This is a genomic window from Porphyromonas catoniae ATCC 51270 (genome assembly GCF_000565015.1).
In the GTDB taxonomy this organism is placed as follows: domain Bacteria; phylum Bacteroidota; class Bacteroidia; order Bacteroidales; family Porphyromonadaceae; genus Porphyromonas; species Porphyromonas catoniae.
In genome coordinates this window covers 115,344-168,637 of sequence record NZ_JDFF01000025.1, presented here as the reverse complement: position 1 = coordinate 168,637, position 53,294 = coordinate 115,344, and the positions used below count along the sequence as shown (strand labels likewise).

General features: G+C 50.5%; 35 protein-coding genes and 1 pseudogene. 25 read left to right on the top strand and 11 right to left on the bottom strand.

Translation table 11 applies throughout. From position 1 onward, the window contains the following. Window positions 1–830: 830 nt before the first annotated feature. The 4 genes from HMPREF0636_RS08135 to pafA are packed head-to-tail and all read left to right on the top strand — an operon-like array spanning window position 831 to window position 6,536. Window positions 831–1,232 (top strand): acyl-CoA thioesterase, encoded by a 402-nt coding sequence (locus HMPREF0636_RS08135; RefSeq protein WP_044169706.1) that lies wholly within the window; start codon window positions 831–833, stop codon window positions 1,230–1,232. 50 nt (window positions 1,233–1,282) lie between these two features. After that, entirely contained in the window at window positions 1,283–3,934 is a 2,652-nt protein-coding gene (mutS, locus tag HMPREF0636_RS08130; protein WP_044169705.1) for a DNA mismatch repair protein MutS, read from the top strand. Between the two features lie 14 nt (window positions 3,935–3,948). After that, the gene (gene prmA / locus HMPREF0636_RS08125; protein ID WP_044169704.1) at window positions 3,949–4,824 is read left to right on the top strand and encodes a 50S ribosomal protein L11 methyltransferase; all 876 of its coding nucleotides are present in this window, start codon (window positions 3,949–3,951) and stop codon (window positions 4,822–4,824) included. 44 nt (window positions 4,825–4,868) lie between these two features. Next, the gene (gene pafA, locus HMPREF0636_RS08120) at window positions 4,869–6,536 is read left to right on the top strand and encodes an alkaline phosphatase PafA (RefSeq protein WP_081748442.1); all 1,668 of its coding nucleotides are present in this window, start codon (window positions 4,869–4,871) and stop codon (window positions 6,534–6,536) included. Between the two features lie 148 nt (window positions 6,537–6,684). Here pafA and HMPREF0636_RS08115 read toward each other — a convergent pair whose 3' ends face one another. The 4 genes from HMPREF0636_RS08115 to HMPREF0636_RS08100 form a co-directional block, all read right to left on the bottom strand. Continuing rightward, a complete protein-coding gene (locus HMPREF0636_RS08115) occupies window positions 6,685–7,947 on the bottom strand; it encodes a hypothetical protein (protein WP_044169702.1) in 1,263 nt (420 codons plus the stop codon). 219 nt (window positions 7,948–8,166) lie between these two features. After that, complete coding sequence (locus HMPREF0636_RS08110; protein ID WP_248616904.1) at window positions 8,167–9,681, bottom strand: leucine-rich repeat domain-containing protein; 1,515 nt, start codon at window positions 9,679–9,681, stop codon at window positions 8,167–8,169. 17 nt (window positions 9,682–9,698) lie between these two features. Then, window positions 9,699–11,168 carry a leucine-rich repeat domain-containing protein gene (locus HMPREF0636_RS08105; protein ID WP_044169693.1) on the bottom strand — a complete coding sequence of 490 codons (1,470 nt, stop codon included), beginning with the start codon at window positions 11,166–11,168 and terminating at the stop codon, window positions 9,699–9,701. 68 nt (window positions 11,169–11,236) lie between these two features. Beyond that, window positions 11,237–12,610 carry a leucine-rich repeat domain-containing protein gene (locus HMPREF0636_RS08100; RefSeq protein ID WP_044169692.1) on the bottom strand — a complete coding sequence of 458 codons (1,374 nt, stop codon included), beginning with the start codon at window positions 12,608–12,610 and terminating at the stop codon, window positions 11,237–11,239. 708 nt (window positions 12,611–13,318) lie between these two features. Here HMPREF0636_RS08100 and HMPREF0636_RS08095 point away from each other — a divergent pair. Genes HMPREF0636_RS08095 through lpxB form a run of 4 tightly spaced genes read left to right on the top strand, consistent with a single transcriptional unit; the run spans window position 13,319 to window position 17,312 of the window. Then, the gene (locus tag HMPREF0636_RS08095) at window positions 13,319–14,860 is read left to right on the top strand and encodes a glycine--tRNA ligase (RefSeq protein ID WP_044169691.1); all 1,542 of its coding nucleotides are present in this window, start codon (window positions 13,319–13,321) and stop codon (window positions 14,858–14,860) included. A 15-nt stretch (window positions 14,861–14,875) separates the two neighbouring features. Beyond that, window positions 14,876–15,400 (top strand): BamJ family beta-barrel-assembly machinery protein, encoded by a 525-nt coding sequence (locus HMPREF0636_RS08090; RefSeq protein ID WP_044169690.1) that lies wholly within the window; start codon window positions 14,876–14,878, stop codon window positions 15,398–15,400. 19 nt (window positions 15,401–15,419) lie between these two features. Further along, the gene (gene surE / locus HMPREF0636_RS08085) at window positions 15,420–16,178 is read left to right on the top strand and encodes a 5'/3'-nucleotidase SurE (RefSeq protein WP_005467958.1); all 759 of its coding nucleotides are present in this window, start codon (window positions 15,420–15,422) and stop codon (window positions 16,176–16,178) included. A 9-nt stretch (window positions 16,179–16,187) separates the two neighbouring features. Next, window positions 16,188–17,312, top strand: a complete 1,125-nt coding sequence (gene lpxB / locus HMPREF0636_RS08080) for a lipid-A-disaccharide synthase (protein ID WP_044169689.1) — start codon at window positions 16,188–16,190, stop codon at window positions 17,310–17,312. Between the two features lie 949 nt (window positions 17,313–18,261). Here lpxB and HMPREF0636_RS08070 read toward each other — a convergent pair. From HMPREF0636_RS08070 to HMPREF0636_RS08055, 4 genes are all read right to left on the bottom strand, one after another. Beyond that, entirely contained in the window at window positions 18,262–20,127 is a 1,866-nt protein-coding gene (locus HMPREF0636_RS08070; RefSeq protein ID WP_044169682.1) for a hydroxymethylglutaryl-CoA lyase-like TIM-barrel protein, read from the bottom strand. A gap of 28 nt (window positions 20,128–20,155) precedes the next feature. Continuing rightward, window positions 20,156–20,905: a 16S rRNA (uracil(1498)-N(3))-methyltransferase gene (locus HMPREF0636_RS08065; RefSeq protein WP_044169681.1), complete on the bottom strand. Its 750-nt coding sequence runs from the start codon at window positions 20,903–20,905 to the stop codon at window positions 20,156–20,158. A gap of 605 nt (window positions 20,906–21,510) precedes the next feature. After that, window positions 21,511–23,442, bottom strand: a complete 1,932-nt coding sequence (locus tag HMPREF0636_RS08060; RefSeq protein ID WP_044169680.1) for a SusD/RagB family nutrient-binding outer membrane lipoprotein — start codon at window positions 23,440–23,442, stop codon at window positions 21,511–21,513. Between the two features lie 20 nt (window positions 23,443–23,462). Further along, window positions 23,463–26,678, bottom strand: a complete 3,216-nt coding sequence (locus HMPREF0636_RS08055) for a SusC/RagA family TonB-linked outer membrane protein (RefSeq protein ID WP_044169679.1) — start codon at window positions 26,676–26,678, stop codon at window positions 23,463–23,465. Between the two features lie 605 nt (window positions 26,679–27,283). Here HMPREF0636_RS08055 and HMPREF0636_RS08305 point away from each other — a divergent pair. Next, a complete protein-coding gene (locus tag HMPREF0636_RS08305) occupies window positions 27,284–27,862 on the top strand; it encodes a hypothetical protein (protein WP_052328801.1) in 579 nt (192 codons plus the stop codon). Window positions 27,863–28,126: 264 nt separating this feature from the next. Here the strand turns inward: HMPREF0636_RS08305 and HMPREF0636_RS08040 are convergent, their stop codons facing one another. From HMPREF0636_RS08040 to HMPREF0636_RS08030, 3 genes are all read right to left on the bottom strand, one after another. Beyond that, on the bottom strand, window positions 28,127–29,317 hold the full coding sequence (locus tag HMPREF0636_RS08040) for a PepSY-associated TM helix domain-containing protein (protein ID WP_044169677.1): 1,191 nt from the start codon (window positions 29,315–29,317) through the stop codon (window positions 28,127–28,129). Between the two features lie 129 nt (window positions 29,318–29,446). Next, a complete protein-coding gene (locus HMPREF0636_RS08035) occupies window positions 29,447–30,883 on the bottom strand; it encodes a DUF4374 domain-containing protein (RefSeq protein WP_044169676.1) in 1,437 nt (478 codons plus the stop codon). Between the two features lie 38 nt (window positions 30,884–30,921). Next, window positions 30,922–33,303 (bottom strand): TonB-dependent receptor, encoded by a 2,382-nt coding sequence (locus tag HMPREF0636_RS08030; RefSeq protein ID WP_248616903.1) that lies wholly within the window; start codon window positions 33,301–33,303, stop codon window positions 30,922–30,924. A gap of 601 nt (window positions 33,304–33,904) precedes the next feature. Here HMPREF0636_RS08030 and dinD point away from each other — a divergent pair. The 16 genes and pseudogenes from dinD to HMPREF0636_RS07955 all read left to right on the top strand — a co-directional run bounded on the left by dinD (window position 33,905) and on the right by HMPREF0636_RS07955 (window position 53,127). Further along, the gene (gene dinD, locus HMPREF0636_RS08025; protein ID WP_044169674.1) at window positions 33,905–34,753 is read left to right on the top strand and encodes a DNA damage-inducible protein D; all 849 of its coding nucleotides are present in this window, start codon (window positions 33,905–33,907) and stop codon (window positions 34,751–34,753) included. A 350-nt stretch (window positions 34,754–35,103) separates the two neighbouring features. Next, window positions 35,104–35,592, top strand: a complete 489-nt coding sequence (locus tag HMPREF0636_RS08020; protein WP_005467976.1) for an HU family DNA-binding protein — start codon at window positions 35,104–35,106, stop codon at window positions 35,590–35,592. A 208-nt stretch (window positions 35,593–35,800) separates the two neighbouring features. Next, a complete protein-coding gene (locus tag HMPREF0636_RS08015; protein WP_044169673.1) occupies window positions 35,801–38,308 on the top strand; it encodes a glycoside hydrolase family 2 TIM barrel-domain containing protein in 2,508 nt (835 codons plus the stop codon). A gap of 86 nt (window positions 38,309–38,394) precedes the next feature. After that, window positions 38,395–39,657 (top strand): THUMP-like domain-containing protein, encoded by a 1,263-nt coding sequence (locus HMPREF0636_RS08010; RefSeq protein ID WP_052328800.1) that lies wholly within the window; start codon window positions 38,395–38,397, stop codon window positions 39,655–39,657. 636 nt (window positions 39,658–40,293) lie between these two features. Then, complete coding sequence (locus HMPREF0636_RS08005; protein WP_044169672.1) at window positions 40,294–40,635, top strand: TM2 domain-containing protein; 342 nt, start codon at window positions 40,294–40,296, stop codon at window positions 40,633–40,635. Between the two features lie 138 nt (window positions 40,636–40,773). Next, window positions 40,774–41,094: a DUF2752 domain-containing protein gene (locus tag HMPREF0636_RS08385; RefSeq protein WP_162147899.1), complete on the top strand. Its 321-nt coding sequence runs from the start codon at window positions 40,774–40,776 to the stop codon at window positions 41,092–41,094. A 58-nt stretch (window positions 41,095–41,152) separates the two neighbouring features. Then, window positions 41,153–41,770, top strand: coding sequence for an SIS domain-containing protein (locus HMPREF0636_RS08000; RefSeq protein WP_005467982.1), 618 nt, complete (start codon window positions 41,153–41,155; stop codon window positions 41,768–41,770). A 149-nt stretch (window positions 41,771–41,919) separates the two neighbouring features. Continuing rightward, the gene (locus tag HMPREF0636_RS07995; protein WP_044169671.1) at window positions 41,920–43,758 is read left to right on the top strand and encodes a DEAD/DEAH box helicase; all 1,839 of its coding nucleotides are present in this window, start codon (window positions 41,920–41,922) and stop codon (window positions 43,756–43,758) included. 636 nt (window positions 43,759–44,394) lie between these two features. Further along, window positions 44,395–45,312 carry a 4-hydroxy-tetrahydrodipicolinate synthase gene (gene dapA, locus HMPREF0636_RS07990; RefSeq protein ID WP_044169670.1) on the top strand — a complete coding sequence of 306 codons (918 nt, stop codon included), beginning with the start codon at window positions 44,395–44,397 and terminating at the stop codon, window positions 45,310–45,312. An 85-nt stretch (window positions 45,313–45,397) separates the two neighbouring features. Further along, the gene (locus HMPREF0636_RS07985) at window positions 45,398–46,957 is read left to right on the top strand and encodes a lipopolysaccharide biosynthesis protein (RefSeq protein ID WP_044169668.1); all 1,560 of its coding nucleotides are present in this window, start codon (window positions 45,398–45,400) and stop codon (window positions 46,955–46,957) included. 319 nt (window positions 46,958–47,276) lie between these two features. Further along, window positions 47,277–47,759, top strand: coding sequence for an SPOR domain-containing protein (locus tag HMPREF0636_RS07980; RefSeq protein ID WP_044169667.1), 483 nt, complete (start codon window positions 47,277–47,279; stop codon window positions 47,757–47,759). Window positions 47,760–47,789: 30 nt separating this feature from the next. Further along, window positions 47,790–48,809 (top strand): UDP-N-acetylmuramate dehydrogenase, encoded by a 1,020-nt coding sequence (gene murB, locus HMPREF0636_RS07975; RefSeq protein WP_044169665.1) that lies wholly within the window; start codon window positions 47,790–47,792, stop codon window positions 48,807–48,809. 100 nt (window positions 48,810–48,909) lie between these two features. Then, window positions 48,910–50,409: a lipoyl(octanoyl) transferase LipB gene (lipB, locus tag HMPREF0636_RS07970; RefSeq protein WP_044169663.1), complete on the top strand. Its 1,500-nt coding sequence runs from the start codon at window positions 48,910–48,912 to the stop codon at window positions 50,407–50,409. A 33-nt stretch (window positions 50,410–50,442) separates the two neighbouring features. After that, a pseudogene (locus HMPREF0636_RS08515) lies at window positions 50,443–50,841 on the top strand (DUF2721 domain-containing protein); the annotation flags it as partial. A 1,312-nt stretch (window positions 50,842–52,153) separates the two neighbouring features. After that, window positions 52,154–52,468: a hypothetical protein gene (locus HMPREF0636_RS08510; protein ID WP_044169662.1), complete on the top strand. Its 315-nt coding sequence runs from the start codon at window positions 52,154–52,156 to the stop codon at window positions 52,466–52,468. After that, on the top strand, window positions 52,417–53,127 hold the full coding sequence (locus HMPREF0636_RS07955) for a glycosyltransferase family 10 domain-containing protein (RefSeq protein ID WP_044169661.1): 711 nt from the start codon (window positions 52,417–52,419) through the stop codon (window positions 53,125–53,127). Before HMPREF0636_RS08510 ends, HMPREF0636_RS07955 begins: the two co-directional genes overlap by 52 nt. The last annotated feature ends 167 nt before the right edge of the window (window positions 53,128–53,294 follow it).

Below are 53,294 nucleotides of genomic sequence, written 5' to 3'. Positions count from 1 at the left end.
TTGCAAAGGTAATGCTTTTTTCTAAACTACCAAAACAATCCGCAAATTGTCTAAATGCGTCACCAGCTGAAGACTCATCGACTTGTCTCCAAAGAATGGCTACTCGCACTCGAGAAGCCCAGCAGACACCGCTAACAACCCGCTGGCAAGATCGTGACCGCAAAGGTACTGCTTTTACAACAACATCTCCAAATGAAAGAACAACACTGCAAGACAATACTTGCCACACCTCAGGACCTTCCTAGTCTCGCAAGACAAAACTCATATAATAATGAGTAAAGACAAAATACAATAACTCTTCCCCTCCACACTGCACAACTGCAACACCACCAAGCATACACTTCCCGGCCACAAAGCTCCACCTTTTTACCCCAAAATAACACCGCATAACACACTAGAAATAAAAACATTACAAACTAACCCAAAAGTGTACTTCACGAGTTGTGGTAACTCGTCAGAGAGAGTTATGGTAAATCGCTCAAACAAGTTATGGTAACTCACCAAAGAGAGTTACCATAACTCGCCAAGACGACTTATGGTAACTCGTTATACACCTTCACAAACGCTACAAAATCAACCCATTACAACAACCTACACAGAACGGCTACACTCCGACCATCCGAGCGGCTCAGGAGAATACACCCCACGATAAACAACTCCCCCTAAAGGTTATCTCGACCAATAGTGCGACGACCACACCCAACAACACAGGAGAGCAACCATCTCGAGGGACAAGACCATATCCACCTGCGGATAGAGAGGGAGCGGTTAGAGGGTTAGTGGTTTTGGATTAACTTTGTCAAGTCATTAGTAACTTAACGCAGACGTCTATTTTGGATCACATATTTGCACTAGACATGAAGGTACGTGACTACGAGTGCGACCTTCAGGGCGTGGTGAATAACGCCAATTACCAACACTACATGGAGCATACCCGCCATGAGTTCCTCGAGAGCCTAGGCGTGAACTTCGGCCAGATGCACGAGGACGGACTGGATGCCTTCGTCTCAAAAGTCACCATCTCCTACAAGAAGAGCCTGAAAAGTGGAGATCACTTTCGCTCAGCTCTACACTGTGCTATGCGTGGGCCTAAACTTACCTTCTACCAAGACATCCTACACACAGATGGCAGCCTAGCAGCCCAGGGCGAAGTAGAGTGTGTGCTGGTCAAAGATGGTCAGCTCACACGAGGAGAGTTCTTTGCCGAGCTCTTGAAGGACGTCCTTCGCTAGACTTTAGACCAACGATATTCCTTTATTAATTGCCCCTTTACCCCTAGCTCATGGCAAAGAAAATCGTAGAAACCCCCTTAATGAAGCAGTACCTAGAGATTAAGGCCAAGCATCCAGATGCAGTCTTACTCTTTCGGGTAGGGGACTTCTATGAGACCTTCAGTGAGGATGCGATCACAGCCTCCGAGATCCTAGGGATTACACTCACCAAGCGAGCCAATGGCTCAGCTGCACACGTGGAGCTGGCGGGCTTCCCGCATCATGCATTAGATACCTATCTACCCAAGCTGGTCAGAGCGGGGAAGCGCGTGGCGATCTGTGATCAACTAGAAGACCCCAAGCAAACAAAGAAGCTCGTCAAGCGTGGGATAACAGAGCTCGTAACTCCGGGTGTCGTCCTCGGAGACAACGTGCTGAAGAACAAGGAGAACAATTATCTGGCAGCTGTGTACCTCACTGACAATGGTCTAGGAAGCATCTCACTGCTGGACATATCAACGGGAGAATTCCTCGTATCAGAGGGTACCAACGAGCACCTCGACAAGCTCCTCTCTTCGTATCTACCCAAGGAAGTACTCGTAGAGCGCAAGGCACGGGGAGCTTTCGATCGAACATTTGCCTACCGAGGCTTCGTCTTCGAGGTGGAGGACTGGACATTCGCCGTAGAGAACAATCGTCAGAAGCTCCAAAACCAGCTCGGCGTGAAGAGCCTCAAAGGCTTAGGGCTAGAGAACAAAAGGCTCTCCATTGCCTCAGCAGGTGCTATCCTAAACTATCTAGAGCTGACCAGTCACAACGAGCTGGGGCATATCACCACCCTTCGCAGTATCGACCGACTAGGTACGATGCGACTAGATAGCTTTACCTTCCGTAGCCTAGAGATATTACAGCCGATGAGCTATGAAGGCGGGAAGAGCCTACTAGACGTGCTGGATGCTACCGTGACCCCAATGGGGGGACGCCTACTACGACACTGGCTCTCGTTCCCACTCATCGAATTGCCCGAGATCCACCGCCGTCAGCAGGTCGTGGCAGCACTAGTACGTGACGCAGAGCTACGCCGTACGCTAGGCGAGCACATGATGGGTATAGGGGATCTGGAGCGAATGGCCTCCAAGGTTGCCCTCGGGCGTATATCACCACGAGAGACACGGGTCATAGCACATTCGCTTCGCTCTACGGCACAAATTGCCTCCCTACTGAGCAAGGCTGAGGGAGAAGAGCTACATAGGATGGCTGAGCGGTTTGAGACAAACGAAGAAGTCATCCTCGACATAGAGCGAAGCCTTACTGATGAGCCTCCGATTGCCCTTGGACGAGGAGCCGTCATCGCCTCGGGTATTAATGAGGAACTTGATGAGCTTCGCAACCTCTCCTCACACGGCAAGGACTATCTCGTACACCTACAGGACAGAGAGAGCCGAAAGGCTGGCATTCCACTGAAGATCGCTTTCAATAATGTCTTTGGCTACTATGTAGAGGTACGCTCCCAGCATACGAAGAGTGTCCCCGAGACTTGGACACGCAAGCAGACGCTCGTAGGAGCAGAGCGATATATCTTCCCCGAACTAAAGGAATATGAGGAGAAGATCCTCGGAGCCGAGGAACGTATTGCGGCAATTGAGGCACGGCTCTACTCGGAGCTTATCGCTCGTCTATCTCGACACATCCAACTCCTACAGCGTAATGCACGCACCTTGGCAGAGCTAGACTGCCTCGTCTCATTTGCTTCGTGTGCCGAAGCAAACCGATATGTCTGCCCCGTAGTAGATGAGGGTACAGTGCTGGACATCAAGCAAGGGCGACACCCCGTGATTGAGAAGCAGCTTCCCTTCGGAGAGTCTTACGTGCCGAACGACGTACACCTAGATCAGAAGGAGACCCAGATCATGGTCATCACGGGTCCCAATATGAGTGGTAAGTCCGCCCTCCTTCGCCAGACAGCGCTCATCACTCTACTGGCACAGATTGGATCCTTCGTCCCTGCAGAGGCAGCACACATAGGCCTTGTGGATGGGATATTCACCCGTGTGGGGGCTTCGGACAACATCTCTCGAGGCGAATCGACCTTCATGGTAGAGATGCAGGAGGCAGCAAGCATACTCAATAATCTCTCCGACCGATCTCTCATCCTCTTTGATGAGCTAGGGCGTGGCACGAGCACCTATGACGGGATCTCCATTGCTTGGGCAATCATCGAGTACCTACACGATAATAGGCATGGTCGCCCCAAGACGCTTTTTGCCACCCACTATCACGAGCTGAACGATCTAGAGAATAGACTAGAGCGAGTGAAGAACTTCAATGTCTCTGCCCGAGAGATCGAGGGGAAAATGCTCTTCCTACGCAAGCTCATACCGGGTGGTAGCGAGCATAGCTTTGGTATCCAAGTGGCACGCCTCGGTGGTATGCCCCAGAGCATCACACAACGAGCCACTGAGATCCTTGTACAGCTTGAGGAGGCACATATCCATGAGGTAACAGGACTAGGCACGGAGATTAAGATTACAAAGGCAAAGAAGCCCAGCACTACAACCACCGAAGGTGTACAGGGCGTACAGATGAGCTTCTTCCAGCTCGATGACCCTGTCCTCTCCGATATACGAGAGCGACTCCTCCGGGTAGACATCAATAGCCTAACCCCTCTTGAGGCTCTGAATAAGCTCTGCGAGATACAGCGTCTCCTAACCACCCCTCAGTAACACCATCAGCCCCTATGCCCTATCTACAGCTCACACTGCGCTACCACTACCCCACGACTGAGACCCCATCCTCACTATCCGACGAAGACCTCAGTGACTGGCTCATCTCCGAGCTTGGTACGATTGGGTTCGAGAGCTTTGAGCAGAGTGAGGGAGCGATTAAGGCCTTCATCCCTGAGCAGGACTATAGTGAAGAGGCTACACAAGAGCTCCTCTCCTCCTTCCCTCTAGAGGGTTTCTCCTACGAGTACACTACGGAGCTCCTCCCCGAGGTTAATTGGAATGAGGAGTGGGAGAAACACTACTTCCAACCCATACTCCTAGGCGAAGGGCAGTGTCTCATCCGCGCGCCTTTCCATGAGCCACAGCCAGAGCTCCCATTGGAAATCATTATTAGTCCCAAGATGGCCTTTGGCACAGGTAACCACGAGACCACCTCACTCATCTGCTCTTGGCTCCTTGGTCATGACCTTCGGGGACTACGTGTACTAGACATGGGCTGTGGTACGGGGATACTCGGTATCATCGCCCTCAAGCGTGGTGCTGGTTCACTCACAGCTATTGACATAGACCCTTGGGCCTATGAGAATGTACAAGAGAATGCCTCCCTCAATAATGTCTCTATAGATGAGATCATCTGTGGCGATGCCTCTACCCTTGAGAGCAAAGCACCCTATGACCTCATTCTTGCTAACATCACCCGCAACATCCTCCTGGAGGATATGCCTCGCTATACAGCGGTCATGCGCTCGGGCAGTAGGCTCCTACTCAGTGGCTTCTATGAGGAGGATATTCCCCTGCTCGTGGCACGTGGTGAGGAGCTTGGACTACAATTCGTAGCCAACGTGGTACATAATCGTTGGTCACTCGTTGAGCTCCTCCATCCCTAACCCTTACACCCCTACACGAGTAAACTCATCAAACAAATCGACTCATGATACGAATGACTACTCTTCGTCTCCTTGCTTTTTCTCTCCTTGCGCTCTTCTCTACGGGGCAAGTCCAAGCGACACAGCATGGCCGTCCACGCCTTGTTGTGACGATGATGGTAGACCAGATGACTTGGGACTACCTCTACCGTTACCAGGCACGCTTTGTGGATGGAGGCTTCAAACGGCTACTCTCTGAGGGCTTCAACTGCGAGAATACACGCATCAACTACATCCCTGCCTATACCGCCATCGGCCACAGCTCCGTACATACAGGTAGCGTACCCTCTATCCATGGCATCGCAGGTAATGACTTCTATAAGGACGGGAAGCCTATCTACTGCACGCAGGATACCCTCGTGGCATCCGTGGGCGTACCCAATGGCAAGAGCGGACAAATGTCCCCTCGCAACCTCCTCACGACCACCATTGCTGACGAACTACGCATTGCTACGAACTTCCGGTCAAAGACCATTGGCATTGCGATCAAGGACAGAGCCTCTATCCTCCCCGCTGGTCATACGACAAACGGCGCTTATTGGCTTGATGACGCCTCGGGTAACTTCATCACAAGCACCTACTATCGTACAGAGCTTCCCGATTGGGTGAAAAAGTTCAATGCCCGTGGGAGGGTGAAGGAGCTCCTCAGTCAAGGTTGGAAGCCTCTCTACGATCTCAAGACCTATCGTGAGAGCACAGCTGATAAGACTGACTACGAACAGCCCTGGGGCAAGAAGGGTGAAGTACCTGCTACCCTCCCCCTCGACACCAAGGCACTGATGAAGACCAATGGTCTTGGGGTCATCCGCACAACCCCCTTTGGTAATACTCTGACCTTTGAAATGGCTAAGGCAGCTATCGAAGGCGAACATCTAGGCGAAGGCAAGGAGACCGATTTCCTAGCTATGAGTCTCTCTGCCACGGACTACATCGGGCATCGCTACGGGACATTTGCTGTGGAGACCGAGGACACCTACCTACGCCTCGACCGCGAACTAGCGTTCTTTCTCAACTACCTAGGTAGGAAGGTTGGCGAGGCCGGATACCTATTCATCCTCACCGCAGATCATGCAGCTGCGCACAACCTCACCTTTAACCGTGACCACAAGATCCCAGGTGAGGCTCTTCGCTCCGACATCGCACGCTCGATCATCGACTCTGCTGCACGTGCCTTCATAGGCTCTGAGGCAAAGGTCGTACAGGCTTATTTCAACTATCAGGTATTCTTCGATGATGCACGCCTTGACGCCCTCAACATTGACCGCCTTGCCCTACAACGTGCGATTAGCAAGGCGCTCAAGGATAAGCTCCCAGGGGTAGCCTACGCCATCCCAGCAGCCGATGTAGTAAATGCCCCCATACCCGAGGCTATTAAGACTCGTATCATCAATGGCTACCGCAAGGGACGCAGTGGGGACATCTTCGTCGTCCCAGACCCAGGGTGGTACTCCAAGGGGAGTGCAGAGACGCCAAGAGGCACAACACACGGCGTCTGGTCACCCTACGACACACACATCCCCCTCATCTTCATGGGTAAGAGCATTCGCTCTGGGCATCTCTATCGTGAGACCTATATCACGGACATCGCTGCCACGCTGGCTGCTCTCTTGAAGACCCAGTACCCCTCGGGTTGCATCGGTCATCCGATTACCGAGGCCTTCGATGAAGACTAAGCCCCCTTCCCTGTATCACCCTACGAGGAATCCGATGGGATAGCTCCTCTCTTCCCCAAAGAGACCACCCCCTCAATACCACAGCGTATTGAGGGGGTGATCTTTATTATCGTCCCTAAAGAGACGATACTAGGGCTACATACCTTGGCTACCGAGAGGTGTTCAGGAAAATCTCCCTGAGGTCAGCAGCGAAGTGAAAGTCATAGAGACCGAGGCGCTTTACGGGTAAATCCTCCGAGGTTGTTAGAGGTAGCGTCACGACCTTCGAGAGATGATGTAGCAGTGGGCCTCCACGTCCTTGGTCAAGCCATGACACATAGAGCTGGCGAAGATCGGCATTAATCCCAAGCGTCATCTGTAGCCCCACCTTGCTATCGCTCTCGGTACGTCCCGAGACGCGATAGTAGAGCTTGGCCTCTAGGTGCTGAATGGTCTCCGCCGGTGTGTCTTTTGCAAGGGTAACCCGATATACCGTGCGCTCCTTCGTCTCTGGAGAAGCCCCTGCGAAGAAGATCATCTGTGTCTCTGCATCATAGACCATCGTACGCCCAGCACTCTCCGTTAGGGTGAAGCGAGCCAATACCCTCCCCTCCTTCATGGAGAAGAGGTAATAGCGGTTAGACGAATCCCTAAGTATGAGATACGCACCTCCAGCCTTGTAAACCCTCACCAGCGTAGCACCCTTATGCACAATCTCTATAGAGGTACTGCTCGTGGAGCCTATTGAGAATTGTAGGGCTACCCGATCATGCCTTCGGAAGAAATACCCCTTATCCTCCCATGAAGCCGCATCCAATGGATATTCCCAAGCTCCGCCAACGGTGATTGGGCTTAGCTTACCATCCTCTGGTGTCAAGCGATAGAAGGACCGCTTCGAGAAGGCAAGGTAGGTGGATCCGTCGGAGAGGGTGAAGCTCTGGCGCACCCAATTATCATCATTCGGCTCCTCGATACGTATGTTCCGCTGGATCTTGAGGCTCTTTCGGTCAAGCAGGAGCAGGCGAGAGGCGTGCTTACTCTCCGAGAAGTCATACTTAGCCAGTAGAGCGATGTAACTACCCGCCTCTGACAGCTGTGTCTCACAGATATCCTTATGCCCCTCGTAGTCTTTATTTAGGTCAGCCAAGGCATCCCCCACATGCTTCCCCGTTCGGTCAAGTAGGAAAAGGTGAGGTGACACTGCTACTTCTACAAACTCATTATAATGGTAGCGTGCCTGCCCCCCGTCATGCAGCAGCGTGTAGCCCTCATAGCCTTCGTAGGGCTTATGAGGCTTGGGTTCATCGGGCTTCTTGGGTTGCTCCTTGGGGGAGGGTTTGGGTGCTGGAGTAGGCTCGTTCGTTTTGCTCCTGCACCCTGAGATCAGGGCTACGGTTACTAGGAGCAAAGAGAGGGATGAATGGATCTTCATAAAGCCATGATAAGTAAAGAGCAGAGGGGTGAAGAGGGAAAGGGATATGGGTAATCCACTCCCGCTATTTACCCCTCGAGGGAGAGCCTTGCAAGGGTCAAGTAAGCAACCCTTGCAAGGACTCCTAAAGCAATCCTAGCAAGGGTCTCTGGGTAACCCTAGCTAGGGTTTCGTGAGAAGGGTGACAAGCACCCGTGGTAGAAGGGATGAGGATATGGGCTACTTCAGTTCCTTAACGGTGAAGCCAAGCCACTTATCCCCCGTGAGGTTATAGCTAGCCTTGTCGGCAGGCGAGACGTAGAGTACAGGCGAGATCATGCCGTGGAAGGTCACACTGCCGTCCTGAGGCATATCATCCTTGTAGGGCGTCATATCTACCTCGGGCTTTGCACCAAAGAGGAGCGTTATGGGCTTTTCATATCGCCCTTCGAGGACGCCACGCCCGATCTTCTTGACCTTAGGTAGACTGAGGTAAGTGATGCGGATGGGGTTCACCGCGCCAGAGCTATTGAAGGCAAGCGCACCAATAGTCTCAAGGGCGGGGAAGTTCAAGGTAGAGAGTGCTCCATTACGCTCAAACACGAGTTCGCCAACCTTCTTGAGCTTGGGGAAGTGAGCGAACGTGAGGCTACCACATTCACTAAAGGCATTATTTCCGATCTCCTCTACTCCTTCGCCGTAGATGACTTTGAAGTTTTGGAACCGACCGCTAAAGACCCCATCACCAATCTTCTTGATACTGCTCGGCAGGATGAGTACCCCATTACGTCCAAGCCCCACAAGGGCATTGTTATCCTTAATCCGCGTAAGTGTCCCACCCTTCACCTCATACTTGGAGGCCTCAAGCGTCTCTGGGATCTCAATCCCATCAAGCCGTGCAAAGTGGTGACGTGCGATATACTCTAGATAGACGAGGTAATTAGGGTTATTCTTGGGATTAAAGACGAGTACCTTGTCCTCGGGTGTACCCCAGAAGGCATCCTCTGCCGTGCCCATGGAGGGGTCTGTCTCATTGATAGCGAAGGGGGGATGTTGCTCTGCTCCGAAGTCGACCTTCATAAGAGACGAGCAACCCTTAAAAGCTCCTGCTCCGACCTTCTTCACACCCGGGATATGCACCTCTTTAAGGTGTGTATTGCCAGCAAAGACACCAGCTGCGATCTCCTTCACTCCATCTAGGCGGACAATCCCATCGGAGGGTGTCAGGCTCGAGGGATAGGAGGTCAGTACGCCGTCCTTTATCTCCTTACCAGCGGATAGCACTGTGCCGTTAATCGAGCGGAAGCCATGCTTGAGGGCGAAGTCCTTGTAGGCATCGACCTTGTCAGCTGGTACGTTAAGAGCTTTATCCTCTGGTGTCCCAGAGAAAGCATCATACACCGTCTCGGGGACAGTTGCCCCGAGGGTGAGCGAAGTGAGGGATGAGCCCTTGAAGGCCGAAGCCCCAATCTTCACAAGGGCAGACGCCTCAACCTTCTTCAGCGTCTTATAGCCTTCAAAGACCTTAGGTGCTATTTCCTTAACGCTGGGGAGGCTCACAGTGCCGTCCTTTATCTCCTTCTCGGGATAAGCCGTAAGTACGCCATCCTTAATGACGATGCCCGACTGAGGATTTTGGGGATTTGGCTTAGGGTCTGGACTCTCCTTGCCTCTACAGGAAGCAAAGAGTCCTAGCACCAGGGTAAGCCCCAGTGCTAGGATGATCTTATTTGCTTGCATAAATGCTTGTTTCAACGGGATTATACTAGGTCTTACTTGCCCTGCACCTCGAAGATGCCTAGCCACTTAGTACCGGTTCCGAGGTATGTGCTCACTGCACTAGCGGGGACAATGACCTTAGGTGCGGGGTTCTTTCCCTTGAGGGCTGCATCCTCAAATGTAGAGGGGAGCGCCCCTGATGGTGGAGTAGCTCCAAGCTCAATCGTCTTAATGCTTACCTGAGCATTAAAAGCACTTGCACCGAAGCTCTCTGCCTTAGGTAGGACGATTGTCTCTAGCTGTCCGTTATATCCAGCCCTAAAAGCATCCTGAGGAATGACCTTCAAGAGAGGGAAGTTAATCGTTGTAAGAGCTGAGGACTTATAGAAAGCACCTACTCCGATTTCCTCAAGTAGGGGTGCATCGAATGTCTTTAGACCTGCACAGTTAAAGACACCGCGGATTCCGATCTTCTTGAGCTTAGGGAAGGATGCCGTCTTTAGCTTTGAGTTATCAGCAAAAGCTTTTTCACCAATCTCTTCGACGTTAGGACCAACGAGGTTGATTACCTGGGCACCGCGTCCGAAGGCATTGAAACGAATCTTGGTAATATAGCTAGGAAGGGTGACTTGCTCTTTACGAGGCACAGATGCTGGCCATTTCACCAAGGTGTTGCCCTCAACTACAACTCCATCGGGAAGGGTAGCTAGCTCCTCTCCATTGACGGTCTTGAAGCCATGCTTCTTTGCGAAGACTTGATAGTCACCAACCTTGTCCGCTGGTACAATAAGATCCTTTGTGTTAGGTGTGTCCATGAAGGCATCATCTGCTACTGTGGGAACAGTTGCACCAAGCTCCACCTTCTCAAGGCTCGTACATCCCTTGAAGGCTTTTGCCTCTATATTCGTTACATGTGTGGCGTGTAGCTCCTTCAGCTGCGTCTTCCCTTCGAAGACACTTGCCGCTATGCCCTTGACATTCTCTGCTAGGGTGAGCTTACCATCAGCGGGAAGGAGTGCCTCTGGATACTCTTTAAGGATACCCGCCTCTATGAGAATAGTAGGCACGGCCTTACCATTAATGGTCTTGAAGTGATGCTTAATGGCAAAGTCTCGGTATGCATCAGCCTTGTCCGCTGGCACAACGAGATCCTTGGCATCAGGTGTATCTACGAAGGCATCATCTGCCACCGTAGGGAGTGTTGAGCCTAGGGTAAGAGAGACAAGCGCAGATCCCTTAAAGGCCGCAGCCCCTATCTTAGTAAGTTTGGGAGCCACTACCGTCTTGAGTGTCTTATAGTTCTCAAAGACCTTGTCTGAGACCTCTGTCACATCGGTGAGCTTCACTGTGCCATCCTTGATTTCCTTCTCGGGATAAGCTGTGAGTACACCATTAGTAATCTTAATGCCCGACTGAGGCTGAGGAGTTGGTGTTGGAGAGGGGTCATCCTTACTGCGACAGGACGACAAGGTGCCGAGCGCAAGGGCAAGCCCAAGCGCAAGAAAAGACTTGTACTTGATCATAATTAAGATTTGTATGGTATAGCCCTCCCTGACCTAGATATTAGGCCAGGGAGAGCTATGGAAGTGATTTACTTGACGAGAGACCCGTCGTTCTTCAGGTTGGTAAAGCCCGCACCACGCTGTGGAAGGAGGAGCTTGAGCGTCTTGGGGTAAGAGAGATACTCTTGTGGTACAAGACCAGAGAGACGATTACCAGAGACAGCGAAGAGTACATAGCCAAACTCTGGGAGCTCCGCTATATGCTTCATTCCTTTCGCATCTGGCACAAACTGCTTGATACGTGCTGGGAGGTGTCCCTCGAGGTCATTATCACGAAGGTCTACCCAGATGAGGTTGGGCTGCTGCGCACCACCTAGGTCAGCAGGGATGATCCCAGTAAGCTTATTCCCATTGAGGTAGAGCTGATAGAGCGACGTTAGCCCCGTAAGAGCTGCGGGGATGCGCCCAGAGAGCTGGTTGTGCTCTAGGTTAAGGATCTGAAGAGACTTCAGGTTACCCAGCGATGCAGGTACCTCACCCGATAGCTGATTGTAGCTAAGGAGCAGGTTACGTAGCTCTGGCAGACTACCTAGAGAAGAAGGAATAGCTCCCGAGAACTTATTCTTACCAGCAGAGAAGTAGACGAGCGACTTCAGTCCACCGAGTGATTCGGGGAGTGTACCCTCGAACTGACAGCCATAGAGAGCCAGATACTTAAGCTCCGTAAGATTGCCTAGCTCCTTAGGAAGCTCTCCAGAGAAACCCTGGAAAGAAAGGTCAATGTAATGTGCCTTCTTGAGATTACCTATCTCCTTGGGCAGAGAGCCTGATAGTGTCTTGAGGTTTGGACGATGCTCCTTAGCTGTCTTGGGGTCACCATCCCACCACATCGAGAGGTCATACTGACTGTTGCTCAGGTCTAGGGTATCGATCTTCGTGAGCTTACCGATGGCGGCAGGGAGCTCACCTGTAAGGCTGGTGAAGCGAAGACGCAGAGAGACAAGTCGCTCTAGGTTAAAGAGGGACTCAGGCAAGCTACCAGTAAGGTCCCTATTGTACTGTAGGTGTAGACGACGAAGAGCCGTGAGCTGACCGATTGAGGCGGGCAACGTACCCTTGAGCTGATTCGCACCAAGGTAGAGCCCTACGACACGAGGCTGACCCCCGACTTGATCTACATGCACACCATACCATTTGGATAGTGGCTCCTCCGAGAGCCAGAAGTTCGTATGATGCCAGTTATCACCCTTCGTGGCTTGATATAGGTCAACGAGGGCAAGACTATCGCTACGAAGCGACCCCGAGATAGCGGGTTCCTCTTCTTGGGCTGCGTTACGAGCCCCAGCTGATGTCTTGGACTGGGAGGTCTGTGTAGCTGTGGGCTCACTTGCCTCCTTGTTACAGCTTTGGAATACTCCACCAAGGGCAATAAGAGCCAAGGCAGAGAGGAGTGTTTTCTTCATTTGAAGATTCTTCTTTATAATTAAGTTATTGAACTATACAGGCGTTGACCCCATTGGGGTTTACGATGCAAATGTACAACTTCTCATGGATTCGCTTATGCACCAGACCGCATTTCTTCATTTCCCATCCTTATATTTTCTCTCATCCATTACTGCAGCACTGCGCCCCCGGGGTCTTAAATCCTCCCATACACATAAAAAGCTGCATTAATAAATGCTAATTTGATGAAAAGGGGAGGGTTTTCAGATGGCTTACAACCCACGTTCGTAACCTACTAATAAACAACCCATTATAAACACACCAAGAAAGACCTCAGCGAGTTACCATAACTCGTCGTGACGAGTTATGGTAACTCGCTAAAAAGACTTATGGTAACTCGTTGCAAAAAGTTATGGTAATTCGTCCGAGCGAGTTATGGTAACTCGTTAAGGCACGACTTATAGTAACTCTCCTAAATCCCTTAACACCCCTTTTACATGGCCTCCTATTGCCCTCCAATGAGGACTTTTGATGCACCATATCAACATCACATCACACATCATGGAGACCAAAACCGCATTGTGGAGTGGACATCACCCTAGCCTCTACGACCCGTGTTTAGCTGATGAGTAGCTGATATTGTGTAACTTTGTCGTTTGTGACTAGGCAACTATCACAAGACCGACAACGTGACGTTTTATAATTAGTATTAAGGATAACTGGCAATAATGGCACAGCAAGAAGACCTTTTCAAAAAGGTAATCGCCCACTGTAAAGAATATGGTTTCGTCTTCCCCTCCTCTGAGATCTATGATGGCCTCGGTGCTGTATATGACTACGGACAGCTAGGGAGCGAACTAAAAAATAATATCAAACGCTACTGGTGGGAGGCCATGACACTCCTTGCTCCCAATGTCGTGGGGATCGACTCGGCGATCTTCATGCACCCCAAGATATGGAAGGCATCAGGCCATGTCGACGCCTTCAATGACCCTCTCATCGACAACAAGGATTCTAAGAAGCGTTATCGTGCCGATGTACTCATCGAAGACCACCTAGCTAAGATTGAGGAGAAGATCAATAAGGAGATTGCTAAGGCTGCTAAACGCTTCGGTGAGAGCTTCGACGAAGAGCAATTCCGTGCTACCAACGCTCGTGTGCTCGAGTACCAGAAGAAGTGGGACGAGATCCACACACACTTCAGCGAGGTGATGAATGCAACCGATCTAGAGGGGCTTCGTCAGATTATCCTAGATTGTGAAATCGTTTGTCCTATCAGTGGTACGAGGAATTGGACAGAGGTACGCCAGTTCAACCTGATGTTTGCCACCGAGATGGGCTCCACCGCAGACGGCGCAATGAAGGTCTATCTACGCCCAGAGACGGCACAGGGGATTTTCGTAAACTTCCTGAACGTACAGAAGACAGGACGTATGAAGATTCCCTTTGGGATCGCACAAATCGGTAAGGCATTCCGCAACGAGATTGTCGCACGCCAGTTCATCTTCCGTATGAGGGAGTTTGAGCAGATGGAGATGCAGTTCTTCGTTCGTCCTGGCGAGGAACTTAAATGGTTTGATTTCTGGAAGGATCTTCGTCTGCGCTGGCATAAGGCTCTTGGTCTTGGCGATAAGAAGTACCGCTTCCATGACCACGAGAAGCTCGCTCACTATGCCAACGCTGCTACGGACATTGAGTTTGAAATGCCCTTTGGCTTCAAGGAAGTCGAAGGTATCCATAGCCGTACGGACTTTGACCTGAAGCGTCACGAAGAGTTCAGCGGTAAGCGTATGCAGTACTTCGACCCTGAGCTAGGAGAGAGTTATGTCCCCTATGTAATTGAGACATCAATTGGCGTAGATCGTATGTTCCTTAGCCTTATATGTGGTTGCTTCGAAGAGGAGGAACTCGAGGGCGGAGAGAAGCGTGCCGTACTGCACCTACCTGCAGCACTTGCACCCGTCAAGTTGGCTATCCTCCCACTCGTCCGTAAGGATGGTCTAGATGACAGGGCACGAGAGATCTACGATACGCTTAAGTTCGACTTCAATTGCCAACTCGATGAGAAGGACTCCATCGGGAAACGCTATCGCCGTCAGGACGCTATCGGTACACCCTACTGCGTGACTATAGACCATCAGACGATGGAGGACAATACCGTTACGCTACGACATAGGGATACTATGCAACAGGAGCGTGTGGCCATCTCCGATCTTTTCTCTAAGCTCAACGAAGCAACATCACTCAAGAGCCTACTGCGTCAAATATAAATACACCCCACCTCTATGCTTCGCAAACTTGCTCATACATTTATCCTAGGGCTTGCATCCCTCTTCGCACTCTCTAGTTGCAACGATACAATAGATACGCAGCAGCAACGACGGGAGGATAACGAAAAGGCTTTCCGTAGCTTCCAGGGAAAGTCTGGCTATTCACGTGTCTCGATCCCTGGTATCTATGGTGATAACTACATATATATGAAGTATGTCACCCGTGGTACCGGTACTGTGAAACCCATCGCAACAGATAACGTACGTCGACAGTACACCGGTTATCTGACTACCGATTGGGTAAAGGATGGAAATGTGGCAGAGTACTTCGACTCCAACGCTAGCAAGACAGTCATTGATCCATCAAAGGTTAGTGGTGACATTATAGGTATGGCCATCGCTCTGCAGAACATGGTCGTAGGTGATGATGTAGAGGTTGTCATCCCTTGGTATCTAGGCTATGGTGCTGCGAGTATTAGTAGTATTCCCTCATACTCTAGCCTATTCTTCAAGGTCAAGCTCGTAGAAATCATCAAGTAATTCACTCTAATAATCCTATATGCATATACTCATCTCGAACGATGATGGCTTCCGTGCCGCAGGGATTCAAGAGCTCGCAGAGGCGATGCTCCCCTATGGTGATGTGACCATTGTCGCCCCCGATGGACCCCGCTCTGGTTTCTCAGGAGCAATCACCACAACCCAACCCCTTCGACTCAAGCATCGTCATACAACAGGCTCTCTCGAGGTATATAGTTGCGAAGGTACGCCTGTCGATTGTGTGAAGCTCGCACTCAATACAATCTTTGCCGATACTCGCCCAGACCTCGTACTCTCAGGTATCAATCACGGGAGCAACGAGGGTATCTGTGTGAGCTACTCTGGCACACTAGGTGCTGCCCGTGAGGGTTGCATCTACGGCATCCCGTCACTTGCGGTATCACTCGATGATACGGCATGGCATCCCGACTTCACCGACTCCATAGACTATACAAAGAAGGTCGTAGAGCTAATGCAGCAGACGAAGCTACCTCATCAGACCATGCTCTCGCTAAACGTCCCTAAGGATAAGCCCAAGGGACTGAAGATCTGTCCTATGACCGTTGGACGCTTCGTCGAAGAGTTTGTAAACAGTCAGGACGGTAGAGGTAAGGAGATCCATTGGATGACGGGCTACCAGATCCCTACAGACGAAGCTGATAGAGGAGACTGGCACTACCTACGTGAGGGCTGGGCAACGCTCACACCTCTCCAGCTCGATACGACGAACCATAGCTACATCAGTGAGCTACGTTCGCTTGCCACAGCTGGCAAATAATCTCTCCGCATGCGCTACTTCCTCATCGTAGGCGAAGCCTCGGCAGACCTGCATGCCTCCGCACTCATCCGTGCGCTGAAGGCTCGGGATGCAGAGGCTTCGTTTGCGTTCATGGGTGGCGATAAGATGCAGGAAGCCTCTGGTGTCCGTCCCGTAGTACACTTCTCATCTGTGGCTTTCATGGGTTTTGTGAACGTGGTGAAAAACCTCCGTACCATCACCCGAATAGGCAAACAGGTACAAGAGGCTATCCTTGCCTTCAAGCCTGATGTTGTCATCCCCGTAGACTTTGCCGATTTCAATCTACGCTTTATCCTACCCTTCACTAAGAAAAATCTTCCCAAGACCAAGGTCATTTATTACATTCTACCGAAGCTCTGGGCTTGGCGAAGTAGCCGCATCAAAAAACTCCGCAGGTGGGTAGATCATGGCCTCTGCATACTGCCCTTTGAAGAGGCCTATTTCAGAAGTCATTCGCTCCCCATTACCTATGTGGGTAATCCTTGTACAGACGCACATCTCAGTTATCTTGCCTCACACCCCGAGGAGGTCCATCGTGATAAGCTCATTGTACTCGTCCCTGGTAGTCGCAAGGCTGAGTTGAAAAATAACCTCCCCACCATGCTCAGTGTAGCGAAGGAGTTTCATACCAAAGGTTGGCAGAGCATCATCGCGGGAGCTCCTGGATTGACTGATGAGGACTATACACCCTATCGTACGGGTTATGAGGAGATACCACTTACTTTCGGCGATACCTACGGACTCATGCGCCGTGCTTCACTTGCTCTCGTTACCTCAGGCACGGCTACCCTAGAGACAGCCCTCTGGCACACACCGATGGTTGTCTGCTATCGTATGGGTGGGAGTAGCCTTGTTCGTTGGCTCTTCAAGCACTTTTTCTCCGTACGCTTCTTTTCGCTAGTAAACCTCATTCTTGATCGAGAGGCTGTACCTGAGCTCCTCGGTGACCAAATGAATGATGAGAAGCTCCGCACCCACATCATTCAGCTACTCGATGAAGATAGCTCCGAGCGCACCAATCAGCTCAATGCCTTCGCCCAGATAGATGAACTGATGGGTCAAGAGGAGGCAGCCGACCGAGCTGCCCTTAGGCTTCTTAGCCTCATTCGCTAAAGCTCCAGCATTTTTAGCCGTATAGAAGGTCTGTTTCAGCTTTGTCTGAGACAGACTTATTCTTTTCATTGGGTCTCATGTAATCTTTTGTATTCATATTCGGATGAGTTACCATAGATCTCCTCCCAACGAGTTACTATAACTCGTCCAATAAGAGTTGTGGTAAGTCGCTAGAGAAAGTTATGGTAACTCGTCACAACGAGTTATGGTAAGTCATCATGACGAGTTACCATAAGTCGTTTCCCCTCCCTTTTGTAAGTTTATATATCGCTTATAAAGAACAAGTTAATTTATTGATATTTAAATGGCATGAAGGCTTTACCCAGCTCTCCATGTTTACTTCTTTCATACACATTACCTATATCTATCTTGGTACATCTGATGCCCCTGTGGGTAAACTGGGGATAGCCGTTGGATAAGTGAGGGATAACTAGACTGGTGCAGAGAAAGCACAAAGAGCAAATTCTCCAACCTCCTAGCTCATGTAGATAATTTGAGAACTTGTCCCATGTCTATTCACTTCACTCCCTTCTCTTCCACCTATGAGGATGGGTACAAAGCGTGGACAAAGAATAAATATAATTTTGAGACTCCTACAAATCAATACTTTAATGAGGTGTATAGTCCGTGCATAACCTGAATTAAACCTTAGGGACAAGTAGGTGCATAGCTTTTTTCTCCCTCCTTCATCTAACTAACTTACCCACTTTACCCACCGCTATAACAACAACAAAGTATAGACAGAAAATAATTTATTTCCATTCTTTACCTTAATATTATGTGCGGTGGATAACGGGAGGATAGAAGTAAGATAGGAGCGTTTTCTAGCTAATTTTCTTCTTGTTGTTAAGGTAGGGGTATATAAAAAGAGTGTCACCGAGGAGAGACTACCCTCGGTGACACTCGGATACGTTACAGTGGCTCTTAGCGCGCTGTATATTGTGAGAGGTTATTTCTCTCCACGACGCTTGCGGATGACATGACGTACCTCCTCGAGCTTTTCTACACGCTTTAGACGCTCGGGCTCTGTCTCGGTGAAGAGCTCTTCGTGGTCGGCAGGACGTACGTAGGCTAGTGCTTCACCCTTGCGGACATTAGCACCCTGAGCAACGACTTCGCTGAGGCGACCCGTGAAGTTGGAGATTACGGGTTCAAAGTAGCCTGCAGTCGTCTGGATGTAGCAGAGGGGTTCATTGGTCTTGATAGCTGTACCCACTGCAGGAGCCGTAGAGTAATCCTCAGGATCTACCTCCCAGATGATCTGACCAGAGGCAGGAGCACTGATAGGCTCTGTGCCTTGACGCTTAGCCTTCAGAGCATCTTCTTCGCTATAACCTTGCTTAACGAGGGCAGCCGTCTTGGCCTTATCTAGGTCAGCCTGGAAGCGTTCCTTGGCTACGCCACTCTTGTAGTCACGATACTGTGACTCGTGCATGGCGAACTCGAAGAGCTCTTCGTCGTCTTCCCCAAGTTCCCAGCCATTCTCTTCCATCTCCTTGCGGAACTTGTCGAGGGCATCGGGATAGTTGAGCTGTGGGTCTTCGGTTGTGAACTCCAGACCCTTTTCCTTAGCTAGAGCGATGATCTCTGGATCGAGCTTACCAGGGAGCTGTCCTGACTTACCGAGGATCATACCCCAGGTATTGTTGTCGATAGCTTCCCAGCGACCCTTGCCGATGGTGAGGTTGTAGACGTTCATCAGGGCCACGTTCTTCACATACTGGCTGAATGGTGTTACCAGTGGGGGATAGCCGAGACGTGGCCATACATAAGCTACTTCGTCGAAGAGTCGTACGAGGAGGTCATCGACAGTAAGCTCCTTCTCTCCCTTCTTTCGTAGATGCATGTTGATACCAGCATGTACACCCTTTAGGTCAGCCATCATGGAGCCCATCATACCACCGGGTAGTCCACATCCTACGAGGAGGGAGGAGGTCAGTAGGTTAGAGCGGTCCATGAAGTAGCCAAGGAAGTCATCGATGAACTCCTGTGTGAGGGCACGAGCACGCATATAGGCGTCCATGTTGATCTCTGCTACCTTGTATCCAGCGTCTACGAGCATCTCACGGATGGTGATGACGTCTGGGTGGATCTTACCCCAAGAGAGTGGCTCCATAGCCACATCAATGATATCGGCACCGTTATCACATACTTCGAGCATGGAGGCTACGGAGAAGCCAGGGCCAGAGTGACCGTGGTACTCGATGACGACCTTGGGGTGCTTGGTCTTGATGGCCTTGACGAGCTTACCGAGGAAGCGAGGGCGACCAACGCCTGCCATGTCCTTGAGACAGATTTCAGGAGCACCGGCAGCGATGAACTGGTCTGCTAGGTCAGCGTAGTACTCTACAGTGTGTACAGGCGAGTGAGTAATACAGAGTGTTGCCTGTGGGATCATACCAGCCTCCTTGGCGTACTTGATGGAGGGGATGACGTTACGTGGGTCGTTAAGTCCGTCGAAGATACGAGTGATGTCTACGCCTTGAGCCTTCTTGACCTTGTACATCAGGCGACGTACGTCGGCAGGCACGGGGAACATACGCAGACCGTTGAGTCCACGGTCGAGCATGTGGGTCTGGATACCCGCTTCGTTCAGGGGCTTAGTGAAGGCACGTACAGCCTTGTTGGGGTTCTCCCCATAGAGGAGGTTCACCTGCTCGAAGGCACCACCATTGGTTTCTACACGAGCAAAGCAGCCCATCTCGACGAGTACGGGAGCGATACGCTCAAGCTGATCCTTACGGGGCTGATATTTACCCGAGGACTGCCACATGTCTCGGTAGATGAGGCTGAATTTGATTTCTCTCTGTTTCATAAGAGTTGATCGTTGTTTTAGGTATTTATTATTTACTATTCTCTGTTGTATTATGGAGTGAAAGCATGTGTAGCGTGTGTAGCCACTGTAGAGCGATAAGACCTGCTGTCTCGGTGCGTAGACGACTCTCCCCGAGGGTGACAGGGACGAATCCCGTACGGATAGCCTCCTCTAATTCCTCGATAGTAAAATCTCCCTCTGGCCCTATGGCGATGAGTATATCCTGCTTCGGAGAGAAGGCACGATCTATCGTCACTCGCTCAGGACTCATGCCCTCACGACAATGAGCAATGAGGCGTATGGGTTGCTTTGCTTCGCTGAGGAGATCGGCAAAGTTTATATCGGTACGTAGGGCAGGGAGGAGTGCTTTCTGTGACTGCTTCATCGCACTCTGTACGATGCGCTCTAGTCGCTCCTGATTGATATGCTTACGCTCGGAGTGCTTGGTACGAAGGAGGATAATTTCGTCCACACCTACCTCTACCATTTTCTCAATCATCCATTCGATACGATCTACGCTTTTGGTGGGGGCTATGGCAACACTCCAGCGTCCTGACCAGTACTTGTTCCAGATCTGCTCTCTAGTGATTGAGACGAAGCAGTGACGGCGGTCTACAGCAGTGACGATGGTCTCATAGAGCATACCCTGACCATCGGTAACGAGCAGTTCGTCGCCGATAGAGGTGCGTAGAGCCTTGATAGCATGTAGGGCCTCAGCCTCGGGCAGCTGCTGTTCCTCTCGCAGCTGGGGAGCGTAAAAGAGTGGTAGATCCTTCATCCAAGCATCATGTCCATTTACTCTATCAAAGTTAGTCTTTTTGTAGCAAATGAAGGAGATAGGTGATGGTCAAAACATAAAATGAATACGAAGGAAGGAAAATAATAAGTAGTGGATGAAGGTGAAATATCAATTACGAGCTTAGAGAATAGAGAATAAAGATGAGCTGATAGGGCAGAAAATAGAGGAAAAACACAGAGCTTGAATAATATTCATAAATACCTTATTATGAATAGTATATAGAGCATAAAAAATGAATAAGAAACGAGTTACCATAAGTCGCTACAAAGAGTTATGGTAACTCGCAATAACGAGTTGTGGTAACTCGTTGCCACCTTTCGTAAGCCCTGTATTTAGGGTATTTGTGAAGGCTGGAAAACTAAAGTATACAGAAGGGGAGAAGATCTGAAAACTAACAAACAAAGAAGTAGCCATTAGGAGCGTCATCCTAGTCTATGGACTGTGAAGATGAGCTTAACCTAAGGGCTACTTCTTCGTTCTGTTGAGCAACTACTCCCTATGCATCGAAAGGGAGTAAGTGTTGCTCTATATGTACTCTGAGTACAGAGATACAGGTAGCTTGACCCTACCTGAGTAAGAGGTTGTTACTGCTTCTTTGCCCAATAGATGGGGACAAACACTCCATCCTTACCACCGAGAGCCTGAAGAGCAGAGGTATAACCACTCTTGTTACCTGCAGATATGACTGAAGGTAGAGACACACGCTGTGGGTAGAACTCAATAGAAACGGTTTCGTAATTAGTCTTTGTGAGCTGCAGCATGTTATCCAGAGGTTTTTCTACAGCAGGCGTCTCAAAGAAAGGCAGACCAAGACGACGATGATCGCTCCAAGTCTCTAGAGGGAGCCATGGAGTGTTGGCTATGAACTTCTGCGTGATGATCTTCGTCAAATGGTCGTTCATTGCCTTCTTATAGAGTCTACTCTTTGCCTCTGGATAGCGGTAAGTATAGCTTCCTCGCTGTTTCGTATAGCCATCGACATAGCTCATGGTAACCGTGGGAGAAGGCTCGGTAGTGTGATCCCAAGCTACCGAAGTACCCACACGATTATATGCCTCGGAGGAGAGATATTCATCCACGAAGTCTGCGCCATGATAAGCGAAGCTGGCCTTGATACCTGCCTCGTAGGCTGCTTTACCTGTCATGGGGACAGTCCAGCCACGTTCAGCTGCCTCGGCGATGAGGAAGTATGTCTCCCATTCAGGGAAGAAGATACGCTTACTCGTACTGTTTCTATACTTGAGCGCAAGACGAGGCATAGCACCGATGTTCGAGAGATCGTTGATGGCATTGAGATCTCCCCACGAGCCAGAGACGAAGGCATTCCAAGTAAAGCGTGCATCTATCTTTACGAGGGTTGTCTTCTTTTCATCATTGTTCTTGAGTTCGTACTCTGTCTTCTTTACCAGACCTAAGTTCCAAGAGGGATAGAAGCAGAACTGTGGGTTCAGCGTATCCCCCGTAACGATGAAGGTCTTATAAGCACGTGGGTCAATCGTGGCTGGGAGACCATCGAAGTAGAAACCGCGCATAGGGTCAGTGGTCGTCAGAGGTAGATGCTTGTCGTAGCGAACACCTAGGTAGTTGTCTGCCTTGATGTGTGACTGATAGCGAGCATCCTTTAACTGACGTGCGGTGGTGATGCCCCCGAGACCAACGGTGAGGTTATTATAGGTAGCAGATAGATTCTGCGCATTCCACTCACGGCTCATTACCCCTGTTAGCTCATCCCAACCATCCTTCTCTACGATCTCGAAGCGATTAGATGCATTGAGGATAGCTCCTGCAGCTACAGCCTCCTCGAAGTGGGACTTTGCAAGTGAGGGTTCTACCTCCGAGAGGCGCATAGATAGTCGCATACGTAGCGAATTGGCATACATACGCCACTTTGTAGCATTGTAGCCATAGGCATGGTCAAGGTCCGTGACCTCCTTGTTGGTTGATGGGCTGGGGCTGACGGAGGTCTTCAGTACCTCAGAGGCTTCCTTTAGCTCATTAAGGATGAAGGAATAGGCTTCTTTTGCACCTACGTATTTTGGGTTTGTTCCTTCGTAGCCTTCTATAGCAACGACCCCAAACACGTCACAGAGCTCTGAGAGCATGTACGCACGCCAGACACGAGCCACTGCGAGTAAAGTCGTCTCATAGGGCTTGGCAGAGCCACTCTGTATATTCTCCTTAGCGAGTGCAATGGCTTGATAGATGGGATTGAGAGACTTCGTGGTCATACGGCTATAGTAGTCCGTGCTCCAATCGTTGTTCGTTGCCCCGATGGTGAGAGAACCTTCACGCTGCTGATGCCCCGCATTTTTCCAGTAGCGAACGAAGGCACGCTCTGCGATATGTGGGTCTTGCTGTGCCGTTATGATGGCTTGGTTAATCAAGTACTCTGTACGTACCTGATCCTTACTAGCCACTGTAGGGTTGGTATTTACCTCATCGAAGTCCTTACAAGAGCCGATACTGAGGATTGTAAGCAGAGAGAGCCCACTGATGAGGCTATTCATCTTATTCATGATCAATATCTATGATTAGGCTAGAAGCCAAGAGTGACATTAAATAGTACGGAGCGTGTAGAGGGTGAAGAAGCGAACTCATAGCCCGTTGCATTCGTACCCGTTGCGAAGACAGACTCAGGGTCTACACCATTCATATAGCTCTTAATCATCCATACATTGTTGCAGGAGACACCGAGCTTGACGCGAGTGATTGGGGTCTTCTTTAGGATACTGCTGGGTAGAGTATAGCTCAGTGCTATATTACGCAGGCGAATACTTGTAGCACTGAATATATTAGCTTCGCTGATCCCGAGGTTAGGATTGCTTCGGCTCGAGATAGCACTCCAGTAGTCTTGAGGTGTTACCTCGGTGGTGTTTGGCTCATAGACGGTCTTACCTCCTACTTGCTTAGCTACGGCACCATCGACAACGAACTTTCGGCGACCATTTACAGCGGTGTTTGCTGAGGAGCCGTTAGCTTGTAGGGCATGGTTTGTACCAGAGAACATCTTCCCGCCGATACGTGCATCGATGAGGAAACTTAGGTCAAAGCCCTTGAAAGAAAAACTATTCGTAAGACCCGTGAGTAGGTCAGGCTGTTGGTCACCAAGCTTCTTAGTCTCGCCTGCTAGTGGTAGTCCGTTTTCATCGGTGAGTATCTTACCGTAGAGGGGACTGTTGGGGTCCTCTACGCGCTTAAAGGTACTGCCCCATATTTCACCATACTTACCACCTTCTCGGGCGAGTATCTTGAGGTTCTCATAGGTGCCTAGCTGGTACTCTGTAACAGGAGAGTTGCTAGCATCACCTGCGTAGAGCTTGATGATTTTGTTCTCGTTGTGGGAGAGATTGAGCTGGGCATTCCATTTGAAGTTGTTGCTACGTATTATGTCTGCCGTAAGCATGAGCTCAATACCTTCGTTCTGGATATTCCCAGCATTGATCATCTTGCGTTCATATCCACTAGCTGGGTCCATCGGTAGCTCGATGAGCTGATTTGTAGCATTGGACCGATACCAAGCGAAGTCAATACCCAGTCGATTATCGAAGAAACGAAGTTCAGCACCTACCTCATAGGACTTGATCAGCTCACTACGCACCTTATCATCATAGAGCGTATTGTCTACGCTCGCTATTGTACCGCCGAGTGGGTCTTTCTTTATGTTGTAGGTGCTGTAGAGTTGGTATGGCTCGAGGTCATTCCCTACCTGAGCCATTGAGGCACGTAGCTTAGCAAAAGAGATCCACTCTGGTAGACGTACATTCCCCTTACGCAGTAGGTCGGAGAGCACGACTGATACGCTGAGTGAAGGATAGAGGAAGGAGCGGTTTGCCTTAGCTAGTGAGGAAGACCAGTCATTACGTAGCGTCCCGTCGAGGAAGAGATAGCCATCCCAATTGAGCTGAAGTGTACCATAGAGGGAGTTAATCTTCTTGTGGCTGAAGGTCTCCATGTTCTTTGGTCGCTCTAATCCATTATTGAGCGAGAAGATATTCTTTATGACCAGCTGATCCACCCAAGCACGAAGGCCTGTGAGTCTACGCTCCATGAGGTTACCACCGAACGAACCAGATGCTCCCAATTTATCGAAAAGGTTATCCTTGTGTGCAGAGATGAGGAAGCTGTAGTTATTCTCATAGAACTTTACCTGCTCCGTTTCATACTGTCCTCCACCCTTAGCGATTGGAGAGCCAGCGTAGGTCTTACGCTCTACACGTGTAGCATACTGGTCAGAGCCTACACGCAACTCTGCGTCTAACCAATCAGTGACCTTATACTTGAGAGCTGCACTAAGGAGGAAGCGGTCACGCGTGTCACTATTTAGGTTGTACTTACTTGCCCAGTAGGGGTTTGTTTGACTACCCTCTCCATACCAGCGCATATTACCATCTGCCGTACGTGGATCAGAGAAGTCTCGGATGTCCATACTACGAGGCAAGGAGTAGATCGTGTAGAAGGCATTGGAAGCATTTGATCCATTCATGGGCCTATTCTGTACGAAGGTGCGGATGTACTGCACCTTTGTATCTGTACTCCATCTATCGCTAGGGCCGAACTTGGTTGTGGCACGCAGCGTGAGGTTCGTACGTCCGAGTGAAGCACCAGGGATGTGACTCTTGTTGTCGGTGCGTGTCAGAGAGGTGTAGACAGATGTACGCTCATACATTTGAGAGAAGGCGACGTTTTCTGTCAAATCAATGCCAGACTTGAAGTAGTTCGCCACATTATCGTATGCTTGCATACGTGCCTTCGATCCATCCCATTTTGTATACTCTTGTCCCTCGATGCGAGGTCCCCAGCTTGTGGTAGCATTGTCCTTATAGCCTCCACTTGTTCCCTGTCCGAACTCATTCTGTAGCTTAGGTACCATGAAGAGACTTTCTACACCAACAGAAGAGGAGATTGTAACCCCGAGACCGTGGTTCTTTCGTCCGCTCTTTGTGACGATTTGGATGACCCCATTACCTGCACGTGAGCCATAGAGAGCAGCTGCAGAAGCACCCTTCAGTACCGTCATGCTCTCAATGTCCTCGGGGTTGATATCGCCAAGGCCGTTCCCCATGTCGGTACCAGGGTTCCAGAAGTCGTTGTTGACCTTACCTGTTTCTTTACTTAGTGAAGCCCCAGTGGTATTATCCATGGGCACGCCATCTATGACGATCAGAGGTTGGTTACTCCCCGAGAGCGAGCTACTACCACGAAGAACGATCTTCGATGAAGAGCCAGGGCCACTTGCTCCCTTGAGGATTTGAATACCAGATATTTTACCTGAGAGTGCATTTGTGATATTAGGTTCGCGTACGGCCATCAGTTGGTCACCCTTGACTTCCTGCATAGCGTAGCCAAGAGCTTTACGTTCGCGCTTGATCCCTAGTGCGGTAACGACGACGTTGTTTAGCGTGGTCGTTGCATCCTCGAGAGTCACCTGAAGGGAATTACCCGTCCACTTAACGGTCTGGGACTTATATCCCACACACGAGATGACGATCTCTGCACCAGTCTTGACCCCACTGATGGAGAATGTCCCCTTCAGATTGGTCAGTGTACCTTTGCCTGTTCCCTTTACGAGGATGGAGGCTCCAGTGATAGGCTCACCTTGAGTATCCTTGACGAGCCCAGTGAGGGTGCCGTTCTGTGTCTGTGCCTGTACGGTACTTTCGGTAGCCGTAGAGACACTAGTACGGTCTAAGGCGAATAGCGGTAGGGAAGTACTTAGGAGTACAAGGCTACCGATTGTCTTAATGCGTTTCATATAGCTTCATATCAGTTTTATGATAAAAGGGTGCAGTAAAGGTATGGATAATTTCGGTACGCACTCCTGCGGTGAAAATCGAGCCGAATACTAGGTGGTCACATCCTCTCTAAGCTAGATTAGCTCTCCCCTCTTTTTCTCATTTCCCAGCCACTCTATCCCTTCCCTCTCCCGCCTTGATGCTCTCCTTCTCTCACCCTTGATATAAGTATCAGCTCCTGTGTCTCTCAAAGACTCTAGAGTTTTCACTCAACATCTCTAGTTATTTCATTTCGTATCTCTAGAGTTTCTTTTTGCAATCACTGGAGACTATTATTTTCAATTTGGATACTGCTTTTAGGCTAATGGAAGTGGTTGGTAGAGCATCCCTGTCTCTCTCTCGGGAGGAACAGTCACTCGAGAGGGCGGAGAATACCTCGCTAGATGGTAATGCCTATCTGAGTGTTCTTCTCCATGAAATGACAAGAATTATAGACTCTGTCCTCTTTTGGGTAGACTGAGGGATGTATGGCTAAGTATCTTTACCTTTGTGGTGAAAGTTTAGCACAGAACATACATACCTATAATCTTGTAATACGATTTCCAACTCTAAACAACGAACGTGTATGCAAAAGAAAGTACTTTACTTCCTTGGAAGCATCTTCCTGGTGGGCTTCCTTATCAACCTCTGTTCAGGAGAAAGCAAGAAGGGCACCACATCTGCTGACAGCACCCAAACCAGCACATCAGCACCCTCTAGTACCTCGAGTCAAGAAGAAAGTAAGTATAGCTACTCGGAAAAGGTAGATGAGATGACTGATGGTAAGATCAAGTTCGCTAGCATCACTAGTGATAACACCATTGAGCTTGAGTTCCCCTATGGCGACTGTGTCCTCACCTACACCATTCGAAAGAGTTCGAAGGGAGATAATGATGTCTTTCTTAGAATCTCAAGTGGTCAGTTTATCGGCGATGAATTCACTGGGAATAACTATGTTACTGTTCGTTTTGACAGTCTCCCTGCTACCAAATACTTCTTCGTGAACGCCTCTGATGGAAGCACTGATGTTGTCTTCCTAAAGAATGTGAAGGACTTTATTGCTAAGGCTAAACAAGCCAAGGAAGTTAAGATCGAGGTCACACTCTTCGATGCAGGAAGCAGGCTCTTCCGCTTCTCTACTCCCGAGCCACTAGTCTGGGATTAAACACCATTCTGGGATAAAGGCCCTTTATCCGTAAAAGCAAGTCGCCCTGCTAGTGAAGAAGTACTAGCAGGGCGACTTGCTATGTCTTTATTGAAAATCTTCCGTGATGTATCATCTATTTTGCTCATAAAGAACCATATATACCGATACTCAGGTGCAGCCTTGGAGGGACGAGTGCTTTCTCTTCTTGGACATGCTGTACCGAACTATATAGAATTGAGTACAAGAGAAACGGCCTCTCACTCTGTGTGAGAGGCCGTTTCTTTAGGTAGTAGCAAGTTCCTTTTTCGTCCGTTTCTTAAACTTCCGCTTGAAGAAGAGGTAATACCCAGTCAAGGGAAGAGAAGCACCAAAGAGCGCAGCTAGGAAAGCTAAAATGCGTGTTGTGAGTCCTCCCCATGCTCCGATATGCACGGAATATATCCAGCCACGGATTGTCTTATCCTTCTTTAGATCTTGATAGAGCTCAACCTCTTTTATTTCACCTGTCTCCTTGTCGAATATATAGGTATCAGAGGCGAAGACATTACCAAGAGCATTAAGCGTACCCTGTGCTTTGTCCTCGGAGATACTGATCTCTCTATACTTAGTAGAGCGAGAGGCGACCGCTAGGTAAACCTGATCCCAAAGTAAGTAGGTTGTGGGGGCCTTAGCTATCATAGTATGGGCAGGGAGATCCTTCCCTGTGGAGCCGTGAGAGTGCCTCTCTCTTCCTTTGGCTTCGTGCTTACCTGCTTTGCCCTGCTTACCGTGAGGGGCATCCTTTACTTCGACACCAAAGACTTTATAAAAGCCATTTCGGTACCATTCAAATGACCAAGTAAGTCCCGTCAATGCCATAGCAAGTAGAAAGATCAAGGCGTAAACGCCCCCTACGGTATGTAAATCGAAGAAGAGGCGGTGAAGACCATGACGGAAGGAAACCTTGAACCGTTTACCAAGCCCCTTGAGTTTGCGTGGCCACCAAGTGAGTAAACCCGTGAGTAGGATAATCACAAATAATAGGGTACTTGTCCCAACAACAACACGCCCCCAGAATATTCCGTCCTGTCCAGGCTTCATGCTGTCTAGTAACCATCGATGTAGGCGGAATACTACCGAGAAGAACGGTGAGCGATCACTTCTTCCTTTGATTTCCGCTGTGTGGGGATCGATGAGTACACCTGCTCGACGCGGCTTGCTAAGCTGGATCGTATAGGGGCGATGTACGTCGATTGGGATTGAGACTCCTGTAATCGAGACTGTGTCTGGTAGCGTAGAGGCGACTTTGTCTATGAGTACTGAGAGGGGGAGGCGTGTAGTATCTACCTCTCGGACGGTGTAACGCTCCCGATAAAAGAGTTCGGTGAGTTCCTTCTCAAAGACTAATAATGCTCCAGAGAGACAGGTAATAGTAATGATGAGCCCGAAGGGAAGTGAGAGCCAGATATGAATCTTCTTAAATGGCTTGCGCATAGTGATAAGCAAAAAGAGAAACCATGATCAGTGATAAAACTCCCGTACGTCTCACCTTGTAATAAGTACGTACGGGAGTCATTGGTGGTATTGTATCCCAGAAGGGATATACTAACCCTGCTCGTGAGGTTAGTGCTCTCTAAGACGACCCACCGAAGAAATCTCTGTTGCCTCTACCTCTAGACCTCGGGTAGCTTGGCCCGTGGAGAGATTAATGACATAGATAGCGGGCTTGAGACTACTCATCACAGGGAGATAGGCACGCCCATCCTCTAGATAAGGTCTACCGCCAAACTTCTTCACACCAGCTGGTAGCCCCGTGACATTGATAAATCCACCTGTCTTAGCATTAAAGATTGCTAGCTGTGTAGCATACTCTTGGTTGGTAAGTTGGTCTAAGCTCTTGTCATAGAGGTACAGGATAAATTGATCATTACCAACAGGGAAGACATGCTGGAAGCCTCTATTACCCGTAAGGTTATCTAGGTTGTAGTAGTAATCTGTATCGAAGGTCTCTGTCCCCTTTTTGATACGTACCACGCCTGCAGGGAGTGTTGTCTTCTGTCGAGCATCTCTCATGCTCTTTGCGAAGCTGGGGGAGAAGACATAGAGATCACCCGAAGAGGAGGGCCAGATCATTTGATGATACTGTGACTTAAATCGCCCTGCTGGATAGCTAATCTTATCGGTCTTGATAACCTTCTTCGTCTTCAGATCCTTATCAGAGAAGATAGCGACATGGCACTCATTGGGATACTGTGTCCATTGGAGTTCACCACGCTTGTAGGAACTACTCTTCTGTCCCCCATCCTGAGTCTTGACGAGATCTTCATTCCCCTTCTTAACCCACTTCCCAGACTTGTAGGTATCACCATCCCATACGGCATCTACGTTACCTCCATATTGGCTTAGTCCCATAGGTATAACACCTGAGTAGAGCTTGCCATCGTGCTCTAGGAGACCACAAAGCGTAACGTATTCACCATTGCCGAGGAAGTTCTCTGCACTGAACTGCTCTAGCTTGGTATCATTATTCGTCTGTGTCTCTGCTGGGGCATTGAGATAAGAGAGGAGGAAGTATTGAGGGAGGTAACCAGAAGCGTCTGCCTTGGTTTTTGGACCTATACCCGTAGAGCAAGTGATGAGGAAGTCGCTGAAGGTACCGTGGGTAGTAAAGCGATTGCCTTGGAACTTCTTATTGCGCTCAACGAGTGTGCCATTGCGTAGGATGTAGGAGTTCGTTGAAGTCTTCCCTCCTTGGTGATAAGCAATGCTATAGAGATAGGTATTGTCTTTGAGGTAGATGAATTCACCTCCCCCATCAGTTTGCTTACCTCCAGTATTACCAGAGAGCGAACCTTCGCTGAGGATTGTCGGAGTAAAGAGCATCGTTGTGCTGGCACTCCCCGATGCTTGGATCGTCGCTGTTACGATGTAGGTGCTTGTCTTACCCGAAGGATTGGGAGGTGTAGGCGTAGGATTGTCTGACTTGCTCCCGCAAGAGGTGAGGAATAGAGCACAGGCCATGAGGCTAAGTGCATCCTTGAGATATGAATTGTACTGCATGATAGTTTATATAAAATACTTGTTTCTGTATGCTTATTTTAGTGTCCGAGGTGGATACGTAGCTTTGCGTAAAGCGCACGACCAGCCTTCTGTAGGCTATAGTTATCGTAGAGTCTCTCATCCGTCAGGTTACGACATTCGAGAGACAGGGCATAGCGATTGTTGCTCAACCCTAAGGTGAGGGTAAGATTGTGGGAGAGTTGTGTTGGGATCGAGTAGTCACGTGCGTTTATACCTAGTCCCTCTGAGTAGAAAGTAAAGCTCTTCACGTACTGATTGTCGTAAGTGAAGCTAAGAGCTGTCCCCTTACCGAGGAGGTGCTTCCTACGAAGAGTTACATCAATCCCCCCAAATGAATATGGGAGGTTGGGCATCCTAAGTCCATAACCTGCATTGATGAGCTGCCCCCCTTGGCTGTGTTTTTGATTGTCTCGTACATCCATCAGCGTGTAACTACCGCCAAGGCTGAGCCATTTATCATAGTCGAAGCGTAGGGAGAGATTGATTCCTTTAGTTAGTACTTTCCCATAATTGACATAGACGCCACCGTAGTTCCCTCCTCCCATGCTCGAGACATTACGTTGTATATAGTCTCTTGTGTCACGCCAGATAAGTCCTGCCTCAATGAGGAGCATCGACTCTTGGAGGTGTTGTGCCCAGCTCAGATTGAGGTTGATATTATGGCTGCTTTCTGGACGTAGACCTATTTTCCCGGTCTCTAGATCGGTGTCTCCAAAGATCTCTGTCGAGGTAGGTAGGCGATAGGCCTTTTCATAAGAAATCTTAGCTTGCAAGGGACGAAGGAGCTGAGCTGATACTGCAAGCCCGTAGCCTAGGTAGTGGTCGCTACGTGTTGTCTCGGCAAATTGCCCTTGTAGAGGATCAGTGGCTATTGCCCCCGTGATGTGCTGCGCATAGTATTTACCGAAGAGAGTAGCATTCCATACGCTATCTGGGCGATACTGGGCAGAGAGCCCTGTGATGTTTTTTATCTCTTGATCGGGAATAGGTGAGGTGGATGCACGGCGGGCTACGAGGGAGGTACTGCGCCGAGAGAAGGAGGTGAAGTTATGATGTAGGACGAGTGTGTACCGATCCTGTGGGCGGTACTTGATGCTCGCACTAGCTGTCCAGTTATCCTCATTGGAGCGTGTGATCCCGTAGCCCTGCTCTCCTGGGCTATTTCGCTCTGTTCGCTCTCCCCTCCAGTTATATCGGTAGGAGGCTGTGTCTACCAGAGTGTAGCTACCTCGTGTATAGCCTGCTGTGAGCTGTATATCCATGCGCCCATCGAGGAGCTGATCCTTCGTGTACTCCAGAGAAGGTATGAGATTATAGCCATATCTATGTCGCTCCCCGAACACGATATCTTGCCGTACACCTGCCTGTATGTCTTTGTAGACGTGGGCGTATTTCAAACCGAATAAGAGACGGCTTGCCCAAGGCTTTCGGATGAATCCGAGCTTTCCGATGATGGCTTCGTTGTGGTATGTATCGTGGAAGCGCCGGACATGCTCTACTTTCGTTCGGTCGATACCTCCATTGATCAGATCTTCGACAGGGGTATCAATCCAATAGTTATTCTTTGAATAGTTCTGAAAAGCATTAAGCTCAAAGGAGAGACCATTCTCAAGTGTTCGTCCCAGAGCAAGGGTGGAGCGATGGGTTTGGAATGAGCCGTAGGAATAGGAGGCATCGAGATACCAAGGCCTGTGCTTCCTCGAGGTAACAATATTAATTACTCCTCCAATAGCATCTGCCCCGAAGTCTACGGGCACAACCCCTCGATAGACCTCAATACGCTCGGCATAACTAACGGGTATATTATTTAGGCTAAATGAACGACCGACGCCCTCCTGCGGTACGCCGTCAATGAAAACCTTGACATGACGACCTGTGAAACCATCCAGCGTGACATTCATATCGGATCCGACACCGCCTGTCTCACGTACCTTTACACCAGGTGCTCGTGAAAGGGCGTCACCCAGATTCTTGTTCGTTGAAAGGAAATCCTGGGTATTAATCGAGACTGCATTGAATGCTGTATGGCGAAGCCTCCCCACGCCACGAGCAACAACCTCCACGCTACGAAGCTGAAGGCTCTCCCCCTCGAGTACGAAGTCTCGAGTATACGTAGTGCTATCGGAAAGGGTTATCTCGACTATTTGCTTCTTGTATCCCAGAGAAGAGATGATGAGCGTATGGTGTCCTATGGGGAGTGATAGCTCGTAGGCACCAGAGGCGTTAGCTGTACATCCACGACGCTCCCCCTGCACTGCAATGGTAGCAAAGCTAAGTCCCTCTCGATCGGGGGAGTAGATATGTCCCTTAATAAGCCCAATACCTTGGGCAAAGAGAGGAGAGGCAGAGGTATATAGGCTACCCAATGCCACGATGAGGAATAAAAATATCTTTTGCAAATGAATGCAGATAATAGAATTCAAAACAATCTTTTGCAAAGGTAGTTTGTTGTTTTGCGCCCTACAATCACCATTTTTAGGTATATTTATTACTCTGCTGTATGCGCTCTTGCCGTACGTCCTCCTGCTCCTCTCATTAGGTCCATAGATGTGACTTCCTCCTATCTCTCCAAATCTCTAGAGTTTTTATTCGAGAACTCTAGTCTTTTCCTCCCGAATCTCTAGAGTTTCTTTTTGTAATCACAGATGTATCCGAGAGCCTATATGAGATAACCCCCAGCATTACCCATACTTCTCTCTAGGGGTATCTATTATAGGCTGTTGGGAAGGGTACACTTCCTCGCCCTCGGCGGGTGCATTTTTCGTAGCTTTGTGTGTACTATATGTAGACCTAGGGGAGTAGAACCAGTCACGAGAAGTAAAGAGGGGCTGGATGCAACTTTGATATACCTAAAATAACGGGTCGTGTCTGCCCCCAGCAATGGAATATAAGTGATTGCTCATACAATAAATCCCTGCTGTGACCTATGTGTATATAGGAGGCTGCAATGTGTGTAGTGTGCTAGTTGTCATTGGTATATATTAAGCTGTGTAACGACTAATGAGTATCGATATCACCCAAGCAGGACAAACCCTATTTGAAGAAATCCGTCATGTGGATGAGCAGGGTGTAGAGTATTGGAAGTCCCGAGAGCTGGCCAAGGCCCTTAGTTACTCCGACTACCGTAACTTCCTATCTGTCATAAAAAAGGCTAAAGCGGCCTGTCTCAATAGTGGGGAAAAGGTAGAAAACCATTTCGGTGACATCACCGAAATGGTGCAGCTTGCAAAAACAGCTCAGCGAAAGGTGGATGTAGTCAAGTTATCGCGCTATGCCTGCTACTTGATTGTGCAGAACGCAGATCCATCAAAAGAGGTAGTTGCACTAGGACAGACCTACTTCGCTGTTCAGACAAGGACACGGGAGCTACAAGAAGAAAGGCGAGCACAGCTAACCGAAGAAGAGCAAAATCGGCTTTTCCTTCGGGGAGAGGTGGCAAAGCATAACACACAGCTTGCGGCTGCTGCTCAGGATGCTGGGGTTGAGACTTCTCAGGAATATGCAATCTTCCAGAATTGTGGATATAGAGGTCTCTACGGAGGGCTTGAAGCCAAAGATATTCATGCACGGAAAAGACTAAAGAAGAGCCAGCAGATCCTAGACCACATGGGGAGTACGGAGCTTGCTGCCAATCTCTTCCGTGCTACGCAAACAGAGGAGAGGTTGAGGAGAGAGGGAATTAAAGGTAAGCAGAACGCTAATCGAGCCCATGAGGAGGTCGGAGCAAAAGTTAGGCAGACCATAAAGGAGCTCGGAGGAACCATGCCAGAGGATCTCCCTGTGGCAGACAGCATCAAGAAGGTCGAAAAGAAGCTAAAGCCTACACCTAAAAGGAAGAAGCTCAAATAAAACTCCTTCACGTCCCCATTTATCATAGCTGTTGTTTCCCTTGGGAGCAGAGTAGGGTTGATTTCTAGCCTACGTTTGCGCGTACAACCGTTAAAGGTTTTGTTTGAAGGTATTCAAGATGAGCTCTTTATGGCTCAAGATGGAGCGGTCTTTTCCCCTTGGAGATAGACAGAGAGCGATTATTTGAAGAGGAGAAGTGTACAAGAAAATTTTTTCTCTCTGACTTGTAGGGCGTTTTAAGGTTTACCCTTGGGTTCGTTTAGCGGGAAAGAAAAAGTTATCCTACCTTTGCTGTGTCCTCAAGTGAGAGGGCAAAAATTTATGTTTTACTTAATATATTTTGCTGAATCATGGGAAAGAACAAGCCCCTCAACTTCTCACTCAGCGAACGTACGTTCAAGACTGGGAAGTTCGCAGGTAAGACCTTTCAGGTCGCCCTGCCCACCAATCGTCATGCAATCTCCTTTGAGCGTTTCTGTGAGCTCGTCGCAGGGCAGACCACGTTCAACTACATGGAGGTGGCCTCCGTCCTCAATCTCGCAGCAGATATGGCTCGTAGCCTAGTGGCTAACGGAGACATCGTAGAGTATGGTCGTCTAGGTCGCTTACGCCCAAGCATCAAAAGCCACATGGTACCTCAGGGTGAGACTTTTAATGCCAATACCCATATCAAGGGTGCATGTGTGACGCTCATGCCAAGTCGTAAGTACTTCCGACTCGCAGACGTGAGCTTCGAGCGTACAGCCACCAAGATGAAGAAGGGTAAGTCTGGTAATAAGCCCAAGCCAAGTACCCCGCCTAGCGGTGATGCCCCACAAGGTGGCGGAATTGGGATATAAAAGTCCTTTGACCAAATTGAGAAGCCAAGAGCCTCACTCTCCATACTTCGGAGGGTGAGGCTCTCTCCTTTCTGCTCGCCACCTTTTCTTCTTTCGGAACGAAGGCTGTAAGGGCGAAATTTGTATCTTTGACTGATGGCACCCTATATACTATATAAATTAGGGGTCCACTTGGTGACGTATTTTTTCCATAGTTTGATTGCTTCCTATGAAGAGACTAGTCGCATCGGCCCTCACGCTGGGCTGTGCCCTTAGCCTACCTTTCCTTAGTCTACCCCTCTCGGGCCAGCGCACGGTAGAGCGTCTGGAGAAGGGATGGCGATTTACCCGAGTAGATGACCCCAAGGCCTCCGCCGAGGGCTACGACGACAGCAAGTGGAGCCGTGTCGTCGTACCCCATGACTGGGCGATCTACGGCCCCTTTAGCTTCGACAACGACAAGCAGCATCTAGCCATCACGCAGGATGGGCAGAAGGAGGCCATGGAGCACGCAGGCCGTACGGGTGGCCTCCCCTTCGTCGGGGTGGGCTGGTACCGCCGTACGCTTTCTATCCCCGAGGATCTTGGGCAGCGTAGGGTCGTCCTACGCTTCGATGGGGCGATGAGCCATGCTCGTGTGTATGTCAATGGGCACGAGGCGGGCTATTGGCCCTATGGCTACAATAGCTTCCACCTCGATGTCACCCCCTACGTCCGCCCCGGCAAGGACAACACCCTAGCCGTACGACTAGAGAACAAGCACGAGAGCAGTCGCTGGTACCCCGGTGCAGGCCTCTACCGCAATGTCCACATGGTCATCACCGATCCCATCCATGTGCCTACATGGGGGACACAGATTAAGACTCCCGTCGTACGGGGAGACTTCGCCTATGTAGACGTCGAGACAAAGCTCGCTGGGCTGAAGACACTGGGGAATGAAGTGCTGACGATCAAGACCCATATCCTTACCCCTCTGGGCACAAAGATCGCGGAGACTAAGGCTTCCTTTTGGGATGAGGACAGCATCCTGCGCTCGGGCTTCGAGGTGCAGAATCCTCTACTCTGGGACATCGGTCATCCCTACCTATATAAGTATGTCGTGGAGCTGTCGTCTAGTGGCAAGCTCCTAGACCGAGATACGACGACCTTCGGGATACGCTCGATCGAACTGAAGGCTGGCGATGGCTTCTACCTCAACGGGCGCAAGATCAAGTTCCAGGGTGCTTGCCTGCACCACGACCTTGGTCCCCTCGGTGCTGCTGTGAACGAAGCTGCTATGCGCCGTCAGATACGTCTGATGCAGGATATGGGTGTCAATGCTATCCGTACCTCGCATAATATGCCTGCCCCCGAGTTCGTCCGTCTATGTGACGAGATGGGGATGCCGCTGATGGCCGAGAGCTTCGACTCCTGGGCTCAGCCCAAGGTGCCCAATGGCTACAACCTAGACTTCAACGAGTGGCATGAGCGTGACCTGGTGAACCTCATCCACCAGTTCCGCAACAGCCCCTCCGTCATCATGTGGAGCATCGGGAACGAAGTCCCCGAGCAGCCCTCTGCCGAGGGTGCTAAGCTCGCCTACCGCCTCCAGCAGATCTGCCACAGAGAGGATCCTACTCGCCCCGTCACCAACGGGATGGATAACCCCAAGGCAGTGCTCAAGACCGGTATGGCAGCTACACTAGATATACCGGGCTTCAACTATCGTCCCTTCCTCTACGACACGGCGCATCGTGTCCTCCCACAGGGCTTCCTCCTCGGCTCCGAGACCTGCTCTACGGTTAGCTCACGAGGTGTATACAAGTTCCCCGTCGTGCGCAAGTCCATGGCTAAGTACCCCGACCATCAGTCCTCTAGCTACGATGTCGAGCACTGCGGGTGGAGCAACCTCCCCGAGGACGACTTCATGCGTCAGGAGGACCACAGCTGGAGCATGGGTGAGTTCATCTGGACGGGGATCGACTACCTCGGTGAGCCCACACCCTACTACAGCGACTGGCCCAGCCACTCCTCGCTCTTCGGTGCGGTGGACCTAGCAGGTATCCCTAAGGATCGCTTCTATCTCTATCGTAGCCACTGGAACAAGACTTCGCCCACGTTACACATCCTACCCCACTGGACTTGGCCTGACCGAGTAGGTGAGGTGACCCCCATCTTCGTCTATACGAGCTACCCCGAGGCGGAGCTCTTCATCAACGGCAAGAGTCAGGGGCGTCAGCGCAAGGATCGCTCCGTCACGATCGATGCTACGGAGAATGAAGAGAGCTTCAAGAACTTCACTCGTCAGAAGCGTTACCGCCTGATGTGGATGGATACGAAGTATGAACCCGGAGAAGTCAAGGTCGTCGCCTACAATGACGCTGGCGAGGTAGCCGAGGAGAAGGTCATCCGCACCGCAGGCAAGCCCCATTACCTCGAGCTCGTAGCCGACCGCACGACCCTCACGGCGGACGGACGGGATATAGCCTTCGTGACGGTGCGTGTGGTGGATAAGGATGGCAACCTGATTCCCGATGATGCCCGTCTCTTGAACTTCCGAGTTACGGGTGCTGCTACCTTCCGTGCAGCCGCCTCGGGTAACCCCGCTTCGCTGGATGCCTTCCACCTGCCTCGTCACCACACCTTCAGTGGCCAGCTTGTGACCCTCGTACAGAGCTCTGAGCAGTCGGGCGAGGCTGTCCTCCATGTCTCGGCTAAGGGTCTGCCTACGGCTACTCTGCGCCTTCAGATTAAGTAAGCTCCTAACTCATACGACCCTCCACCGCCCTCCGCCTACTGCTAGGCAGGGGAGCGATGGAGGGTCTTTCCTATCCCTCCAGGACGATGCCCTACTACACCCCGAGTGAGATCGAGCATATCCTCGCCCTCACCCAGCAGTATCAGACGACAAGCCCCGAACGTGTCCTCCTCGGCAAGGGGGCGATGAGCCGTGAGGAGCGAACCCTCGTAGCCCTCCAGCTAAGCACTCGTGTAGCTCTCTCGAGGCGACTCCCACGGTGGGCGGAGGTCGGAGCCTTCGTCCCCTCCTCCCTTGCCCTAGAGCAGTGCTCCAGCGAGGAGGCTGCCGAGTATAAGAGACGCTTCGCACGAGAGGATGACCGCCTCCTTGACCTCACTGGAGGGATGGGGGTAGACTTCGCTGCTCTGAGGGCGGTGACGGCTCATGGGGTGTATGTGGAGCGTCATGAGGAGTTGGCTAGTGCTGCAGCCTACAACCTCCCTCGTCTCCTCCCCACTCAGCCGAGTGAGGTGATCTGTGGGGAGTCGCTAGAGCTCCTCCCAGAGCTCCTCGAGCGTTACCGCCCGAGCCTTATCTACCTAGACCCTGCACGTAGGGAGGGTGGTGACCAGCATCGTAGGGTCTATGCCATCGAGGACTGCGAGCCTGACCTTCGGGAACTCCTACCGAGACTACGCTCGCTCTGCACTTCGCTTGGCTGTACACACCCTCGCCTTCTGGTTAAGCTCTCCCCGATGCTGGACATCACGCATACCCTGCAGAGTGTGCCCTACGTCACCGAGCTACATGTCGTAGCCGTGCGGGGCGAGGTGAAGGAGCTCCTACTGTCCCTCGACCTAAGCCTAGAGGAGGCGATGCCCGAGGCTGGGGCAGTTACCATCACGGCGGCGAACCTCCTAGGCTCGGAGCGACCTGCCCAGATCTTCACACAGCCCCGTGCCCTAGCTCATGAGGGAGAACTCACGGCGATCTACGCCACTGAGCTCTCGACCTATCTCTATGAGCCGAATGCCGCCCTCATGAAGTCGGGGCTCTTCAAGACCTTAGCGGAGACCTTCGCCCTGAAGCCCCTCCACCCCAGCACCCATCTTTATACCTCGAGCCATCGGGTCGTGGAGTTCCCCGGGCGAGTATTTGAGGTACGAGCTGTCCATCCCTTTGCCTCCTCTACCCTTCGTCGGCTGGGTCGAGAGCTCGGGGCAGCGCAGATCTCGTGTCGCAACTTCCCCCTCTCTCCCGAAGCCCTTCGTGCTAAGCTCGGCATCAAGGACAGCGACACCCAGACGCTCTTCGCCCTCACACTCTCCCCCTCCACCCCGCTCATGGTGCTCTGCCACCGCCTGTGATGTGAGCGAAGGTGGTGTGCTTGGAGTTTCAATAGGCTTTGAAACGGGAGAGGGAGAGCTGAGGGAAGAGACTTTCCAAAATAAAGGAAGAGTGAGCTCTATCTCAATCAAGTGTTGTGTAATATACTTATAGTAAACGACTTATGGTGTTTGCTGAAAGTGCCCTCTACGAGTTATGGTAACTCGCTTCAGCAAGTTATGGTAACTCATTAAAACGAGTTATGGTAAGTCGTTGTAGAGAGTTATGGTAAGTCTCCGAGACGAGTTGTGGTAACTCGTTTTCCAATCCTGTAAATGGCATAAATAGAGTGTGTTACAATCGGTGTCAATCCCGTGTATATCTTTTGTTTGTGCTATTGGTGTCGTTGCTTGTATTTCTTTTCATTGCCTAGCTTCAGTGTCTTGCAGATAGGGAGTAGGCGATCTTTTTGTTCCTTCCCGCTCCTTATGTTAGCTCTTCTAGGTGAGACGTGGCTCAGCCTCAGCTCGGTAGTTTACGTTTGGTGATGTAGGGTATTAGCTCTAAATTTGCCCTGTCATGTGGGTGTGATGGATCTCATGCACCACGATGTCTTCTTGCCCATCTTGCTATACCTCCGCTCTGATGCTGAGGTATAGTCTAAATACAGTATAACAATGGATAATCAGAAAGTAGACCTTTTCATCCTTACCAACCAAAAGTATTTTGAGCCAACACAGCTCCAGATCATCCGCGAGCGACTACAGGCAGTGGATGATACGAAGCTCCTCGCCCTTTCGTCGATCGAATACAAAGATCCAAGCATGATGCTCCTAGTATCTATCTTCGCTGGGACACTTGGTGTAGACCGATTTATGGTTGGGGATGTAGGGATTGGCGTTGCCAAGCTCCTGACCGGAGGTGGCTGTGGGATCTTTGCGCTGATTGACTGGTTTCAGATCCAAGGTGTCACAAGGCGTAAGAACTTTGAGGCACTGATGCAGGTCCTCAACTACTAGCTTCGCCACTGCTTCACACCTCTTATATTGTGATCTCGGGGTTTGCTTCGAGCTATGTGTGATGCTCACAAGTCCCGCTGTACCCCTCTATATAGGAGGGGTAGGTGGTTGCTGGTGCTTGTCCTCGGGCTTGTGCTTGTGACCTTATATTATGCCCTTGAGCCATCATCGGGGAGCCTTCCCTCATGTCTACTCCTTAGGCTTACAGGTTTTCGTTGCCCGGGTTGTGGTACACAGCGCGCTGTACATGCACTCCTGCATGGGAACTTTGCACAGGGAATAGCGTACAACTATTCCCTGCTCTTTACTGTACCCATTCTGGCACTCTATATCGGTGACGCATTGTGGGGAGAGAAGACACCACGTCTGAGGGCATTCCTACGCCACCCGCTCGTTATCCTTTCCCTTGTCTTAATACTCCTTGCTTGGTGGATACTACGTAACTGCTGGGGTTACTAGGGGCTTATCTGCGGAGAAAGCCCTATCTTTGTGAGCAAGAATAAAGAAGCAACTTCGTATGCCCTCCGAATATACCATCGATCAGATGTTGCAAGCTGAGATTGAAGCTCTCCGCAACATCCCCCGTGATAACGATTACGAGAAGGCCATAGCTCTTATACTTGAGCGTGTGCACGATGGAGGGGGGCGTCTCATTACTTCGGGAATGGGCAAGGCGGGGCAGATCGCGCATAACATCGCCACGACCTTCAGCTCCACAGGTACACCAGCTTATTTCCTTCACCCTAGTGAAGCACAGCATGGAGACCTTGGGATGGTTTGCTCCAGTGATGTGATGCTTCTGATTAGTAATTCGGGGAAGACTCGAGAGGTGCTTGAGCTGGTTGCTCTTGCACGTCGGATGTATCCCTCCCTACCCTTCATCTTGATTACGGGTAATCCCGATAGTCCACTCTCTGGAGAGGTCAATGTCTGCCTATCCACAGGTAACCCTAAGGAGGTATGTCCCCTCGGACTCACCCCCACCACCAGCACTACGGTGATGACGGTACTGGGAGATCTGCTCGTGGTGAGCGTGATGCAACGCATCGGCTTCACCTATCACGACTACTCCCTCCGCCATCATGGTGGCTACCTTGGGGATAAGAGTCGTGAGCTACAGACAGAGCAGCGCTAGGCGTCTGCTCACGTGGGGTACGAAGCTGTGAGGCTATGTACCTCGTTATTCCAGATTTTGTTGTGTGTGCCGAGGTTGGGCTGAGGTAGTCCATGAGAAGCACACTGCCTACCACCTAAGGATAGGCGTATTAATTACAAGAGCAATCAATGACATTTGAAGCCCTAGGGGTGAGTGCCCCTATTTGCCAAGCCGTAGCAGAGCTTGGCTACGAACAGCCTATGCCCGTGCAGGAAGCTGTTATACCCCATCTCCTCGGAGAGCCACAAGACCTCATCGCACTAGCCCAGACGGGCACAGGTAAGACTGCCGCCTTTGGTCTTCCCCTCCTACAGAACGTCGCACGTAGCCTCGACGAGTCCAAGACTCGGACAAATGCCTCGGGGCATGCACGTGCCCTTGTCTTATGTCCCACCCGCGAACTGTGCTTACAGATCTCCGATGACCTTACCGAGTACAGCAAGTATCTCCCCTCAGTGCGTATCCTCCCTGTCTATGGAGGCTCATCCATAGAGGCACAGATACGCACCCTTCGTCGTGGCGTCGAGGTGATCGTCGCCACCCCAGGCCGTCTAATCGACCTCATGGAGCGTGGTGTGGCTTCGCTCGACGAGGTGCAGACTGTTGTGCTTGACGAAGCGGATGAGATGCTGAATATGGGCTTCACCGAGAGCCTACAGACCATCCTAGCACAGGTGCCCAAGGAGCGTCACCTCCTCCTCTTCTCTGCTACCATGCCTCGTGAGATCAGTTCGATCGCAGCTTCGTACATGCATCATCCTCGTGAGATCGTCGTCGGTACCAAGAACCAAGGTAATGCCAATATCAAGCACCACTACTATGTCGTCTCTGCCCGCCATAAGTACCTTGCCCTAAAGCGCATTGCAGACTATTACCCCAGCATCTATGGGATCATATTCTGCCGTACACGTAAGGAGACTCAGGAGATCGCAGACCAGCTGATCCGTGATGGCTATAATGCCGATGCTCTGCATGGTGAGCTCTCTCAGGCTCAGCGTGACTACGTGATGCAGAAGTTCCGCATACGCAACCTTCAGCTCCTCGTAGCTACCGATGTCGCTGCCCGAGGGCTAGATGTGAACGACCTAACGCACGTAATTCACTATGGTCTACCAGATGATATCGAGAGCTATACCCACCGCAGTGGCCGAACCGCCCGTGCCGGGAAGATGGGACTATCCATAGCTATCTGCCATAGCCGTGAGCGTGGACGCATTCGAGATATAGAGCGCATCTCGCACGCTACCCTAGAGCGTAAGAACCTACCCACAGGACAGGAGATCTGTCAGAAGCAGCTCTTCGGTCTAGCTGATCGCATTGAGCGAGTAGAGCTCACCGAGGATGCTACTCTGGAGAGTGTACTCCCTGACCTCCTGCGCAAGCTCGACTGGCTCGACAAGGAGGAGCTCATGCGTCGGATCATGCTCATGGAGTTTCGCCGTATGCTCGACTACTATGAGAGCGAAGAGGCAATCGAGGAGGCAGATGATAAGGGCAAGCTACCCACAGAGCGCAAGGAGAAGCGTGACAAGCGCAATGCCGTAGCCGAGGAAGGGATGAAGCGTCTCTTCATCAACTTCGGTAAGCTCGACAAGATGTACCCCAACAAGCTCATTGAACTCATCAACAAGTGCGTCCCAGGTCGTGTGAAAATCGGTAAGATTGACCTCATGCCTCGCTTCTCATTCTTCGAGGTCGATGAGCACGAGGCCTCAGAGGTCGTTACCTCCATGAGCAGCTACGAGGTAGATGGTCGGCGTATCGTCGTGGACTACGCTGATGCCGTAGGAGCCTCCGAGGGCAAGCGTGAGCGCAGAGGTAAGCGTACCCACTTCGACGATAGCCCACGTGCGCCACGCAAGGGGAAGAAGCATCATGACGACTATTCACCCCGCTCTAGCCGAAAGGGCGACAGTCACTCCTCACCCTTCGATAAGTACAAGGGTAAGAAGAAGTCCCGTAGGTAGTCGCCTGCCACTGTAATCCTAGCCCCACCTTAGCTCCTGCTCCTCATGGCGCAGGGCTAAGGTGGGGCTTCTCTTTGCTCCTGAGTGCATAGCCTGCTCTTCTCCTAAAAACACCCCTCTTGGGTTCGCTTAACCCTACGTCCTTGTTTGTTTAGATCTAACTTGTTGTGTTTTGAGCGTGGTGTATAGGAGGGGTGGTCGCTTATCTCTCTTTCGGTTTTCTACCCTCGATGGGGATCCTTCACAAACGACCTAGATAAAGGCCTTGTGAAGAGTGCATAAAGACTTACTATAAGTCGCCGTAACAAGTTACCATAACTCTCCTCGACGACTTACCATAACTCGTAATGACGAGTTACCACAACTCTTTGTAACGACTTGTGGTAACTCATCGGCACTCTGTTTTTGTCTCTTGTATTGTGCTGTTTTTAAGTGTGGTATGAAGTCTTGAGGAAGGGGATACTTGTCGTTGTCATGCGGTTTATTTTGTTATCGTTTTTGCTCTCCATCATCCATGGATGAGAGAAATATGCCAAACCTACTCAAACAAAGGGATGAGGAGCGACCAAGAATAGGAAATCACTACCTTTGTCTATCAATATCGTCCTCCCTCATGGGAGTTACTAGAGAGAAGCGATGAGCAAACATTCCTTCAAAGGGTTGGGCGTAGCCCTCGTTACCCCGTTCACAGAGACGAATAAGGTCGATTACAAGAGCTTAGAGCGTCTCGTAGAGCATCTATTGCGTGACCGAGCCACAGACTTCCTCGTCGTGCATGGTACGACGGGCGAATCCCCATGCCTCACCCGCCAGGAACGAGATGCTGTCACAGAGCAGATCGTGAAGCAGGTCGCTGGCCGTTGCCCCATCATGGTGGGTCTCGGGGGGAATAACACCCTAGAGACAGCCGATAGGATTGCAGCTATGGAGACTCGTGGGATTGATGGGATTCTCTCTGTGGTGCCTTACTACAACAAGCCTTCACAGGAGGGCATTTATCAGCACTTCTCGACACTTGCACGTAGGAGCAGTCTCCCTATTGTGCTTTATAATGTGCCAGGTCGAGTGGGGGTAAATATGGCACCAGATACGGTAATCCGCCTAGCTCAGGAGCATGAGAATATTATAGGGGTTAAAGAGGCCTCGGGCTTCCCACAGCAGGCAGAGCAGATTACTTCCGCAGAGCTCCCAAAGGATTTCGTTGTACTCTCTGGAGACGATGCTCTGACCGTAGCCTTTGTACAGAATGGTGCTCAGGGGGTAATCTCCGTGGTAGGTAATGCGTACCCAAGGCTAACGTCTCGCCTTACCCATCTGGCGATGCAGGGGCGATATAACGAAGCGGATATGCTCCAGACGGCCATGAGGCAAATCAACACACAGCTCTTCCAAGAGGGAAATCCAGCGGGGATCAAGGCATTGCTTCGCTTGATGTGTCTGATTGACTCCGATACCCTGCGCCTACCGCTGGTTCCCGTGAGTGAGGAGCTTCGTGTGCGACTGGATGAGACACGCAAGGAGCTTGACCTCTATGCCTCAACCATCGGGTGCTAGAGCCGTCTTTCAAGAACACATAATCATCATATTCAAGATCCTTAGCGTGTAAATGTTAAGGTACAGCCTAGGCTGAGAAAAGTACATGCAAGAAGAGCAGAGACCGATAGAGGATACAGGGGATGAGGTGTTAGGTAACCTAACTGCAGATGTTGAGTCGCTCAAGCGAAAGTCCGTCACGGGCTTCGGTTGGGCAACCGTGCAGCAGGCTGTCGGGCGCATCACGAGTTTCGTTATTCAGCTTGCTCTGGCTCGGTTGCTGACACCTGAGGACTTTGGTACGGTGGCTGTATTGTCGATCTTTATTGCCATCTCAACGACCCTGGCTAATGCTGGCTTTAGCAGCTCTCTATCTCGGACAGAGACACTCGATGAGCGAGACTTGTCTACGGTCTTCTATTACAACCTAGGGATGAGTGCATCCCTTTACCTAATACTTTTTATCGCCGCACCGTGGATTGCTGACTACTTCCATAACCCGATACTTATCCCTATCCTTCGGGTGCAGTCGCTCTCGATGGTCATATATGCCGTCTCGTCCATCCAAGGCATCCTCCTATGGAGGCGCATGGAGTTTAAGAAACAGATGTATGTGCAGCTCTATTGTGGAGTTATCTCTGGGTCTGTCGGTGTGGGGATGGCTGCTCTAGGCTTCGGTGTTTGGGCATTGGTGGGGATGGGTCTCGCTAATGCTCTTGTCAATGCTGGCCTGCTTTGGCATTATTCCTCTTGGCGACCCAAGAGGATATTTGATAAAGGGCGATTTAAGGTGCATTTTGATTTCGGTTGGCGCATTGCACTCTCTGGTATCATCAAGGAGATTTACAACAACATTACTACGGTCTTCATAGGTCGCTATTTCTCTACACGTATTCTGGGGTTGTACGGACAGGCAAATGCCTTCTATGTCGTGCCTGTATATATCCTAGCAGACCCTATAAACAAGGTAAGCTATCCCATATTCATACGTGTGCAGAGTAATATGGAACTTCTGCGAGCAGGCTATCGGAAGGTGATGCGTCTGCTGGTCATGATCTCGGTACCGACACTCTCGCTGCTCGCTGTACTAGCTCACCCGTTGTATCACTTCCTCTTTGGAGAGAAGTGGACACTTGCTGCTGGGTACTTTCAGATTCTTTGCTTGGCAGGTATTCTCCTACCATTGAATGACTACAATGTGAATATCCTTTCGGCTAAGGGGCGTAGTGATCTATATATGCGTCTAGATATTGTTCGCCGTATCATCGGAGGTGTTGGGATATTCATTGCACTTGTTTTTAGCAGTAAGTGGGGAGTATATGGGCTTCTGTGGAGTAGTGTCATTTGCCAAGTGATCTTCCTCTTTGTCAATAGCCACTACTCGGGGCGGTTCATCAATTATACGCTCTGGCAGCAGCTGAGAGAGCTTTTCCCATTCTTCATCATGAGCGGGGTCTCTGCCCTTGTTGTCTGGGGTGTAGATACGTACCTTGTTGGGGGGCTGTCCGACTTCCTTCGCCTGGCAATCGGTGGATGTGTCATGGCATTGATGTACCTGGGGCTACTGCTACTCTTCATGAGGCAGGACCTTCTCTATGTGTATGAGCTAGTGATGCACCACCTCTTGAAAAGAAAAACACCCGCCGAAGCTCATCATGGGCATTAGTTGTTGATAATGTAGTAGTCTTACATAAGGGAGATTACAGCCCTCAAATAACGAATGCTCACGGATTACAACCGGCGTATGTTTGCACATGTCACCTGTAATGGGTGAAGGTGGTGAATATACGTCCTCTGTATCTAGGGACGTTATAGTAATTGAAAATCAGAGGTATAGTAAAGCGTGAATGGGAGGAAAGAAGGTGGCTTTTTATTCTTTAGCCTCTAGTCATTGCCTAGAGATAAAGTATAAGTGTTTTTATTTCTTACCTTTGCATTTAGTAGATTTGCATATTGTATCATCGTACATAATTCAAGTTTAGATTATGAAGAAGATCATCATTGCCTCTCTGGCACTTATTTCGCTCGTTACCTTGGGTTCATGCAAGGCGAAGCAGAGCGCTTATAGAAAGGCCTACGAACAGGCTAAGCAACGAGAAATAGCAGGGCAGGATAATAAGCCAGCCTTGGAGTACGAAGCTCCTGCAACGAGTACGACAGTAGCACAGGCTCCTGTCACTGTACGCAAGGAGCGTGTCACCACCTATACAGGGGAGGACGCTAATCACCTAAAGCGATTCAGTGTGGTTATTGGAAGCTTCCAGAACCCTACGAATGCCCGTAACCTAAAGGATCGTATGGTTCAAGAGGGTTACAACGCCGTCCTCGCTACGAACGAAGCAGGTATGCTACGTGTCATCGTTGCTAGCTTCGATGCTCGTGAAGAAGCTGTTGCTAGCCGTGACGCTATCCGTGCTCGTTTTGCACCCGACTTTAAGGATGCTTGGCTGCTAGAGAACGATCTCTAGGCCAAGGCATCTTTCCTTCCACGACATTTCATGGAGATTAGACAAAACCATTCCCTTCTGGAGCATAACACGTTTGGTATTCGTGCTCAAGCAGATTGGTTTGTCTCTTTTCATGGGTTAGAGGATCTTAGCCTACTAGCTCGGGATGAATACTTCCAGGAGTGTCGCTGTCTTACTATTGGCGAGGGGAGCAACTTGCTCTTCCTCGCCAACTTTCATGGGGTTATACTTCATTCGGAGATCCAGACGATTGACCGAACAAGCGAGGATGAGGGGCATGTAGACTTCCTCGTTGGCTCGGGAGTGCGGTGGAATGATTTCGTCTCATTAGCATCCAAAGAGGGGCTTGGTGGGATTGAGAATCTCGCTCTTATCCCTGGGGAGGTGGGTGCTGCTGCTATCCAGAATATTGGAGCCTATGGTATGGAGATTTGCGAGCGTATCGTTGCTGTGCATACCTTCCATCGTCGTACAGGCGAGCAGCGTATCTTCTCTAAGGATGAGTGTGCATACGCCTATCGGCACAGCATATTCAAGGAGCCTGAGTACGCAGACTATATCGTCACCCATGTCCACCTTAGGCTAGACAAGAAGCCTACGTTACGTCTGGACTATGCAGACCTCAGGGAGCGTATTACCTCTCAGTATAAGGCTCCTACTCCAGACGACGTACGGCGTGAGGTCATCAGTATACGTGAGTCTAAGCTCCCTAATCCAAAGGTGGTAGGCAACGCTGGTAGTTTCTTTATGAACCCCGTTGTTGACGCCTCTGTCTTTGAGACTTTGCAACGCTCCTACCCCAATATGCCTCACTATCCGCTGGCTGATGGACGAGTGAAGGTCCCCGCAGGTTGGCTAATCGATACTTGTGGGCTTAAGGGCTATAGGATGGGGCATGCTGGAGTTTATGAGAAACAAGCACTAGTTCTCATCAATGCTGATGGCGAGGCTACGGGACAAGATATAGCACGCCTAGCAGAGCATATCCAGAGTGAGGTTATGCAACGTTTCAGTATAGCCATTGAGCCTGAGGTGCGCTACATTGTCTAGTCGATAAAAAGAACCCCTTACACTAGAATACGCCTTTTGTGGGAGTAAGCCTCATAGCTTAGGCTAGAGCCTAAGAGTGGTTACTCCCCCTCTCTAAACAATGAAGGTTATCCTCCTTGGCACGGGTACAAGTACTGCTATCCCTGAGGTTGGTTGTGGTTGTCCCGTGTGTCATAGTGGTGATCCTCGTGATCGTCGCTTGCGTTCCTCTGCGCTTATCATCACAGACTCTGGTAAGCGAATTCTTATCGACTGCGGTCCAGACTTCCATGAGCAGGCTGTGCGTCTGCACTTGGATCGCATAGATGCTATCCTCCTCACCCACGAACATTACGACCATACGTTTGGCTTGGATGATGTCCGCACCATCGCTTGGCGTCAAGAGCTACCTATCTATGGGCAGGCTCGAGTGCTAGAGACGGTGAGGGAGCGGATGCATTATGCTTTTGGTCCCAATCCTTACCCAGGGACGCCACGGCTTACTCTCTGTCCAATCGACGAGGATGGAGAAGGTTCATTTGAGCTCCTTGGGGAGAAGGTTACACCGCTCTTTTTCGATCATGGCTCGCTTCCTATCGTTGGTTATCGCATAGGTGCATTCACCTATATCACCGATATGAAGACGATCTCGGAGTCGGAATGGATGAAGGTGGATGGCTCGGAGCTCTTAGTCATCAATGCCCTTAGGTATCAGCGTCCACATCCGAGCCATCAGTCAATCCTAGACGTCGAAGCCTTACTCCCTAAGCTGCATCATCGTCCACAGCTTACACTCCTGACCCACCTATCGCACCATGCGCCGTCTCACCAGCAGCTGCTCTCTATGCTCCCAGAGGGGCTACAGCCTGGCTATGATGGTCAGTGTATCACGCTGTGTGATGGTCTAGTTTCCGAAACGCCACTTCCTCTATATGAGGAGCCCTTTAGCTACCGAGACCTAGGTCGCATAGCCTATGCTGAGGCGTGGGCAATGCAGAAAGAGCTCTTTGATGCTCAGCTTCAGGCCAAGCACGAAGGTCTTCCTACTGAGAGCTTCCTCCTCTTCTGTGAGCATAATCCTGTCTTCACCATGGGCAAGCATGCTGATTCGGCAAATGTCCTGATGAGTCTCGATGTGCTACGAGAGAGCGGTTATGACTTCTACGAGGTAGAGCGTGGGGGGGATGTGACCTATCACGGGCCAGGTCAACTCACGGGTTATCCTATCCTTGACTTAGAGCGGTTTCATCTTGGGCTCAAGTCCTATATCGAGCTTTTAGAGCAGTCGGTCATTGAGCTTCTGAAGTTCTACCGCATTGAGGCTGGTCTCAAGGACGGAGCAATAGGTGTTTGGCTCGATGTTGGGAACCCTGCTCTGGAGCGCAAAATTTGTGCTATCGGTGTCAAGAGCAGTCGCTATGTGACGATGCATGGCTTTGCGCTGAACGTCAATAACGATCTCGCTCCCTTCCAGCTCATCAACCCTTGTGGCTTTAAGCAAGGTAAGGTGGCCTCTATCGCCCAAGAAGTCGGGCATGAAGTAGACTTCACCGTGGTCAAGCATATGCTTGTCTCGATCTTGCATCGACGCTTGCATGAGCATCTCACGCCACGCTATTAGAAATATTTACCCATACGCTTACTCATCCAGTATATGAACGAGCTTAATCTCACTACCCCTTCCCTACTCTTCTCGGCCATCTCTCTGATTCTGTTGGCCTACACCAATCGCTTCCTCTCCTATGCCACTATTGTGCGCCACCTGAAGGAGAAGTATGAAAGCAATCCTGACTCTGAGAGCACATCGCTTGCTCAGATTAACAACCTCTATCGTCGCCTGAACCTCATCCGTGCGATGCAGATCCTCGGTGCGAGTAGCCTCTTGGTCTGCCTCGGTGCGATGTTCCTCTACTACATAGAGTGGAATGTGCTAGCAGGCTGGGTCTTTGGTCTCGGCATGGTGCTCCTTGCCCTCTCCCTCTGTCTCTGTATCTGGGAGATCCAGATATCGGTCAAGGCTCTAAACCTTAACCTACGTTCCATCAAGAAGGAGCTAGCTCCCTCCCTTCGTCGACGTCCGGATGATGAGACCCTGCAGCGTGAGAAGGCAAAGCAGAATAAGAGCAAAAAGAAAAGCAAAGACCGAAACGATCGGGAAAAAGAGCAAGGCCAAGGCAGAGAGCAATCCTCTCAGTCGCAGTCCTCTTCTCAGGGCGGTCAGAGGCAGTCTCAGCCCAATGCTAATCAGTCTACCTCGGCCAATACACCTACTCCTACGCCTCGTAGTGTACAGGACGGAAATCGTCCTCGTCGAGAGGAGGGCAACCGAGAAGGTCGTAACAATGGACAGCAGCGACAAAATCAGTCCTCTTCTCGGGGCAATCAGTCTACTCCCAATGCCTCTACTCCAGCCCAAGGCTCGGTGAATCAGCCCACCCAGCGTGAGGGGAATGAGCGTCAACGGGAGGGAGGAGAGCGTCGCCCTCGTCCAGAGCGCTCAGAGCAAAGGGCTGCACAGTCCCAGCAGCCTAAGGCACAGAGTGTAGAGCCTACTAAGGAGCAGGTGGCAGAGTCCACTTCTCACTCGAGTAATCCACAGCACAGCCTACCAGTCCCTACAGCTCAGCGTGAACAAATCCGTCGTCCTCGTCCTGAGGCACGTCCTGATACTCGCCCTGCGACAGAGACCCCCGTGGCAACATCTCAGCCCCAGACTACAGCTCAGAGCCATCAGTCTGAGCCTACAGCGCAACAGCCTACCACGGCATCTCGCCCCGAGCCTCAGAGGTCTGTGGAGCCTCAGCCCGTAGTTGCGCCAAGCCCTCGCCCAGAGCGTCCTATGAGTTATGAGGAAGCTGTGGCTCGTCAGCGTGAGCTACAATCTGACAGGCAGGAGACAAGTAATAACCCTGAGGAGTAGTATTTGCTACTTAATAGCCCTTGAGGTAGGGATCTCAAGGGTGCGAAAACTCGAGAGAGGCTAGACATCTATCTAAGTTGTCTAGCCTCTCTTTTGCTTTTCCTCTGCGGAGACTCTAGAGTTTCGGAGGCAGATCTCTAGAGATATGAGTCAGAAACACTAGAGTTTTTTATGAGGAATAGTGTACTGTGCTTGGGGGTATTGGGATAATCAGTAGAGGGATGAGTGTACGGACGTCATTCTCTATATCCCAGCTCCACAACGCTCTTTATTAGACCTAAGAGCTATTTCCCCACGTCGGAGAGACGGATGCTTGTACTCTGTAAGATAGATGGGTAAGACCATACTCCGAGGTGCTTAGGTAATATCTTTGTACCTTTGTCCATGGTAAGACTCTGGCTACTTCAAGTACCGGAGCTGGTTCTCACAAAGCAAAGCTACATATATGATCTCTCGGCTAAAGAAGATAGGGCGTGACTTCTCTCTTCTCCTCTCGGCACATACCACCCAAGACAAGGCTATTGCCCGCAACTGGATATGGCATGAGGATATTAGTACTTTTTGGATGAAGAAGTATATCGACCTAAAGTTCCCAGAGCATAAGAAGGTTTGTTTCTTCTCCTGCTTTGATCCACGTATCCGTCTCGCCCAATTCTATCCGGGTGTCAAGATTTTTTATAGTGGAGAGAGAATCTCCAGTCTGATGCCGTGCGTCCAGGCCTTCCTGCGGCTTGGCGTGATGCACGTGTTGCGGAGGTAGATCTAAGTATAGGCTTTGAGTTTCGCAAGGAGCCGAACTATTATCGTTTCCCATTCTGGATTTCTCACCGGGACTTCATTCAGCCTGACGCAACGCTCGAGGATATTCGGGCTTTCATCACTAAGCTCAATGACCCCAAGCGTAGGCTATATAACGCTCGTACTCAGGAGGAGCGCACACGCTTCATATCGCTGATTGCTTCGCATGACTTAGGTGGTGTGCGTACCCCCTTGATTAAGCTCTTGAGTCCAATCGGGCAGATTGATTGTGCGGGGAAGTTTATGAACAATACCGATGAGCTAAGGACGAAGTTTGGTGACGTTAAGGAGGACTTCTTAGCCAATTACCGCTTCAATCTTTGCCCAGAGAATAGTCTTGGTGAAGGCTATATTACCGAGAAGATCTTCGAGAGTATCGCCTCGGGCTGTATCCCCATCTATTGGGGTGATTACCTTGAACCAGGGATCCTCAACCCTAAGGCGATCCTACGCTACAAGGAGGGTGAGGAAGCAGAGCTATACGAACGAGTGAAAGAGCTGTGGGAGGATGAAGATGCCTACAGACGCTTTGCTGCGGAGCCTCCATTTGTCGAGGGTGCTGCGGAGCGTATCTGGGAATATATACAAGGTCTACACGAGCGTCTGGCGAAGCTCCTTTGAGGATAAGTACGCTGTCAGATACGGGTTTTGCTCTCGTTGTCTGCGATGCAGAGAGTACACCAAAGCTCCTAGATATGCAAGCCCCCGGAGAGGAATATCCCTCTCCGGGGGCTTGCGTTATAGGGGTAGTGTGGGTTGAGAGGTGCGCTCGCCCTGAGTGTATTGTG

Bases quoted from the DNA above. Each gene is read 5' to 3' on its own strand.
- HMPREF0636_RS08060 (WP_044169680.1), bottom strand. From the start codon at position 23,442: ATGAATAAGATGAATAGCCTCATCAGTGGGCTCTCTCTGCTTACAATC.
- HMPREF0636_RS08100 (WP_044169692.1), bottom strand. From the start codon at position 12,610: ATGAAGAAAACACTCCTCTCTGCCTTGGCTCTTATTGCCCTTGGTGGA.
- HMPREF0636_RS08000 (WP_005467982.1), top strand. From the start codon at position 41,153: ATGCCCTCCGAATATACCATCGATCAGATGTTGCAAGCTGAGATTGAA.
- HMPREF0636_RS08055 (WP_044169679.1), bottom strand. From the start codon at position 26,678: ATGAAACGCATTAAGACAATCGGTAGCCTTGTACTCCTAAGTACTTCC.
- dinD (WP_044169674.1), top strand. From the start codon at position 33,905: ATGAGTATCGATATCACCCAAGCAGGACAAACCCTATTTGAAGAAATC.
- HMPREF0636_RS08020 (WP_005467976.1), top strand. From the start codon at position 35,104: ATGGGAAAGAACAAGCCCCTCAACTTCTCACTCAGCGAACGTACGTTC.
- surE (WP_005467958.1), top strand. From the start codon at position 15,420: ATGCATATACTCATCTCGAACGATGATGGCTTCCGTGCCGCAGGGATT.
- HMPREF0636_RS08105 (WP_044169693.1), bottom strand. From the start codon at position 11,168: ATGATCAAGTACAAGTCTTTTCTTGCGCTTGGGCTTGCCCTTGCGCTC.
- HMPREF0636_RS08070 (WP_044169682.1), bottom strand. From the start codon at position 20,127: ATGAAACAGAGAGAAATCAAATTCAGCCTCATCTACCGAGACATGTGG.
- HMPREF0636_RS08040 (WP_044169677.1), bottom strand. From the start codon at position 29,317: ATGCGCAAGCCATTTAAGAAGATTCATATCTGGCTCTCACTTCCCTTC.
- HMPREF0636_RS08090 (WP_044169690.1), top strand. From the start codon at position 14,876: ATGCTTCGCAAACTTGCTCATACATTTATCCTAGGGCTTGCATCCCTC.
- HMPREF0636_RS07995 (WP_044169671.1), top strand. From the start codon at position 41,920: ATGACATTTGAAGCCCTAGGGGTGAGTGCCCCTATTTGCCAAGCCGTA.
- HMPREF0636_RS08065 (WP_044169681.1), bottom strand. From the start codon at position 20,905: ATGAAGGATCTACCACTCTTTTACGCTCCCCAGCTGCGAGAGGAACAG.
- HMPREF0636_RS08510 (WP_044169662.1), top strand. From the start codon at position 52,154: ATGATCTCTCGGCTAAAGAAGATAGGGCGTGACTTCTCTCTTCTCCTC.
- HMPREF0636_RS08035 (WP_044169676.1), bottom strand. From the start codon at position 30,883: ATGCAGTACAATTCATATCTCAAGGATGCACTTAGCCTCATGGCCTGT.
- lipB (WP_044169663.1), top strand. From the start codon at position 48,910: ATGAAGGTTATCCTCCTTGGCACGGGTACAAGTACTGCTATCCCTGAG.
- HMPREF0636_RS08115 (WP_044169702.1), bottom strand. From the start codon at position 7,947: ATGAAGATCCATTCATCCCTCTCTTTGCTCCTAGTAACCGTAGCCCTG.
- pafA (WP_081748442.1), top strand. From the start codon at position 4,869: ATGATACGAATGACTACTCTTCGTCTCCTTGCTTTTTCTCTCCTTGCG.
- dapA (WP_044169670.1), top strand. From the start codon at position 44,395: ATGAGCAAACATTCCTTCAAAGGGTTGGGCGTAGCCCTCGTTACCCCG.
- prmA (WP_044169704.1), top strand. From the start codon at position 3,949: ATGCCCTATCTACAGCTCACACTGCGCTACCACTACCCCACGACTGAG.
- murB (WP_044169665.1), top strand. From the start codon at position 47,790: ATGGAGATTAGACAAAACCATTCCCTTCTGGAGCATAACACGTTTGGT.
- HMPREF0636_RS08305 (WP_052328801.1), top strand. From the start codon at position 27,284: ATGCAAAAGAAAGTACTTTACTTCCTTGGAAGCATCTTCCTGGTGGGC.
- lpxB (WP_044169689.1), top strand. From the start codon at position 16,188: ATGCGCTACTTCCTCATCGTAGGCGAAGCCTCGGCAGACCTGCATGCC.
- mutS (WP_044169705.1), top strand. From the start codon at position 1,283: ATGGCAAAGAAAATCGTAGAAACCCCCTTAATGAAGCAGTACCTAGAG.
- HMPREF0636_RS07985 (WP_044169668.1), top strand. From the start codon at position 45,398: ATGCAAGAAGAGCAGAGACCGATAGAGGATACAGGGGATGAGGTGTTA.
- HMPREF0636_RS08005 (WP_044169672.1), top strand. From the start codon at position 40,294: ATGGATAATCAGAAAGTAGACCTTTTCATCCTTACCAACCAAAAGTAT.
- HMPREF0636_RS08095 (WP_044169691.1), top strand. From the start codon at position 13,319: ATGGCACAGCAAGAAGACCTTTTCAAAAAGGTAATCGCCCACTGTAAA.
- HMPREF0636_RS08015 (WP_044169673.1), top strand. From the start codon at position 35,801: ATGAAGAGACTAGTCGCATCGGCCCTCACGCTGGGCTGTGCCCTTAGC.
- HMPREF0636_RS08010 (WP_052328800.1), top strand. From the start codon at position 38,395: ATGCCCTACTACACCCCGAGTGAGATCGAGCATATCCTCGCCCTCACC.
- HMPREF0636_RS07980 (WP_044169667.1), top strand. From the start codon at position 47,277: ATGAAGAAGATCATCATTGCCTCTCTGGCACTTATTTCGCTCGTTACC.